Source organism: Streptomyces boetiae (assembly GCF_031845405.1).
GTDB classification, from domain to species: Bacteria; Actinomycetota; Actinomycetes; order Streptomycetales; family Streptomycetaceae; genus Streptomyces; species Streptomyces boetiae.
The window spans coordinates 1-53,711 of the sequence record NZ_JAVREN010000035.1; the positions used below are offsets into that span (position 1 = coordinate 1).

A 53,711-nucleotide genomic window follows, 5' to 3' on the forward strand; every position below is an offset into this window, starting at 1 on the left:
TAGGTGGGGAGGGGGACGGGGGCCGGGTCCCAGCTGTCGGGCTCGTCCTCGGGGGCCGGGGTGCGGCGGCGCTGCTGGTCGACCCACTCCGCGTGGTCGGTCTGCTCGACCACGGCGCGCGCGGGCTGCTCGGGAACGGGCGCGGGGCTCGGGCGCGGGCGCTCGCGCAGGCGGCGGGCGGCCTCCTCGGCGCGGCGGCGGTCCAGGGCGACGGCGTAGCGGCGGTTCTCCTGGCGGCGGACGTGCGCGAGGTAGGCGATGAGCAGGAGGGCCGGGACGGCCGGGACCCACAGGCGGGATGGGCCGCCCGCGACGGCGAAGATCCCGCCGAGGGTGAAGGCGACGAAGAGCGCCATGGAGGTGCGCCGGCGGCGCGCGAGGACGCGCGCGCGGGCGGCGTTCCGCTGCGGGGAGGAGGGTGAGGGAGAAGCGGGCGAGGGGGTGGGCGAAGAGGAGGCCGCCGTGACGGGCTCGGCGAACGACCGCACGTCCGCCGCCGGAACGGAAGCGGCGGAGGGCACGGCTGCCTCGTCAGCGGGCCCGGGGTCCTGCTGGGCTGCCGCCGGCTCGTCGGCGGCCTGCGCGCGTCTGCGCGTCAGCAGCCGGAGGGCCGTGCTGAAGCGTTCCGTCGGCCGCGACTCGTTGAGCTCGTCCTGCCGGCGGAGCCACATCGGCACCAGGTAGGCGGCCCAGGCCCCGACGATCACTGCGAAGATGAGGCCACTGCTGCTCACGCTCACACCGTAGAGGGGTTTGCGTGAGTCCATCTGCCAAATTGCGCGGTGTGTCGCACGATCGGGCCCCCATCCCAGGTATTTCTTCGTATTGTTATCAATATTCGAATGTGTGTGTTATTTCTGGGCGGCGCGCTGCTCCCGCCACCGCGCGAGGAGGCCGCCGGGGACCTCCTCGGGCGTGAGCGCGTACACGAGATGGTCCCGCCACGCTCCGTCGATGTGAAGGAAGCGGGGGCGCAGGCCCTCCTCCCGGAAGCCGAGCTTTTCCACCACGCGCCGGCTCGGGCCGTTCTCCGGCCGGATGCAGATCTCCACGCGGTGCAGGCCCAGCGTCCGGAAGCAGTGGTCCGTGGCCAGGGCCACGGCCGTCGGCATCACGCCCCGGCCGGCGACCGCGCGGTCCACCCAGTACCCGATGTGCGCCGAGCACATCGAGCCCCAGGTGATCCCGGCCACCGTCAACTGCCCGGCCAGGCGCCCCCGGTAACAGACCACGAACGGCACCATCCGCCCGGCCTGCGCCTCCGCCCGCAGGTGGCGCACCATCTGGCGGTACGTCGGCCGCCGCGCCGCCAGGCGCCCGGGCGGGGCGGGCGGGATGGTGGCCTCCCAGGGGCGCAGCCAGTCGCGGTTGCGCTGGTTGACCTCGCGCCAGGCGCGGTGGTCGCGCTGCTTGATGGGGCGCAGGGAGATGTCGCCGTCCGCGAGTTCGACCAGCCAGGATCGTTCGTTCACGGCCGGTGGTCGCCGCCGCGGAGCTGGTCCACCGCGTGGTGCAGGAGGGGGCGCAGCACGGCCAGCCCGTCCTTCACCCCGCCCGCGGAGCCGGGGAGGTTGACGATCAGCGTGGCGCCCTCGGGGCCGCCGGCCACGCCGGCCGTTCCGCGGGAGAGCGCGGCCGTGGGCACCTTGGCCAGCCCGGCGGCGCGGATCGCCTCGGGGATGCCGGGGACCTCGTAGTCCAGGACCCGGCGGGTCATCTCGGGGGTGCGGTCGGTCGGCGAGATGCCGGTGCCACCGCTGGTGAGGACGACGTCGTAGCCGGCGGCGACGGCGCCGCGCAGGGCGCGTTCCACCGGCTCGCCGTCGGGGACGACCTGCGGGCCGTCCGTGGCGAAGCCCAGCTCGGCGAGGGCGGCCACGAGCAGCGGGCCGGTGGTGTCGGCGTAGACGCCGGCCGCGGCGCGGTTGGAGGCGGTGATGGCCAGCGCGCGCGGCGCGGGCGGCTCGACGGGAGCGGCCGGGCCCGGAGAAGAAGCCGAGGAAGCGGGAGGAACGGCCGAGGCCGGCGGCGGTCCCGCCGGGGGTCGGCTCACGCGCGTCTCCACTCGCCCGAGGCCCCGCCCGTCTTCTCCTCCACCCGGATGTCGGAGATGACCGCGCTCTTGTCCACGGCCTTGACCATGTCCACCAGGGTCAGCGCGGCCACGCCGACCGCCGTCAGCGCCTCCATCTCCACGCCCGTCCGGTCGGCCGTCCGCACCGTGGCCGTGATCTCCACGGCGTCGTCGGCGACGGTCAGCTCGACGGCGACCCCGGACAGCGCGATCGGGTGGCACAGCGGGATCAGCTCGGGCGTGCGCTTGGCGCCCATGATCCCGGCGATGCGGGCGGTGGCCAGCGCGTCGCCCTTGGGAACGCCCTCGCCCCGCAGCAGTTCGATCACCCGCGGGGCGACGAGCACCCGGCCGGTGGCGCGGGCGGTGCGCGCGGTGACCTCCTTGCCGGAGACGTCGACCATCCGGGCCGCGCCCGAGGCGTCGAGGTGCGTGAGCCCTGCGGGCCGCGCGGCGTGCGGGGTGTTCATGAGCAGCTACGGTACCGCCGCCCGGTCAGCCGAGCAGCACCACCGTCAGCTCCGAGCCCGGCGCCACCTCGGTGACGTGCTCGGGGACCTCGATGAGCGCGTCCGCCCGGGCCAGGGCCGCCACCAGGTGCGAGCCCGAGCCGCCCACAGGGCTGACCGTCCCCTCGCCCGGGCTGAACGACCCGCGCAGGTACTGGCGTTTCCCCGCGGGGGAGGGCAGCGGCGCGTCGGAGGCCAGGCACGCCAGGGCGCGCGGGCGGTGCAACGCGCCCCCGGCGTGCCCCGCCATCAGGCGCAGCGCGGGGCGCACGAACAGCTCGAAGGACACGTAGGCGCTCACGGGGTTGCCGGGGAGCGCGAACAGGGGCGTCCGCGCCGCCCCGAGCAGGCCGAAGCCCTGCGGCTTCCCGGGCTGCATGGCCAGCCGCCGGAAGTCCACCTCGCCGCGCAGCGCCTCCTTGACGACATCGTGCGCGCCGACGCTGACGCCGCCGGTGGTCACGACGAGGTCGGCACGGCTGAGCTGGTCCTCCAGCGCGGCGCGGAAGGTCTCCGGCTCGTCGGCGACGGCGGCCGTGCGGTAGGCGTCGGCACCGGCCTGCCGGGCGGCGGCGGTGAGCATGTAGCTGTTGGAGTCGTGGATCTGGCCGGGTCCCAGCGGCTCGCCCGGCGGGGCCAGCTCGCTGCCGGTGGAGAGCACGACGACGCGCGGCCGGGGCGTGACGGGGACGGTGGAGCGCCCCACGGCGGCGAGCAGGCCGAGCTGCGGCGGCCCGAGGACCGCGCCGGCGGGCAGGGCAACGGCCCCGGCGGGCGCGTCGCTGCCGCGCGTGCGGACGTGCGCGCCCTCGGCCGCGGGCCGGAAGACCCGCACCCACTGCTCCCGCGCAGGGGTCATGGCGGTGGCCGGGCCGCCCCCGGCGCCGCCGTCGGTCCACTCGACGGGAACGACGGCCTGGGCGCCGGGCGGCAGCGGCGCGCCGGTCATGACGCGGACCGCCTGCCCGGGGAAGACGGTGGGCAGCTCCGCCCCGCCCGCGGCGACCTCACCGGCCACGGTCAGGTGCGCGGGGAACTCCTCGCTGGCCGACTCCACGTCGGCCACCCGGACGGCGTACCCGTCCATCGCGCTGTTGTCGAACGGCGGCAGCGGGGCGGGCACCAGCACGTCCTCGACCAGCACGCATCCGGCCGCGTCCAGCAGCGGCAGGTCGATGGGGTCCAGCGGGCGCACGGAGGCGAGCACGGCGTCCAGGTGCTGATCTACCGACCAGGCGTCAGTCAAGGCGCGGCATCTCCTCGCTGACGTACTGCCGCAGCCAGGTGCGGAACTCCGGGCCCAGGTCCGGGCGTTCGCAGGCGAGGCGAACGATGGACCGCAGGTAGTCGCCGCGGTCGCCGGTGTCGTAGCGGCGGCCCTTGAAGACCACGCCGTAGACCGGGCCGCCGGTGCCCGAGTCCTGCGCCATCGTCTGGAGCGCGTCGGTGAGCTGGAGTTCGCCGCCGCGGCCGGGCGGGGTCTTGCCGAGCACCTCGAAGACGCCGGGGTCCAGGACGTAGCGGCCGATGATGGCCAGGTTGCTGGGCGCGTCGGCCGGGTCGGGCTTCTCCACCAGGCCGCTGACCCGGAAGACGCCGTCCGAGACCGGGGCGACGGAGGCGGCGCCGTAGAGGTGGATCTGCTGCGGGTCGACCTCCATGAGGGCGATGACGCTGCCGCCCAGCTCGGCCTGGACGTCGATCATCTTCGTCAGCAGCGGGTCGCGCGGGTCGATCAGGTCGTCGCCCAGCAGGACGGCGAACGCCTGGTCGCCGACGTGGGGGGCGGCACAGAGCACCGCGTGGCCCAGGCCCTTGGGGTCGCCCTGGCGGACGTAGTGCATGGTGCACAGGGCGGTGGACTGCTGGACGCGGGAGAGGCGCTCGTCGTCCCCCTTGCGGCGGAGCGCGTCCTCCAGCTCGTAGTTCCGGTCGAAGTGGTCCTCCAGCGGGCGCTTATTGCGCCCGGTGATCATCAGTACGTCCGTGAGCCCGGCGGCCGTGGCCTCCTCGACCACATACTGGATCGCGGGCTGGTCGACGACCGGCAGCATCTCCTTGGGGGTGGCCTTGGTGGCGGGAAGGAACCGTGTGCCGAGCCCGGCCGCGGGAATGACGGCCTTGCTGATCCGGGGGCGTGGTGACGTCATGCCGGTCACTTTATCCATCTAGTGTGCGGCCACCGAGCACTTTGCAGATGTACGTCGCGTTATGAGCGGGTTTGAATCGTCATGAGAGTGTGTCGATGTGAAGGGTGCGGGCGGGGAGTATGAGCGCGGACCAGGGCCGGGCGGCGGCACGGAAACGCGAGGTCAGACGGGATCTGATGGCCGTGCGGGCGGCCATGGCGGACGAGGAGGTGAAGGCGGCGGCCGAGGCGCTGGCCCGGCGCGCCCTGGAGCTTCCGGAGCTGGTGGGGCCGGGGGAGCCCGGCAGCCCGGGCGAGTCCGCGCGCACGGTCGCCGCGTACGTCTCGGTGGGCCGCGAGCCGGGAACGCTCCCGCTGCTCAACGCCCTGCGCGGGCGTGGCGTTCGCCTGCTGCTGCCGGTGCTGCTGCCGGACGACGACCTGGACTGGGCCGCGTACGAGGGGCCCGGCCGTCTGGTGGAGTCCGAGCGCGGCGGCCGGACCCGGCTGCTGGAGCCGGGCGGGCCGCGCCTGGGGCCCGGGGCGGTGACCGGGGCGGACGTGGTGCTGCTGCCGGGCCTGGCGGTGGACCGGCGTGGGGTGCGCCTGGGGCGGGGCGGCGGGTCGTACGACCGGGCGCTGGCCCGTCTTGAGGCGGCGGGGGCTGAGCCGGCGCTGGTCGCGGTGGTCTACGGGCACGAGGTCGTGGACGCCGACCTGCCCCGTCAGCCGCACGACCGGCCGGTGCACGCGGCGCTGACGCCGGAGGGCGTTCACCGCTTCCCTGCGGTGGCGGAACGTCGGCGCGGGGCGGACTGAGGTCCCCGTCCCGCTCGCGGGCCCGGACGGGGTCCCCGGTCCGGGCGCGATGCGGCCGGCCCCGGGCGTTGACCCTTCCGGGGCCGCGGCCGGGGCCGGGGCCGGGGCCGGGGCGCGGGCGTTGCCGGTGCCGGTCAATCCGCCGGTGCCTGGCGCGGCGTCAGGGTGAGCGTGTTCCGCCCCCGCTCCTCCACCGCCTCGCGGCCGTAGGCCCACGGCAGGTACTCGCCGTTCGCCCACAGGCTGGTCTGGTCGGTGTAGTGGGCGTGGTACGCGTGGCCCGAGGCGCCGGTGAGGTTGATCCACAGGGAGTCGTCGAAGTCGGCGAGGCTGACGATCATCCGCATCGACGGGACCCAGGTGATCTCGTAGCCGCCGGCCGCGTTCCAGCCCGTGGCGTCCACGGCGTCGGTGCCGCCGGAGAGGTTCCACGGGCCGCGGTTGAGCAGCCACTGCACGGGCCCGGGGCCCTCCGTGCCGAGAGTCTGGTTGTTGAGCATCAGGCGGTGCAGGCGGCCCCAGCTCCAGGTGCCGATGTCCTTGCCCAGCTCGGCGGTCAGCTCCCAGCGGGCGTCGCGCATGGCCCGCGCCAGCAGCTCGTCGCGGGTGTCGGCCGCGGGCTGGTCGGCGGTGGCCGGGGCCTGCCACCAGGCGTTGTCCTCGTCGTCGAGGATGCCGCGGACCACCTCGAACCACCGGTCCCCGCCGTCCGGCTGGGCCGTGCCGGGGGAACGCTCGCCGCACTCGGTCACCAGACGGTCCTCGCCGTCGGGGTTCTCCAGCGGCTGCGACTCGTCGGCGGGCGGGACGCGCAGACACTGGCCCTCGACGCGCAGCTCGTTGGGGAGCTTATTGCCGAACGCGAGCTGGAGCAGGTTGCGCCAGACGGCGTTGTAGTAGGCGGCGGCCGGGGAGTCGGCGTCCTGGCTGTAGTCCCAGCCCTCCAGCAGCTCCTGAGCCTCGCGGATGTAGGGGTCGGTGATCTCGATGTCCAGCAGGCGGGGGACCAGCTCGGCGGCCATCTCGTTGCTGTTGTCGAGCTGGATGGTGCGCATGTCGGTCATGGAGATGCGGCCGCCGTCGTCGATGGTGTCGCGGATCAGGTCCTCGACGCGGCGGCTGCGGGTGCCGTAACTCCAGTCCTCGGTCAGGGCGTAGCCGTAGTCGGGGGAGGTGACGGCCTGGTTGGCGGTGACGATGTAGCCGCGCTCGGGGTTCAGCTCCCAGGGCAGGTCCTCCTGCGGGATGAACCCGGCCCAGTCGTAGGCGGAGTCCCAGCCGGGGCTGGGGTAGCGGCCGTCGCCCTGGTTGCGGACGGGGATCATGCCGGGGGCCTGGTAGCCGATGTTGCCGGAGGTGTCGGCGTAGATGAGGTTCTGGGAGGGGACGGCGAAATTGCGGGCCGCGGCCCGGAACTCCTCCCAGCCGCTCGCCGTGTTGAGCTGGAAGACGGCGTCCATGGTGCGGGAGGGGATGAGGGCGGTCCAGCTGAGGGAGACGGCGTAGCCCTCGCCGCGGTCGGGGGCGGAGGGGTCGACGGGGGCGCTGTCGCCGACCTCCGCGAACTCCTCCTCGCGGTCGGAGATGACGGGGCCGTTGTCGGTGGAGCGGACGGTGATCTCGCGGGGCTCGCCGCCGGCGACGTTGATCGTCTCGGTCCGGGTGGTGTACGGGACCTGCTCGCCGTCGCGCAGATAGTTGCCGTTGTCGAGCGTTTCCAGGCGGAGGTCGGTCACGTCGGCGCCGAGGTTGGTCAGGCCCCAGGCGATGGACTGGTTGTGGCCGATGACGACGCCGGGCATGCCCGAGAAGGTGAACCCGGAGACGTCGAAGGGGCACTGAGCGCTGACCTCGTTGCAGTGCAGGCCCATCTGGTACCAGATGCCGGGCAGCGAGGGCGACAGGTGCGGATCGTTGGCCAGCAGCGGCTCGCCGGTGGTGGTGTACTCCCCGGAGATCACCCAGGAGTTGGAGCCGATGCCGCTGCCGTTGGTGCCCAGGAGCGCCGGGATGTCGTCCAGCGTCTCGGAGACGGAGGCGAGCTGGGCGGCGGCGTTCTCCAGGGCCGCGCCCTCGGCGCCGCCGGGGTCCTCGGGCAGGCCGTCGCCCTGGCCGGGCGGGAGGGACTGGCCCGGGGGCAGCTCGGTGCCGCCGCCCCCGCCCGCGACGATCGGCGGGTTCCGGTCGTAGGGGTAGTCGGGGTAGAGCTGCTCGATCTCCTCGGGGCTGAGGCGCTCGGCGAGCAGCGAGCGGTCGATCTCGTCCTGCATGTTGCCGCGCAGGTCCCAGGCCATGGCCTTCAGCCAGGCCACCGAGTCGACCGGGGTCCACTCCTCGGGGGAATAGTCGTTGAGGAAGCCGAGGGCTGCGTACTCGACCGACAGCTCGGCGCCGTCGCGCTCGGCGAGGTAGGCGTTGACCCCGGCCGCGTAGGACTGGAGGTAGGCGCGGGTGGTGTCGGACAGCAGTTCGTCGTACTCCCGCTGGGCCACGTCGTGCCAGCCGAGGGTCCGCAGGAAGGTGTCGGTCTCCACCTGGTCCTCGCCGAACATCTCCGAGAGCCGCCCGGCCGTCATGTGGCGGCGCACGTCCATCTCCCAGAAGCGGTCCTGGGCGTGGACGTAGCCCTGGGCGCGGAAGAGGTCCTCGGCGGTGTCCGCGTACAGCTGCGGGATGCCGTTGTCGTCGCGGATCACGGTGACGGGGGCGGACAGTCCGTCGATGGCGATCTCGCCCGAGACCTGCGGAAACGAAGCCCGGACGGTACTGATGCTCCAGTACGCGCCGTAGCCGAGGCCGGCCACGAGCAGCAGAACGAGCGCGATCACGATCAGACGACCGCGTCGCCTGGGCTTCTTGGCGGGCATGTCTGTCCTTCAAGGGCAGCTGAGCGGATGAAGGCAACCATAGACATACGGCCGGGGAGGTGAGCCTACGGGGAGTCACCCCGCAGGGCCGTAGCGTTCATATGATGGTAAATTCACCGCAAACGGCGTGAATTGGCGCCCGGATAATAGCTGTAGACGGCAACCGCCGTACGCCGGCCGCAGACCCGCTGGAAGGGAGCGCACCTGACTGTCGACCGCCTCAACGAGCTGATGCTCGCGGGCGCCCTGGTCCTCCTCGTCGCGGTCGCCGCGGTCCGGCTGACCTCGCGCAGCGGGCTGCCCTCGCTGCTGCTCTACCTCGGCATCGGCATGCTGCTGGGCCGGGACGGGCTGGGCGTGGAGTTCAGCGACGTCGAGCTGACCCAGGTCCTCGGCTATGCCGCGCTCGTGGTCATCCTCGCCGAGGGCGGGCTCGGCACGCGCTGGCGGGACATCAGGCCCGCCGTCCCCGAGGCCGCCGTCCTCGCGACGCTCGGGGTCGCCGTCAGCGTCGGCGTCACGGCCGCCGCGGCCCACTACCTCGTAGGCCTGGGCTGGCAGGCCGCGCTGCTGATGGGCACGGTCGTCTCCTCCACCGACGCCGCGGCCGTCTTCTCCGTGCTGCGCCGCATCCCGCTGCCGCGCCGCGTCACCGGAACGCTGGAGGCGGAGTCCGGCTTCAACGACGCGCCCGTCGTCATCCTCGTCGTCGCCCTCTCCGAGGCCCACATCTCGCCCGGCGAGTGGTACCTGTTGGCCGGGCAGATGGCGCTGGAGCTGGCCGTCGGCCTGGCCATGGGGCTGCTCGTCGGGCGCCTGGGCGTGCTGGGCCTGCGCGGCGTCGCCCTGCCCGCCTCCGGCCTGTACCCCATCGCGGTCCTGGCCCTGACCGTCGTCGCCTACGCCGGGGCCGCGCTGCTGCACGGCAGCGGCTTCCTCGCCGTCTACATCGCCGGCCTGGTGCTGGGCAATGCCGGGCTGCCGCACCGGCCCGCCACCCGCGGCTTCGCGGACGCCGTCGCGTGGGTGGCGCAGATCGGGCTCTTCGTCCTGCTCGGGCTGCTCGTCGACCCGGACGTGCTGCTGGACAACCTCGGCCCCGCCCTGGCGGTCGGCGCCGCCCTGACCCTGGTGGCCAGGCCGCTGGCCGTCGTGCTGTCGCTGCTGCCGTTCCGCAGGCCGTGGCGGGAGCAGGCCCTGCTGTCCTGGGCCGGGCTGCGCGGGGCGGTGCCCATCGTGCTGGCGATCATCCCCGTGGTGGCCGGGGTTGAGGACAGCGACCGGATCTTCAGCATCGTCTTCATGCTCGTCGTCGTCTTCACCCTCGCCCAGGGGCCTACGCTGCCCTGGCTGGCGCGGCGGCTGCGCCTGGGCGACGGCGAGAAGGCCGTGGACGTGGACATCGAGTCCGCGCCGCTGGAGCGGCTGGGCGGCCACCTGCTGTCCGTCGCCATCCCCGCCGCCTCCCGGATGCACGGCGTGGAGGTCCGCGAGCTGCGCCTGCCCGCGCAGGCGGCTGTGACCCTCGTGGTGCGCGAGGGCACCAGCTTCGTGCCCGGACCCGCGACCATGCTGCGCCGCGGGGACGAACTGCTCGTCGTGGCCACCGACGCCGTCCGCGACGCGGTGGAACGCCGGCTCATCGCGGTCGGGCGGGGCGGCAAGCTGGCCGGGTGGCTGGGCGCCGGGGGCAGCACCGGGCTGCGCCGGCCCGGCCAGTGAGCCCGCCCCCGCGGCCCGGTGTGAGGCAGCGGGCGGGGCGGAGCAGTGGACTTCGGGGGCCGGAATGTTGCACGATGGACCGTCGTTAGCACTCCACGACCGGGAGTGCCAGCCCAGGAGGATGACGTGCCGACGTATCAGTATCAGTGCACCGAGTGCCACGAGGGCCTGGAAGTGGTGCAGAAGTTCTCGGACGACGCCCTGACCGTCTGCCCCAACTGCCAGGGCCGCCTGAAGAAGGTGTTCTCGGCGGTCGGCATCGTCTTCAAGGGCTCCGGCTTCTACCGCAACGACAGCCGCAGCGCCTCCTCCTCCAGCAGCCCGGCCTCGGGCTCCAAGGCGAGCGAGAAGAAGTCTTCCGAGGGCTCGTCCTCCTCCACCTCCTCGTCGTCGTCCACGGAGTCCTCCTCGTCTTCGTCGTCCTCGCCGTCTCCCTCGTCCTCCTCGTCCAAGGCGAGCACGGGCACCGCCGCCTCGGCCGCATGACCGAGGCCGCCGAGGGGCGGCGGGCCGAGATCGGCGTCATCGGCGGCTCGGGGTTCTACTCCTTCCTGTCCGACGTCACCGAGGTCACCGTCGAGACGCCCTACGGCCCGCCCAGCGACGCGCTGTTCCTCGGCGAGGTCGCCGGGCGGCAGGTGGCGTTCCTGCCCCGGCACGGCCGCGGCCACCACCTGCCGCCGCACCGCATCAACTACCGCGCCAACCTCTGGGCCCTGCGCTCCCTCGGCGTCCGCCAGGTGCTCGGGCCCTGCGCCGTGGGCGGCCTGCGCCCCGAGTACGGGCCGGGGACGCTCCTGGTGCCCGACCAGCTCGTGGACCGCACCAAGGGCCGCCCGCAGTCCTACTACGACGGCGTGCGGCGCCCCGACGGCGAGCAGCCGAACGTGGTGCACGTCACCTTCGCCGACCCCTACTGCCCCGCCGGGCGCCGCGCCGCGCTCTCGGCCGCCCGCGAGCACGGCTGGGAGGCCGTGGACGGCGGCACCATGTGCGTCATCGAGGGGCCGCGCTTCTCCACCCGCGCCGAGTCCCGCTGGCACGCCGCCCAGGGCTGGGCGGTCGTCGGCATGACCGGTCACCCCGAGGCGATCCTCGCCCGCGAGCTGGAGCTGTGCTACACCACCCTCTCCCTCGTGACCGATCTCGACGCCGGCGCCGAGGTCGGCGAGGGCGTCTCGCACATCGAGGTGCTGGAAGTCTTCGGACAGAACATCGGCCGCCTCCGTGAGGTCCTCTTCGACGTGGTGGGGCGCCTGCCGGTGGACCGCGACTGCCTGTGCGCGTCGGCCCTGGCCGGTCAGAACCCCGGCATCGTCCTGCCCTGACCCCGGCCGCCTCGCACCTCCCCGGCGCGGCCTCACCCCATCGAGCGGCGGAGTTATCCACAGGCGGTGGGTTGTCCACAGGCTCCAGCGGGATGCGGCGGAAGCGGGCACGGTGGTGCGCATGCATCGCATCTCCCTCCCCGGCCCCGCCGTCCCCTCGCGGCCCGGCTGGGCCGCCGCCCCCGCCCCGGGCCTGCCCCGCCCGGGCGACTTCCCCGGCCCGCCCGGTCCCTACGGCCCGGCCGTGCCGGCGTTCGCCCCCGTCCGCCCGCGCGGCGGGCGGCACCGGCTGCGGCGGATCCTGCGCAGGCGCAGAGGCCCGCTGGCCGCCCTCGCGCTCGCCGCCGCGGCCCTGGCCCTGGCCCTTCCGCCCGGACTCCCGCGCGGCGGCCCCGGGCCCGGGGGCGCGGAGGCGGCGGCAGCCGCCCGGGAGGGTCCGGCGCCCCGGACCGCCGGCGCCTCCCGGGCGGCCGAGCTGGTCGCCGCGCCCGTGCGGATCGCCGACGCGGGCGCCGCCCGCCTGCTGCGGCCGGGAGACCGGGTGGATGTGCTGGCCGCCGCCCGCGAGGGCGACGGGCGCACGCCCCCGGAGGCCCGGGTGGTCGCCCGCCGCGCCCGGGTTGCCGAGGTGCCCGCCGGCGCCGGGGCGCCCGGCCCGGACGGCAGCCTTCCGGATGTGGACGGCGGGGCGCTGGTGGTCCTGACCGTCCCGCCCCAGGCCGCCGCGAGGCTGGCCGGCGCCGCGGCCGTGGCCGAATTGGCGGTGGTCCGGTGGTGATTTCGTGGCGGCGCACGCTGCCTCCCCCGCTGCTTCCGCCGATCCCGCGCGCGGGAGTTCTACAGGTCACGCGAAAGGATTCACCCGATTGGACAGCCCCGCCCTCCCTGCGTCAGCGTGTCCCGCGCACACGGAGCAGAACGGCAGAGGCAAGCGAAAGGCACAGTGGTGGGCGAGGGCAGAACAGCGAGCGAGACGAGCGAGGAGAAGGGCGGAGTCCTGACCGGGGCCCGGCAGACGCTGGCCGGTTTCCGCGAGTTCCTCATGCGGGGGAACGTCGTGGAGCTGGCGGTCGCGGTGGTCATCGGCGCCGCCTTCACCAGCATCGTCAACTCGGTCGTCGAGGGCGTCATCAACCCCCTGGTCGGAGCCTTCGGCACGCAGGACCTGGGGGCCTACCAGTCCTGCCTGCGCGGCCCGTGCGAGGTGAACGAGGCGGGCCAGGTCGTCCAGGGCATCCCGATCCGCTGGGGTCTGGTGCTCTCCGCCTCGCTGACCTTCCTGATCACCGCCGGCGTCGTCTACTTCCTGATGATCCTGCCGATGACCCGGTACCTGGAGCGCCGCGGCGCGAAGGCGCCGGAGCAGCCCCCGGCCATGACCGAGGTGGACCTCCTGACCGAGATCCGGGACGAGCTGATCGCCCAGCGGGCCGCCAGGTCCGGCGCGGTCACGGTCGGCGCCCAGCGTTCCGGGGAGGACGGGCCCGCGCCCTCGCGGGACTCCTCGGGCCCTGGCGCCGAAGAGGGCTCCGACTAGCCGCTGCGCGGCCCGGCGCGCCCCCCCGCGCGGCGCCGGGCCGCACAGCACGGGAGCGCGAGACACCGAGTGGTGCCGCGAGGGACCCCTCGGCGGCCGGCTCAGAGGTGGTGCGGCGGCCGTTCCCGCAGGAAGCGCTCCAGGTCGCCCTCCCCGGCCTCCGGCGCGGGGCCCTCGCCCCAGCCGCGGTCGGTGTCGTCGGGCGCCCGGTCCGCCAGCGGGTCGTCGAAGTCGAGCAGGCTCCGCCGCGCGTGCGCGTCGGGTCCGGCGGGCGAGGCATCGGTCATGACGCCAGGGTACGGGCGCGGCGCGGCGCCGCCCTCCTCCGGCTCCTCCTCGTGCCACCACCGGTCGCGCCCCGGCACCCAGGGCACCGGCTGGGCGAGCTGCGGCACGACCAGGACGGCCCGCACCCCGGGCAGGGCGGCCAGCGCCCGGTCCAGGTTCACCTTCACGCGATACACCTGCCCGTCGATCCGGCAGGCGTCGGCACAGATCACCACCCGCGCGCCCGAGGCCGCGATCCGCTCCCGAACGAAGCGGACGTGGTTGCCCACCGGCAGCGTCAGCCGCTGGGTGCCCAGCCGGATGCAGGCCAGCGTCGCGACCACGGACTCCAGGCCCATCGGCAGCAGCACCGGCACCGGGTCGTCGTGACCCACGCCGAGCCGGGCCAGCACCCCGGCCGCGCGGTCGCCCCGCCGCAGCAGCTCCACATGGCTGAGCACATCGGCCGGCCCGTGCCCGGCCGGCCCCCCTTGATTACCGGACATGACGAGCAGCCTTGCCGCCGGCGATTGACGACGGATAAACGTCCGCTGTATTCGGCTGCCCTGGCGCGGGGCCCGTGATACCCGTGGGGACATGGACGAGAACATACTCCCGGTTTCCGGGCCCCTGGACGCGCTCACCGACGTGGCCGGTCTGCGCGTGGGGCACGCGCAGCGGGTCGGCGAGGGCCGGCTGACCGGCGTCACCGTGGTGCTCTCGCCCCCGGGCGGCACGCTCGCGGCCGTCGAGGTCCGCGGGGGCGGCCCCGGCACCCGGGAGACGGACGTGCTGGACGCGCGCAACCTGGTGCGCCGCGTGGACGCGATCGTCCTCGCGGGCGGCAGCGCCTTCGGACTGGCCGCCGCGGACGGGGTGATGGCCTGGCTGGAGGAGCACGGGCGGGGCTTCCGGCCCGGCGGGGACCCGGCCCGGGTGGTGCCCATCGTGCCCGCCGCCGTCCTCTTCGACCTCGGCCGCGGCGGCGACTGGCGGGCCAGGCCGGACGCAGCCCTGGGCCGGGCCGCCGCCGAGGACGCGGAGCGCTCCGGCCCCGGGGCCCCGGTGGCCCGGGGGAGCGTCGGCGCGGGGACGGGCGCGGTCGCCGGCGGGCTCAAGGGCGGCGCCGGGACGGCGAGCGCCCTGCTGCCCTCGGGCGTGACCGTCGCCGCCCTTGCCGTGGTCAACGCCGTCGGCTCGCCGGTCGACCCGGCCACCGGCGCGCTGTACGGGGCGCCGGGCCCGCTGCCCCTGCCGGAGCGGCACGCGGCTGCGGTCCTGGCCCTGGCCGCGGCCAGGGAGGAGAGCGCCCGGCGCTCGGAGCTGTCGGGGCGCGCGCCGTGGGCGACGACGCTGGCGGTGGTCGCCACCGACGCCGCGCTGACCCGCTCCCAGGCGTGGAAGCTGGCCGGGACCGCCCACGACGGGCTGGCCAGGGCGGTGCGCCCGGTGCACCTGATGACGGACGGGGACACGGTGTTCGCCCTGGCCACCGGGGAGCGGCCGGTCCCGGAGGCGCCGACCCCGATCGAGGGGGCGCTGTGGTTCAACGCCCTGCTGGCGGCCGGCGCGGACGTCCTGGCCCGCGCGGTGGCCGACGCGATCCTGTCCGCCCGCGGCGCGGACACCCCCGGCGGGGTCTTCCCCTCCTACCGGGAGCTGTACCAAGGGGGCTGAACGCTCCCGCGGGCGGAGCCCGGGGGGAGGGATACCCCGTCGGGGCGCACGGCCGTTACCGGGGCGCGGCGGGGCGAGACCGGTGACCCCGAAGCGTCCACGCGCGTCCGGGACCACCGGCATCCACATGCTGCCCCCGCCGCGACCTGCGCGGCAAGGGAGGCGCAGTGTGGCGAAACGCGACCGGCCCCCGCGGCGGGTGCCGCGGGGGCCGGGGGAGTTGACGCGGGGAAGCCGGGGCGGGCCCCGCCCGGCGTCAGTGCGCCATCACCGGGATCGGCGCGCCCTCCTCGTCCCCGCCCTGGGAGACGGCGGGGCCGTGGCTGCCCTTGCTGTTGATCAGCACGGCGGCCAGCACAGCGGCGATCACCAGGATGAAGAAGGCCCACCAGATGCCCTGCGCGAAGCCGTCCACCGCGCCGGCCGCCCGCACCGGCAGGGGCGCCAGCTCCTCGGGGCCGTCGAAGCGGGCCCCGATGTAGGCGGTGGTGGCGCTGGCCGCGATGGTGTTCAGCAGAGCGGTGCCGATGGCGCCGCCGACCTGCTGCGAGACGTTCACCATGGCGGAGGCGACGCCCGCGTCGGTCGGCTTGACCCGCTCGGTGGCCAGGCTCATGCCGGGCATGAACGCGGTGCCCATGCCCAGACCCAGCAGAACCTGCGCCGGGGCGATGATGCCCCAGTACGAGGTGTTCATGTCCAGCTGGGTCAGCAGCAGCATGCCGAGGGCGGCGACCGCGAAGCCGGGCGCCATCAGCAGACCGGGCCTGACCCGGGTGACGAGGCGGGTGCCGATCTGCGTCGAGCCGATGATCATGCCGACCACCATCGGCATGAAGGCGAACCCGGTCCTGACCGGCGAGTACCCGCGGATGCCCTGCAGGTAAATGGTCAGGAAGAGGAACAGGCCGAACATGCCGATGATCGCCAGACCGAGCGAGAGGTAGGAACCGCCGCGGTTCCGGTCGGTGATCACGCTCAGCGGCAGCAGCGGGGCCTTCGTCCGGGCCTCGACCACGACGAACAGCGCCAGCAGCACCACGGCCGAGACGAGCATCACCACGGTCCAGGTCTCGGTCCAGTCCTCGTGCTCGGCGCGGGCGAAGCCGTAGACCAGCGCGACCAGGCCCAGCGAGGCGAGCACGGCGCCCGGGACGTCCAGCGAGGAGCGGTTGCGCGCCTCCTCCGGCTCCCGGATCACCATCAGGGTTCCGATGATCGCGGCGGCGACGAAGGGGATGTTGACGAAGAAGGTCCAGCGCCAGTCCAGGTAGTCCGTCAGCGCGCCGCCCAGCAGCAGGCCGATCGCGGCTCCGGCACCGGCGATGGCGCCGTAGATGCCGAACGCCTTGGCCCGCTCCTTGGCGTCCGTGAACAGGACGGTGAGCAGCGACAGCGCGGCCGGGGCGAGCAGGGCGCCGAAGACACCCTGGAGAGCGCGCGAGGAGTAGAGCATGAGCTCGTTCTGTGCGGCCCCGCCCAGAGCGGACGCCAGGCCGAAGCCGGCCAGGCCGATCACGAAGGCACGTCGGCGGCCCCACAGGTCGGCCACACGGCCGCCGAAGAGCAGCAGACCGCCGAACGCGAGGGCATAGGCGGTGATCACCCACTGCCGGTTTCCGTCCGATATGCCCAGATCGGTCGTGGCGGAGGGAAGCGCGATGGTGACGATGGTGCCGTCGAGCACCACCAGGAGCTGCGCCATGGCGATGAAGACCAGCGCCTGCCAGCGCTTGGCATCGAGGGCCCCGCGAGCCGGGCTCACGGTCGTTTCGGGTGGCATGTGTGTGACTACCTCACGTTGCGTGCTGCGTCGGAGCAGATGGGTGGTGCAGGGCAGGGCCCGGCCGGTCATACAGACTCCGGCGGACCGGAAAACTCAGCGCCGCGGCTGCGGGGAAGCGGCGTTTCTCGGGGTCGGGCGTCAGGAGAACTCTTCTTTGAGGTCTTCGAGACGTGAGGCACGGCCGGGAAGCTCGCTGCGGACCGGGGTCCGCAGCCCGTCCAGGAAGATCTGGAGGTGGCGGCGCGACATGGTCTCCCCCCCGGGGCAGCCGGTCCCCGGCACCGGCAGGGTCAGGCGGGAGACGGCGATGAGCAGGTCACCGGCGCCGACGTCCGGGCGAAGCCGGCCCGAGGCGTGCGCCCGGGCGACCAGCTCCTCGTACATCTCCGACATCCGCTGCCGGCTGGCCACGAGCTCGGGGTGCTCGCGGTCGATGCCGAAGCCGATCAGGCCGCAGAGGCCGCCCACGCGTTCCTCGGCGGTGTCGAGAATCACGCGCCGAAGCGCCTCGAAGGGATCATTTTCCGCCTCCAGAGCCTGTCTTGCTCGCTGGACCAGTCGCTCGTTCACATACAACAAGACGTGAAAGAGCAGGGTCCGCCTGTCCGGGAAGTGCCGGTACAGGGTGGCATTGCCCACACCCGCCCGTCGAGCGATTTCATCGAGGGGTGCCTCGGCCCCGTGCGTGACGAACGCCTCCCTGGCCGCGGCCAGGATGCGCTCGCGGTTGCGAACGGCATCGGCGCGCGGCCGGGCGCGGTTCGCCGTGGCGGCGGCCCTGGAGGCCGCCGCGGCCTGGGCCACGACCGCCGCTGTGGCGCCGGCCGCCGCGGTGCGCGTGGCCTTGCCCATGCCGTTCTCCCGTCTCGAACGCCCGGCGGCTTCCCTGTGAACAACCGGGGAGCTGATCCCCGCTTGGCCGGACACAGCTTCAAAACGGAGACGGAGTCCCCACTATTTCTCAGCGTGACTGTGTTCCGCGTCACATCGGGGAGCGGGTCAGGGGCGTCGCGGGCCAAGGCTTCGCACGGGCGGGGGAAGAACGCCAGGCCGCGGGCATGCCGCGGGCCCCGGCGCCGCCGTGATCCGGCGGCCGGGGCCCGTACGGGATGGTGCCGCGCAACGGGGCGGGGCAGGGCGGGGAACGATGCCGCGTCACCGCCCGGTCACCCCCCGCGCGTGTGACGCGCGGAGAACGCACTCCCACCGGTGCGCGGGCAACCCGCGGGCGGGGGAGGGGCGGGCCTCAGGCGGCGGCGTCGAAGCCCGAGTCGTTCGCCATCTTCTTCAGCTCCAGCAGCGCGTGCTTCTCGATCTGCCGGATGCGCTCCCGGGTGAGGCCGTGCTGCTTGCCCACCTCGGTGAGCGTCCGCTCGCGGCCGTCCTCGATGCCGTACCGCGCCCGGATGATCGCCGCGGTCCGCTTGTCGAGCCTGCCGATCAGGTCCTCCAGGCCCTCCCGGCGCATCATCACCAGCACCGACTGCTCGGGCGACTGCGCGGAGGTGTCCTCCAGCAGGTCCCCGAACTGGGTCTCGCCCTCGTCGTCCACCGACATGTTCAGCGAGACCGGATCCCGGGCCCAGTCCAGCACGTCCTGGATGCGGTCCGCGCTGGAGCCCAGGTCCTCGGCGATCTCCGCCGGCTCGGGCTCGCGGCCGTGCTCGCGGTTGAACTCCCGCTGCACGCGCCGGATGCGGCCCAGCTCCTCCACCAGGTGGACGGGCAGCCGGATCGTGCGCGACTGGTCGGCGATCGAGCGCGTGATGGCCTGCCGGATCCACCAGGTCGCGTACGTCGAGAACTTGAAGCCCTTGGAGTAGTCGAACTTCTCCACGGCGCGCACCAGGCCGGCGTTGCCCTCCTGGATCAGGTCCAGCAGCGGCAGTCCGCTGCGCGGATACCGCCGGGCCACGGCCACCACCAGCCGGAGGTTGGAGCGGATGAAGGTGTCCTTCGCCCGCTCGCCCGCCTCGACCAGCGCCCGCAGCTCCTCCGGGCTCGCCGAGGCCGCGGCGCCGCCCTCGGCCGGGGTCTCCTCGCCCTCAAGGATGCGCTCCGCGTACAGCCCCGCCTCGATGGCGAGGGACAGCTCCACCTCCCGGGCAGCGTCCAGCAGTGGCGTGCGCGCTATCTCGTCGAGGTACATCCCGACCAGGTCGCGCTCGGTCACGTCACCGCCGGCGGTGGACCGGACACTGCCCGTCGCCTCGACACTGTCATCGGTGTCCGGACGCCGGGCGACGGCACGGGTTGCCATACCTGCTCCCTTGCGAGTCATCTCGAAGCCTTGTCGAACTTGTCGTCGAACCGGGTCGTGCGCGCCGAGGGCGGTGAACGCCTCGCACCCGCCGACCGGACCGGGCTGCCCCCTCGCCTCCCGCATCCATAACGATCCAACGACGGGAATCCGGACAGAATTCCCAAGCGGTGCATCTTTTTGTCGTCGATGCAGTACCCTGCACGGCCACACCCCGTCATCCCTCCCACACCCTGAAGACGAACGGGGCGCTCCGTTAGTTGCATCCGGGTACCCAACGCCCCGCGCGCCCATGCGACCGTCCTCACACACCTGGTGACGGCGCCCCCCGCCGCGGGTAGGTTTCGACAGATCGGTCCCGCCGCGGCGGCGGGGCCCGCGCCTCGGGCGGCGTCCCCGGCGCACCGGGGACGGGGGGCGGAGTCGCATGGCCTGGACGGGCAACGGCCGCCGGGGCGCACCCCCCGGCCCCCAGCAGGAGGCCGTGCGCCGCTGGATCGCGCACCGCCGCAACACCGAGCTGCTGCTCGTCCTCTTCGCCGTGGCCATCGCCTGCTTCGGCCACGCCGCCGCCGGCCTGGCCATGTACGAGGAGCTGCCCCCCGGCCTGCCCGCCCACGCCGCGGGCCTGGGCGCCCTGGCCCTGGCCGCCCACCTCGCCGTGCGCCGCCTCGCGCGCCACGCCGACCCGTTGATCCTGCCGGTCACCGTCCTGCTCAGCGGCCTGGGCCTGGTCCTCCTCGACCGGCTCGACCAGGACTACGCCGCCCACCACCCGCCGGACGACTACCAGGCCCTGCCCGCCGCCCCCGACCAGGTCATCTGGACCGTCGTCGGCGTCGCCCTGCTGGTCGCCACCCTGGTCGTCCTGCGCCACCACCGGGTCCTGCAGCGCTACACCTACCTCGGCATGGCCGTGGCGATGCTTCTGCTGATGGCCCCCGCCTTCTTCGGCGCCGACCAGTTCGGCGCCAAGCGCTGGATCACGGTCGGCTCGATGTCCGTCCAGCCGGGCGAGTTCGTCAAGGTCATGATCGTGGTCTTCTTCGCCAGCTACCTGATGGCGAACCGCGACGCCCTCGCCCTCGTCGGCCGCCGCTTCCTGGGACTGGCCCTGCCCCGCGGCCGTAACGCCGGGCCCGTCCTGCTGGTGTGGGCCGTCAGCCTCGTCGTCCTCTTCTACGAGCGCGACCTGGGCACCTCGCTGATCTTCTTCGGCGTCTTCATCCTCATGCTCTACATCGCCACCCAGCGCACGAGCTGGATGGTCCTGGGCGGCCTGATGGCCGTCGCCGGCACGGTCGTGGTCGCCGCGACCCAGCCCCACGTCAAGGGCCGCGTCCAGGCGTGGCTGGACCCGATGGCGGCCTTCGACCCCCCCGAGGACTCGCCCGTCTTCATCTCGGAACAGTCCGCGCAGGCCCTCTTCGCCTTCGGCGCCGGCGACCTCACCGGCACCGGCCTGGGCGAGGGCCACTCCTACCTCATCGGCTTCGCCGGCCGCAGCGACTTCATCCTGGCCACCGTCGGCGAGGAGCTGGGACTCGCGGGCGTCACCCTGGTCATCCTGCTGTACGTGCTGCTGATCCAGCGCGGCCTGTCCGCCGCCCTCTCCGTGACCGATCCCTTCGGAAAGCTGCTGGCCGCCGGCCTGTCCTGCGTTCTCGCGCTCCAGGTCTTCATCGTCTGCGGCGGCGTCACCGGCCTCATCCCCCTCACTGGCAAGGCCCTGCCCTTCCTCGCCCAGGGCGGCTCCTCCACCGTCGCCAACTGGCTGCTCGTGGCCCTGCTCATCCGCGTCAGCGACAGCGCGGGCAAGGCCGGCACCGAACCCGAGGGCAACGCCACGATCCTCACCCCGGCCATCACCGACCCCGGTCCCTCCCGCTAGCCCCGCGCGGCCCCGCCGCCCCCGAAGCCCGGCGCCGCGCCCGGCCCCGGGCGTTGCGAAAGGAACCCGCCCCCATGCACCTGCTCGACGACGCCCGCGCCCTCACCGACGACCTCGTCCGCCTCCGCCGCCACCTGCACGGCATCCCCGAGGTCGGCCTCCAGCTCCCGCGCACCCAGGAGGCCGTCCTGCTGGCCCTGGACGGCCTCCCCCTGGAGGTCACCACCGGCACGTCCACCACCTCCGTGACCGCCGTCCTGCGCGGGGCCCGTCCCGGCCCCGCCGTCCTGCTGCGCGGCGACATGGACGCCCTGCCGGTGACCGAACGCACGGGGCTGCCGTTCGCCGCCCCCGCCGACCGGATGCACGCCTGCGGCCACGACCTGCACACCGCGATGCTCGCCGGAGCGGCCCGCCTGCTGGCCGCCCACCGCGACCGGCTGGCCGGGGACGTGATCCTGATGTTCCAGCCCGGCGAGGAGGGCTTCGACGGAGCCGCCCACATGCTGGCCGAGGGCGTTCTCGACGCCGCCGGCCCGCGCCCCGTGGCCGCCTACGCCCTCCACGTCTCCGCCCACACCTGGCCCTCCGGCCTCTTCACCGCCCGCGGCGGGCCCGAACTCGCCTCCTGCGCAACGCTGGAGGTGACCGTCCGCGGCGCCGGCGGCCACGGCTCCGCCCCCCACCGCGCCCTGGACCCCATCCCCGCCGCCTGCGAGATGGTCACCGCCCTCCAGACCTGGGTCACCCGCAGCTTCGACGTCTTCGACCCGGTCGTGCTGACCGTCGGCTCCTTCCACGCCGGCACCCAGACCAACGTCATCCCCGACACCGCCGCCTTCCAGGCCACCGTCCGCAGCTTCTCCGAGGAGGCCAGGGAACGCCTGCGCTCGGGCACCGTCGCCGTCTGCCGGGGCATCGCCGCCGCCCACGGCCTGGAGGTGGACGCCGCCTTCCACGACCTCTACCCGGTGACCGTCAACGACCACGACGAGACCGCGTTCGCGGCCGAAACGGTCCGCGAGGTGCACGGCCGCGACCGCTTCGCCGAGATGGAGAACCCGCTGCTGGGCGCGGAGGACTTCTCCCGCGTCATCGCCGAGGTGCCCGGCGCGATGGTCTTCCTGGGCGCCACCCCGCCCGGCGCCGACCCGGCCACCGCGCCTGCCAACCACTCGCCCCTGGCCGCCTTCGACGAGGCCGTCCTCCCGGACGGCGCGGCCCTCTACGCCGAACTGGCCGTCCGCCGCCTGGCCGCGGCGGCGCGGGCGGCGGCCACGACCGCTGAGGCCGCGGCCTCGACGGGGACGGGGGGCGCCGCGACGACCGGCCTGGCGGCCGGGGGCGCGAGCGGCTGAACGACCAGGCGGTCGCGCCCCCGGCCCGCGACCGCCCGCGCAACGCCGGCGCCTGGTGTCGAACGTCCGCCCCGGCGCCGTCGCGCGCCCCCGTGCCCGCGCCCCCGCCACCCGGCTGCCGTCCGTCGCCGCGCGGGGCGGGCGGGGCGGCCTTAGCGTGAAGCCGTGCACCCGGCATACCGGAAAGCTCCCTTATGCCGGAGAAGTGCGCGGATCACCGACGGAGGGTGACGGGCATGAGGCGGGACCGGACGGCCGACATACCCAGGGCGCCCGCGGCACCGGGCCCGCGCCCCGCGGGCCCCCGCCCCGCGCCCGGCGCGCGCGTGCGGACCCCTGCGGAGCGCCCCGGACACCGCGCGCGCCCACCGCGCCCGCCCGCCCGCCCCGCGCCCCTGGGCGAGCGCGAGGCCGAGGAGCACGTCCGCGCCGCGAGCTTCGCGCCCGGCCCGCCCGGCCGCACCGGGGTCGAGCTGGAGTGGCTGGTCCACGACACCCGCCGCCCCGGCCGCGCCATCCCCCCGGCCGAACTCGCCGCCGTCCTCGCCGGCCTGGACGCCCCCGGCGCGCTCCCCGGGGGCGGCCGGATCACCCGCGAGCCCGGCGGCCAGGTCGAGCTGTCCACCCGCCCCGCGCCGGACCTCGCCGCCTGCGCCCGCGAGGCCGCCGCCGACCTCGCCCGCCTGCGCGCCGCCCTGGCCGCCGCGGGCCTGGCCCCCGCCGGCCTCGGACTCGACCCCGACCGCCACCCGCCCCGGGTGCTGGACCACCCCCGCTACGCCGCGATGGAGTCCTACTTCGACCGCGGCGGCCCCTGCGGCCGGGTGATGATGCGCGCCACCGCCTCCGTGCAGGTCAGCGTGGAGGCCGGGGACGACGGGGAGGGCGCCACTGGCTGGCGCCACCGCTGGCGCCTGGCCCACCGCCTCGGCCCCGTCCTGGTCGCCGCCTTCGCCAACTCCCCCCTGTGGCACGGTCGTTCGACCGGCTGGCGCTCCACCCGGCAGGCGATCTGGGCGCGCCTGGACCCCTTGCGCACCCTGCCGCCCCCGCCCGCGCCCGGCGAGGACGTGCGGGCCGATCCCCGGGCCGCGTGGGCCCGTTACGCCCTGGACGCGCCGCTGCTGTGCGTGCGCAGGACCCCGCCCGCGGGCTGGGAGACCCCGCCGGGGCTGACGTTCCGCGCCTGGCTGCGCGGGCCGTTCGGCGAGCGCCCGCCCACGCTCGCGGACCTCGACTACCACCTGGGCACCCTCTTCCCGCCCGTCCGGCCGCGCGGCTGGCTGGAGTTGAGGATGATCGACGCCCAGCCCGGCGAGGGCTGGGCCGTGGCCCTCGCCGTCGCCCGCACCCTGCTGGACGACCCCCGGGCCGCGGACACCGCCGCCGAGGCCACCGAGCCGCTGCGCGGTCCCGGCCCGTGGCTGCGGGCCGCCCGCCACGGCCCCGCCGACCCGGAGCTCGGCCGCGCCGCCCGCGCCTGCCTGGCCGCCGCCGAGAGTGCCCTGGCCCGCGACCCCTCCTGCGCGCAACTGCGCCGCGCCGTCGCGGAGTTCGCGGAACGCTACACCGAGCGTGGCCGCTGCCCGGCCGACGACCTGCTCGACGGCGCGGCCCGCTCCGGCCCCCCGGCCGGCCCCGCCCGCCCCGGGCGTTCCCCCGACCGCGCCCGCCCCGGCCGTTCGGCCCCCGCCGTTCCGGCCGCCACCGCCGAGCCCCGCCGACCCGCTCCGAGGAGGCACCCGATGACGACCGAGAACGCCCTCACCACCGCGCCGCCCCCGGCGCCCGCCCCGGACCCGGCCCCCGAGGAGGTGGCAACGCCCGTCCGGGAGCGCGCCCGGATCGCGCTCTCCGCCGCCAGGCGCCGCACCCTGGCCCTCGCGGACTGCCTGCCGGACGCCGAACTCACCGAGCAGCACTCGCCGTTGATGTCCCCCCTGGTCTGGGACCTGGCGCACATCGCCAACCAGGAGGACATCTGGCTGATCCGCCGCGCCGGCGGGCGCCCCGGCCTGCGGCCCGATCTCGACCCGCTGTACGACGCCTTCCGCCATCCCCGCGCCGAACGCCCCGGGCTGCCGCTGCTCGCCCCCGACCAGGCCCGCCGCTACCTCGCCGACGTCCGCGACCAGGCCCTGGACATCCTGGCCGCCGCCCCGCCGCCCGGCCACGGCTTCCTCTTCGGCATGGTCGCCCAGCACGAGCAGCAGCACGACGAGACCATGCTCGCCACCCACCAGCTCCGCCGCGGCCCCGCCGTCCTGGACGCCCCCGCGCCCCCCGCCCCCGACCCGGGCGCGCCGCCGCTGCCGGCCGAAGTCCTGGTCCCCGGGGGCCCGTTCACCATGGGCACCAGCACCGACCCCTGGGCGCTGGACAACGAACGCCCCGCCCACACCGTCGAGGTCCCGGACTTCTGGCTGGACACCGTGCCCGTCACCAACGCCGCCTACCGGCAGTTCGTCGAGGACGGCGGCTACGAGGACCCCCGCTGGTGGCACCCCGCCGGCTGGCGCCACCGGCAGGACGCCCAACTCACCGCCCCCGGCTTCTGGTTGCGCGACGGCTCGGTCTGGCTGCGGCGCCGCTTCGGCCACACCGAGCCCGTGCCCCCTGACGAGCCCGTGCTGCACGTCAACTGGTACGAGGCCGACGCCTACGCCCGCTGGGCCGGCCGCAGGCTGCCCACCGAGGCCGAGTGGGAGAAGGCCGCCCGCCACGACCCGGCCGCCCCGGCCCCCCGCCGCCACCCCTGGGGTGAGGCCGCCCCCGGCCCCGCGCACGCCAACCTCGGCCAGCGCCACCTCCAGCCCGCCCCCGCCGGGTCCTACCCGGACGGCGCCGCGCCCTGCGGGGCCCGCCAACTCCTGGGCGACGTGTGGGAATGGACGGCCTCGTCGTTCACCGGCTACCCCGGCTTCGCCGCTTACCCCTATCGCGAGTACAGCGAGGTCTTCTTCGGCGACCGCTACCGGGTGCTGCGCGGCGGGTCGTTCGCCACCGACCCCGTCGCCTGCCGGGCCACGTTCCGCAACTGGGACCTGCCCGTGCGGCGCCAGATCTTCGCCGGGTTCCGCACCTGCCGGGACGCCCCCGAGGACGCCGGGGCGTGAGCGCATGTGCCGGCACCTCGCCTACCTCGGCCCCGTGCGTTCGCTCGCCGAGCTGCTCACCGAGCCGCCGCACAGCCTCTACCGGCAGTCCTGGACGCCCACCCTCAACGCCGATGGTTTCGGCGTGGGCTGGTACCCCCCGGGGGACGGCGCGGGCCCGGTCCGCTACCGGCGCGCCGTGCCGATCTGGGCCGACGCCAACCTCCCGGCTCTGGCCGCCGTCCTGCGCAGCGGCGCCGTCCTGGCCGCCGTCCGCTCGGCCACGCCCGGCACCAGCCTGGACGAGTCGGCCGCCGCCCCCTACACCCTGGGCCGCTGGCTGTTCAGCCACAACGGCCGCGTGGAGCAGTGGCGTTCGCTCCCCGAGGACCTCGGCGTCCCGCTCACCGCCGCCCAGGTCCTCGGCATGGAGGCGCACACCGACTCCGCGCTGCTGTGGCTGCTGGCCGGGCGCCGCCTGGCCGCCGGGGAGCCGCCCGGGTACGCGCTGGCCGGCGTCGTGCGGGCCACCGCCGCCGCCCGCCCCGCCGCCCTGCTCAACCTCCTCCTCACCGACGGGCGCGCCATCGCCGCCACCCGGCACGGCCACCCCCTCCACTACCGCAGGGACGCGGAGGCCGGCTCCGTGACCGTCGCCTCCGAGCCCTGCACCGACGACCCGGACTGGCACGAGGTCCCCGAGCACTCCCTCCTCCTGGCCGCCCCGGGCACCACCGAGGTCACCCCGCTCTAGCCGCGCCCGCTGCCGGCCGCGGGCACGCGAGAGCAGCACGAGGACCGCACGAGGACCGCACGAGGAAAGGCGCCGCACATGCCCGACCGCATCACCATCGACAACCGCCTGCCCGAGGACCACCGCGCCCGCTCCCTGCGCGCCGACGCCACCGCCGGGCTGACCGCGGATCCCAAGTCCCTTCCGCCGAAGTGGTTCTACGACGCGCACGGCAGCGTTCTCTTCGACCGCATCACCCGGCTGCCCGAGTACTACCCGACCCGCGCCGAGCGGATGATCCTTCGCGCCCACGCCGAGGAGATCGCCCGTCTCTCCGGCGCGCGCACCCTCGTCGAACTCGGCTCCGGCTCCTCGGACAAGACCCGCCTGCTGCTGGACGCCCTCACCGCCGCGGGCAGCCTCAAGCACTACGCCCCCGTGGACGTCAGCGAGGCCGCGCTGGCCGACGCCGCCGACGCGCTGTGCCGCGACTACCCGGACCTGCGGGTCGCCGCCACCGTAACGGACTTCGAGGCCGACCTGGCCCTGCCCGAGGCCGGCGGGCCCCGGCTCATCGCGTTCCTCGGCTCGACGCTGGGCAACTTCGTCCGCGAGCAGCGCGCCGCCTTCCTCGCCCGCCTGCGCGCCGCGCTCACCTCCGAGGGCGACGCCCTGCTCCTGGGCCTCGACCTCGTCAAGGACCCCAAGACCCTGGTGCGCGCCTACGACGACGACCAGGGCGTCACGGCGGCGTTCAACAAGAACGTCCTGCGCGTCCTGAACCGCGAGCTGCGGGCCGAGTTCGACCTGGGCGCCTACGACCACCGCGCGGTCTGGGACCCCGAGGCCGAGCACATCGAGATGCGGCTGCGGGCCCGCGTCGCGCACCAGGTGAAGATCCCCGCGCTCGATCTGACCGTGGACTTCGGCCGCGGCGAGGACCTGCGCACCGAGATCTCCGCCAAGTTCCGCCGCGAGACCGTGACCGAGGAACTGGCCGCCGCGGGCCTGGAGTTGGCGCACTGGTGGACCGATCCCCAGTCCCGCTTCGCCCTGCTCCTGGCCACCCCTGCCGCCGCCCCCTCCTTGGAGGACCCGCCTCAGCCCTCGGACGCGTAGCCGCGCGCCCCGTCCCCTCCCCGGTACCGGGCCGGCGCCTCCACCAGCGGGGCGCCGGACCGCCCGCGCCCGCGCGCCCGCCGCCACGCGGCCCTGGCACGCGGGTGGAACCGGTACTCGAAGGGCACCAGCCGCCACCCCGCCGCCACCGCCCGCCCCAGCAGCCGCAGCAGCCGCTCGTCCCGCGCCGACCAGCTCAGCCCCAGGCGTTCCCGCACCGCCGGGTGGTACAGACCCGTGGTCAGCCACACCATCCCCCGCCCGGCCGGCCCCGCGACCGCCCGCCACAGCGGCCCCGGCACCCGGGCCAGCGCCGGCGGCCTGGCCAGGTCGCTGACGTCCAGCACCGCCCGCGCGGCCGGCGTGACCTCCAGCACCTCCCGGCACATCCGGTCGTAGTACGCCTCGAACGCCGCCCAGTCCGCCGGCACGGGGCGCATGCCCATCCCGTACAGGCGCCACCAGCGCACGCTCTCCGCGTAGTAACGCTCCTTCTGCGCCGCCGTCAGCGGCGTCCCGAAGTACTCGCAGACCAGCACGGGCGTGAGCACGAACGTGGCGTGCGCCCAGAAGAACGTCCCCGCCTCCAGCGCGTGATAACGCCTGCCGCGCGCGTCCGTTCCCCCGATCCCCCGGTGGAAGTCCCGCACCCGCCGCGCGGTCTCGGCCGCGCGCTCCCCGTCGTAGACCACGCCCGCTATCGGGTACAGCGAGCGGAACAGCCGCTCCCAGCGCTCCTCGAAGAAACGCGAGTGCTGCTCGACGCCCGCGCCCAGCCCCGGGTGCATGTTCTGCATCGAGCCGGCCCACAGCGAGATCAGCATCCCGCGCCAGTCGCTGAAGATCCGCCACGCCACGGACTCGGGCCCCAGGGGCACAACTGACGACATGCGTCCTCACCCTAGAATTGAGGACACCTGTCGTCAACACGTCTCGTTACCACCTGGGGGACCCCCGCGATGCCGCCCGCCACCCCTCCTCCCCCCACCTGGGGCGGGACCACGCTGGACGCCCGCCGCGCCACCCGCCGCCGCGCCCTGCTCGACGCCGCCCTCGACCTGGCCGGAAAGCAGGGCTGCCCCGCCGTGACGGTCCGCTCGGTCTGCCGCGCCGCACGGCTCACCGACCGGTACTTCTACGAGTCCTTCTCCTCCCGCGACGCCCTCCTCCTCGCCCTCTACGACGAGGTCGCCGGCCAGGCCCTCACCGCCCTGCGCGAGGCCGCCCCCGACGCCCGCGCCGCAGTCGAGTCCTTCCTCGACGTCCTCACCGACGACCCCCGCCGTGGCCGCGTCCTCCTCCTGGAGCCCATGACCGACCCGGTCCTCGGCCGCCGCGGCGCCGACCTGCTGCCCGTCTTCGCCGACCTCGTCGGCTCCCACCTCGGCGTCGACCCCGCCGCCCCCGACACCCAACTCACCGCCACGGCCCTCATCGGCGCCCTCGCCGGCCTCTTCATCCGCTGGCTCGAAGGCACCCTCCCCACCGACCGCACCCACCTCACCACCTACTGCACCCGCCTCCTCACCGCCGCCCCCACCCTGGCCCACCCGGACCCGCTAGACTGACCGCGCCTCGCCTCCGTAGCTCAGGGGATAGAGCACCGCTCTCCTAAAGCGGGTGTCGCAGGTTCGAATCCTGCCGGGGGCACCGGATCAGACACGTGTGAACCCTCGGCCCCCGCGAGGGGGCTAGGGTTCGGGCGACAAGCTCCCGGCGGCGCTCAGCCGGTGCCCCGGGGCTGCTTTCTGGGCGTGAGCCATGGGCGCCCGCGCCAGGGCCTCCGTCAACGCAGTGCCGCCGCCTGTCCCGGCGCCGGGGCGAGCGCCGCTGCCAGGTTGCTTCGCTCTGCTCGGTCTTGGCCGTTGACGCGCCGAGTCGCCCTTCCCGCGGTCGTCCGGCGGCTCCTGTGCCGCTGCTGTCCCGGCAGCGACGAGCTCATCGGCATGGTGCCGCCGTAGATCGCCTCGCCTGCCTATGCCGCCGTGCGGTGAGCTCGGCCCTCTCGTTCCCGGAGAGGCCGGGGTACGCGGACGACAGGGCGAGGGGTGGAGTGGACCGGTCACAAGAGGGTCACAGTGGTCCGATGGGCTACAGGGCGGCACCCCGTAATGTCATGATACGGGCCTGATATCACATGGTCGGGTTGTCCACTCACCCCTGACCGCCCGCTGCCGCCGGATCGGCGTTTACCGGGTCCGCCTGCGTCTCTGTCCGTGCCTCTCCCGCATCGGTGGGGCGGCTCGGAAGACGTTACCGCCGAGTGGGCGGCCGGGAGGGCGGATCCGGAGGTGCCGTTCTCAAGTTCCGCACCAAAGGATGCCGTGCAGATGAAGATCGCCCTGCCCCTCGCCGTACTCGCCATGCTGGCCGCGACCGCCTGCCAGGGGGACGAAGCCGAGGGGAACGACGGGAACGCCGCCGCCGTCGCGGAGGAGACGCCGACCACCGCGCCGACCGCCCCGACGCCGAGTGCCTTCACCCTGCCCTCGCTGGAAGGCGAGGTGCAGGCGGCGGCCATGGACCTCCTGGACGACCACCACTTCCCGCCGGGTTCGCTCACCAACCGGCCCGCGCACGACGGGATCACCCTGCCCGTCACCAGCGAGGTCGGCGGCTGGGTCATCTGCTCCACTGAGCCCGCGCAGGGGGGCCGGATATCGAGTGATACGCGGATATACGTCTACCTCGCCGAGACCGTCGCCGAGTGCGCCGAGCCGGCTGCGGAGGAAACCCACACCCCCAGTGCGCCGCGCGCCCCTGAGGCGACCCACTCGGCGCCCCCGGAGCCCGAGCCCGAGCCCGAGCCGGAGCCCGAGCCGGAGCCCGAGCCGGAGCCCGAGCCGGAGCCGGCGGCCGACGCCCTGCGCACCTGCCCCAACGACGGCGACCAGACCGGCTACGCCTGCACCTCCACGGGCAAGGTCGTCGTGGAGGGCGAGTTCTGCGCGAGGGACGACCGGGGCCGTACCCTCAGGGCCACCAACGGGCGCATGGCCACCTGCGAGGACTACAACGGGTGGCGCTGGAACGCCTGATCCTCCGCCGGTGGGCAACCGCCGGGTGGGGCAGGCGCCCACCCGGCGTCCCCTCCCGCGACGACGTTCCCCCGCGGGGGCGTATCCGGCTGTTCCGTCGGCGTGGGCGGCTTGTCGGCCGCCGCGTGCCTGGGGCCGGTGACGGGGGACGAGTGGATCGAGTCCGTCCCTCTCGAATCGCCCGGCCAGTGAGCGGCCTTCGTCCACTACGAGCGGCAACTGGTCGGCCCGGACGGACGCAACGTCGGTGCATGTGGAAGTCCTCGCCCTGGCCGAGGCACTGGCGGATGTCGGAGCGGCCGTCGATGACCGCGTGGCGGCGCAGGCCGCGCAGGGACGGCCTGCGGAAGTGACCGGTGCGCGGCCGGCCTTCGGCGAGGCCCAGGCACGTGCCTGCGGCCCGGACCCCCCGTGAGGGGCCGGGCCGCGCGGGTGGGGCGGGGGTCAGGCGGGGGTCTGGACCGACTTGGGGAGGCGGAAGACCAGGGTGGCGGCGATGAGGGCCAGGCCGAGGTTGCAGAAGAGGCTGACGTTGAAGGCCGTGGTCGCCGTTTCGGGGTCCATCGCGTCGTCGTGGCCGCCGACCAGGGTGAAGTAGATCAGGCCGAGGAGGGCGATGCCCAGGGCCCAGGCCACCTGGATGACGGTCTCCAGTACGCCGCCGGCGGCGCCGGAGTCGCGGGCGGGGACGCCCTGGAGGACGAGGGCCATCAGCGGGCTGACGCCCAGGCCCTGGCCGAAGCCGATGACGATCAGCGAGGGCGCCAGGGCGGCGATGCTCAGGTCCGTGCCCACGGCGGCCGTGGTCAGGATGAGGGCGAGGACGCCCACCGCGTTGGCCATGTAGCCCAGGACCAGGACGCCGCGCGGGCCGAGGCGCGCCGTGATGCGCGAGGCCAGCAGGGAGGCGGCCATGAACGCGACGGCCAGCGGCGTGAACGCCAGTCCCGACTCGGCCGCGGAGAAGTCCAGGCCGAGCTGGAGGGCCAGCGTGAGGATCAGGAACAGGCCGGAGTTGCAGGCGAAGAACGCCATCGCGATGCCGGTGCCCACGGAGAACGGCCCGTTGCGGAACAGGTCCATGCTGACCAGCGGGTCGCCGCCGCGGCGGCCCACGGCCCGCTCCCAGCCGAGGAAGGCGAAGAAGGCCGGCACCGACAGGACGAGCATGGCGATCATCCACACGGGCCAGTCCATCTCGCGGCCCAGGACCAGCGGCAGGAGCAGCAGGACGAGCGCGAGGGTGAGGATCACGCCGCCGATCGGGTCGAGGCTCGGGCGGTGTGCGTTGCGGCCCCCGGGCAGGGTCAGCATGGCGCCGGCCACGGCCAGCAGGCCGAGCGGGATGTTGATCAGGAAGATCGTGCGCCAGCCCAGGTCGAAGAGGTCGAGGCTGACCAGCATGCCGCCCACGAGCTGGGCGCAGATGGAGGCCAGGCCGATGGTCGCGCCGAACACGCCGAAGGCGATGGCCTGTTCACGGCCCTTGAACATGGTCTGAAGGCCGGAGAGCACCTGGGGATAGAGCATCGCGGCACCGAGCGCCTGCACCACCCGGAAGACGATCAGGGCCTCGGCCGTGGTGGCCAGGGAGCAGGCCAGGGAGGCGGCCACGAAGAGGAGGACGCCCGCTACGAAGATGCGCCGGTAGCCGAATATGTCCCCGAAACGCCCTCCCGTGACGAGGAAGAGGCCGTAGACGAGTACATAGGCGCCGATGATGAGTTCGAGCTGGGCGAACGTGGTGTTCAGGTCGGTATGAATGGAGGGAGCCGCGACGTTGACGATGAAGGAATCCAGGATGGCCAGCGTGGTGCCGATCATCAGAACGGCCAGCGCCCACCATCTGCGAGGCGAAGGGGGTGATTCCTCGGTCGTCGCGGGAGTGCTATCGCTTTGTATGTCTTGAACGGTCATTGCCCTTCCTTCGGCATGAGGCGATCGGCATGGCTGATCTGCTCGGCGGGAGCCCGGAACGGCCCGTGAGCTGGCGTTTCGTGGCGTTGTGGGCAGGCCGGGGCAGAGGGAGGTGCGGGAGGAGGCGTCGCGGAAATGCGGCAGTTCAGTGCTGTGCGCCGGAATGGGGAGCGGGCCGGCCGCATTTCGGTGCGGCGAATGCGCGGGTATGTGCGGGCCGGACGGCAAGCGTCCGCTGGGGCATGCGTCCTCCTGCGGGGAATTGCGGGCGGTGGGAATGCGTACGCAAGAAGTACAGCGGCGGCGCGCGGCGCGGGCAAGGATTGCCCGGAGCGGCGAGACAACTCGGCCAAGTTGACGCAATGGCGGGGAAGAGACGGGCCCGGGGAAGGGGGCGCGCGAGGTGCCGGCGTGCGCCCGCAGTTCGGTGTCGTTCCTGTAACGGACCTGCGCACGACTCGTGAACATCCTTAGGGTGGCACCCGCCCGCCGTACCCGGCGGGCGCGCGGCGCCCCGCCGCGCCTCCACCGGCCCCAGTGAGGCACGACGTGATCCGTATCCGCACCCGCACCCGCATGCTCGTCTCCCTCGCCGCCGTCGCAGGCTGCGCCGGCCTCCTGCTGCCCGCGCAGCAGGCCCAGGCGGCGGGCTCCGTCCACCTCTACAAGATCTACTACGACAGCCCGGGGACGGACCGGGGTGCCAACTCCAGCCTCAACGCCGAGTACGTGCAGATACGCAACACCACCGGCTCCAGCGTCAGCCTCCGCGGCTGGACCGTCCGCGACCGCGCCAACCACACCTACACCTTCGGCTCCTACACGCTCGGCGCCGGCAAGACCGTGACCGTCCGCACCGGCAGCGGCACCAACACCTCGGCCAACCGCTACCAGAACCGCTCCTGGTACGTCTGGAACAACGACGCGGATACCGCGACCCTGCGCCGCTCCAACGGCACCACCGCGGACACCTGTTCCTACAACAGCACCCGGTACGACTACCGCATGTGCTGAGCCGCACCCCACGACGGAGGCGGAGCCCCGGCGTCCGCCTCCCCAGGGGGAGGGAGCGAGTGGGGGGTGTGAAGAGGCGCGCGCCGGAGTGGGGCGTTGCGGGTGCCAAGAGCCGGTTGCGAGCGGCGTGCGGGGGTCGGCACCATGCTCGGGTGGGGTTGACGGGACGGGGGGAACGCGGGCCGGACGCGGGCGCGGAGGACGGGGCGTTCGACGCCGTCTTCCTCGACCTGCTGGAACGGCTCTACCGCCGCGCCGCGCTGATGACCGGCTCGCGGCAGTCGGCGGAGGACGCGGTGCACGAGGTGTACCTGAAGCTGGCGCCGCACCCGCGGCGGCTGGTGGACCACCCGGAGCCGTACGCGTATGCGTTCGCGACGCTGGTGAGCGTGGTGCGCGACGCGTGGCGGCGCGAGCGGCGTCAGGTGCCCGTGGGGCAGGTGGACGACGGCGTCCTGTGGGAGACGGCGAACGGCCGGGGCGGCGGGTCCGTGGGCGGCGCGGTCGGCGGGGCCGTCGGCGGCGTCGGCGTCGCCCCGCTGGACGGGGGAGTGGAGCGCCGCGTCGCCGAACTGGAGGCGGTGCGGTTGCTGCGGCAGCTCTCGCTCCGGCAGGCGGGAGTGGTGATACTGGTGGACCTGGACGGCTACACCATCGACCAGGCCGCCGACATCCTGCGCCTGCACCGCGGCACGGTCAGCAGGACGCGGCTGCGGGCGCTGCGCAAGCTGCGCGGCCTGTTGGGGGCGGCATGACGGAGGACGGGCACGAGGGCCGCGAGGGCCGCGAGGGCCACGACGACCGCACGGTCGCCGTGCTGCGCCGGCGGCTGCGGGCCGCGGACGAGGAGATCGCGCCGCCCCTGGGCCTGTGGGACCGCGTCCGTGCGCCCGGGCCCGCCACTCAGCCCCCGCGCCCGAGCGCCCGGTGGCCCGCCGTCGCCCTCGCCGCCGTGGCCGTGGCCTTCGTGGCGGCCGGGACGTGGTGGTGGGTGCGCCCCGCCGCGACCGAGCAGCCACCCGCCGGGCCCGGCCCCGGCCTCGAACTGGCGGTCTACAACGCCGAGGAGCCCTGCCAGGAGCTGCGCACCCTGGAGTGCTCGCTGGGCCTGGCCCGCGACCCCTACGCGGAGTACGCCGCCCCGGAGAACGCCGCCGGCCGGGTCTGGCACGGCGACCGCCTGGAGGCCTACTGCGTGGTGGCGGACGGCACGCCGATCATGGACGAGGACGGCATCTCCTCCACCCGCTGGTACCGCGTGCGCACGGCCGGGGGCAACGAAGGCTGGCTGCCGGGCGTGCGGACGCGCAACGAGCGGGAGGTCCCCTTCTGCGAGGACTAGCGCACGCCCCAGGACGCGCGCCCGGAAGGGCGGCGCCCCGCACCGTACCCCCGAGTGCCTGAAACGGCCGGTGCGAGGCGCCGGGTCAGCGGTGGCGGGACCCGGCCGGGGACCCGTCAGCAGCACTCGGCGTCAGTACCACTCGGTCCGGGCCAGGGCCGTGTCGCCGCAGAAGAGCACGGCGCGGGCCTGCCGGCCGTCGAGGTTGTTGGCGATCATCGTGTACGCGTAGTCCAGGCCCGGGTCCACGGTCTCCCGCATCCACACGATGGAGTTGCCCTCCAGGCGGTTGATGTGGGCCGAGCACTCCTGGGGGGCGTTCTCGACGCGGGCGAAGGCCCCGCAGTCGCCGTGGTAGTAGAAGCGCAGCGTGAGGGTGCGGCCGTTGTACTGGGCCGTCCGGGTCGCGCCGCCGGGAACGTCCGGCTGCCCGTAGGCGCCCGAACAGGAGGTCTCCTCGGGGTAGAGCCCCTCGCCCGGCAGCTCCCCGTAGCTCGCGCTCCAGCTCGCCGCGGCCTGCGCGGGGGGCGAGGCGAGGGCGACGAGTCCCGCCGCCGCGACGGCCCCCGCCAGAAAGGACCGGGCCCGGGTCTTGGTGATGCGCATGTGCTGACCTTCCGGCTCTGGTGCCGGCCCCCTCTCCCCGAGGACCGGTCAGAAGGCATACGGAGAAGGGACCCACGCCGTATGACACCGGAGGGACGGAAGAAGTGTGAGCTGCGTCACGCCAGTTGGCGGCGGACCAGCTCGTGGAAGAGGCCGCCGGTGTCGGCCAGCAGCTCGGCCGGCGGGCCCTGCTGAACGATCTTCCCGTCCGCCATCGCCAGCACCCGGTCCGCGTCCAGGATCGTGCTCAGGCGGTGCGCGATCACCACGCGCGTGGCGTTGAGCTGCCGGGTGGCCGCCATGACCACCCGCTGCGCCTCGTTGTCCAGCGCGCTGGTGGCCTCGTCGAAGAAGAGGACGCGCGGCTTGCGGATGAGGGCCTGCGCGATCATCAGACGCTGCCGCTGGCCGCCGGAGACCGTGCCGCCGCCGTCCGAGAGGATGGTGTGCATCCCCATCGGCATCGCCTTGATGTCCTCCGCGAGCCCCGCCAGCGCCGCGGCCTGCCACGCCTCCTCCAGCGTGAACGCCTCGGCCCCGCAGATGCATTCGAGGAGCGAGCCGCTGAAGGGCTGCGCGTGCTGGAGGACCACCCCGCACTGCCGCCGCACCGCCGCCTGGTCCAGTGCGGACAGGTCCTGCCCGTCGTAGAGCACGCTGCCCGCCACCGGCTTGTCGAAGCCGATCAGCAGCCGCAGCAGCGTGGACTTCCCGCAGCCGCTCGCGCCGACCACGGCCACGAACTCGCCCGGCTCCACGCGGAAGTCGACCCCGTCCAGCACCAGCGGGCCGTCCTCGCTGTACCGGTAGGAGAGCTGCCTGGCCTCGATCCGGCCGCTCAGCTCGCCCGGCGCCGCGCTGCCGCCGCGCACCTCCGGCAGCTCCCGCAGGATCGGCCGCACCTGCTCGAACATCGGCAGCACGGCCGCGGCCGACAGCAGCGCGCCGGTGAGCTGGGTGACCGAGCCCAGCAGCATCGTCATCGCCGTCGAGAACGTCAGGAACTCCGCCGCCGACATCGAGCCGCGCGCGGGCCCGGCCAGCAGCATGAACATCGCCAGCGTGCACAGCGGCAGGTAGACCGCGTTCAGCACGGTGACGACGTTCTGGAGCCGCCCGGCGCGCTGCTGGAGCTCGCGGGTGCGGGCGAACTCCCCGGCCCAGGCGGCGTAGGCGAAGCTCTCGGCGGCGGCCACGCGCAGCTTCGGCAGGCCGCGCAGGGTCTGGAACGCCTGGTTGTTCAGGCGGTGGGAGATCCTGATCAGCCGCCGCTGGTACCGCAGTTGCCACAGGCCGAGACCCAGGAAGACGGTGGCGGCCACCAGCAGCATGCCCAGCGCCGCCAGGGCCATCGGCACGCTGAAGAACAGCAGCAGCGCCAGGTTCATCGCCCCCGCGCCCACGGCCTGAACGCACACGGGCGCGACGCCCGAGAGCACGCGGCGGATCGCGCTGATCCCCATGGCGGCGGAGGCCAGTTCGCCCGTGGAGCGGCCCGCGAAGAACGTCGTGGGCAGGCGCAGCAGCCTGTCCCACACGGCCGGCTGGAGGGTGGCCTCGATGCGGCCCTCCATGCGCAGCAGCGCCGCGTTCTGGAGCAGCATGAACGCCGCCGACACCACGCAGGTGGCGATCAGCGCCAGGCACGCCTGGGTGATGCGGGAGGTGTCGGCGTTGGGCACGTAGGAGCCCAGCACCCGGCCGGTGACCAGTGGCACGAACGCGCCCAGGCCGATGGCCACCAGGCCGCCCAGCAGCAGCCGGGCCAGCTCGGGCCGGGTGCCGTGCACGCTGAAGCGCACCAACTGGAGCAGTCCGGTGGGGCGTTCGGGCAGCGGCCGGTAGAACATCTCGGCGCGCGGCGCGAACGCGGCGGCGTTCTCCGGGCCGATCCGCTCCCGACGCCCGCTGACAGGCGAGACGGCGTGGTAGCGCCCGCGCCGCCACAGCAGCGCCACGGGCGTTCCGTCGTCCTCGCGGTGGCCGACGAGCGGGCCGGCGTTCTCCCGCCACCAGCTCCCCGTCAGCCGGATCGATCGGGTCCTGACCCGGGAGGCCAGCGCCACCCGCTCCACGGGGTCAAGGCGCTCGGCGCCCGCGCCGGCCTTCTCCGGCTCGCGCAGCGCGATGCGGGCCTCCCGCGCGACGAGGCGGCAGGCGGCGAACGCGGCGTCCGCGTCGGCCCCCGAGCGGCCCGAACGGCCCGCGCGGCCCTGCCGGTCGCCGGAACGCCCGGGGCGGCCGATCGCGGCCAGCAGCACCTGGTTGGCCTGGGTGTCGGCGGTCTCGCCCGCCTTGATCCCGGCGGCGGTGCGGTCGGCGTGGGCGCGCTCCAACTGGTCGATCCAGCGGTCCAGGGCGTGCAGCAGGCGGTACTGCTGGTCGACCATGCCCTGCCACATGGCGGCGTCCAGCAGCAGGGTTCCGGCGGCGTGGCCCTCCCAGGCGGCGCCGTACTGGACGCTGCCGGGCACGATCCGGATCCACAGGATGTCCTCGTCGGTCCCGGTCCCGGTCCCGGCCCCGCCCTCGGCCCCGGCCCCTTCCGGCCCCGCCTCGTGGACGCCGTCCAGCGGCGCCTGGTAGAGCACGCGCAGCCCGCGCCCGATGCCGCGGCCGAACGCGTCCTCCAGCGGGCTGAGCCGGGGGGGCTGCCCGGGGCCGTGGGCGGCGTACCACTCGGCCTGCCAGGAGCTCGCGTACTCGGGGTGGAGCTGGTGCAGCTCGATGCGGCGCAGCAGGGTGCCGCCCAGCGGGCGCGCGATCAGGGTGTGCTCCGGGCCGTCCACCGGGCCCAGCAGCAGCGTTCCGGCCGGGAGCCGGCCCAGGGAGTGCCAGGGGCCCTGGGCCGCCCGGTCCACGGCGAACAGGTCGAGCCCGCCGGCCACCACCAGCCACAGCACGTGCGGCCCCTCCAGCGTGAGTGAGCGCAGCCCGGCGCAGTCCAGGGGCGTGCCCAGCTCCCCGAGCGCCGCCACGACGGGGTCGGGCAGCGGGGGAGCGGGGACGGCGGCGGGAACGGCCGGGGCGGCGGAGGCGGCCTGCGGGACGGGGCCCTCGGGCGTGGTCATCAGTGCTCCCTGACCAGCCGCGCGTAGGCGCCGCCCGCCGCGACCAGGTGCTCGTGCCGGCCGCGCTCCACGACCGTTCCCCGGTCCAGGACCAGGATCTCGTCGCTGTCACGGACCGTGCTCAGCCGGTGCGCGATGATCACGCAGGCGCAGCCGCGGCGGCGCAGGTTGTCCATGATCAGCAGCTCGGTGGCCGCGTCCAGCGCGCTGGTCACCTCGTCCAGCACCAGGACGGTCGGCCGCCGCACCAGGGCGCGGGCGATCTCCAGGCGCTGGCGCTGCCCGCCGGAGAAGTTGCGCCCGTCCTGCTCGACGCGGCTGCGGATGCCGCCGGGCCTGCGCGCGACGACCTCCAGCACGGCGGCGTCGCGCAGGGCCGCGGTGACGGCCTCGTCGTCAATGGAGGGGTCCCACAGCGCGACGTTGTCCCGCACCGTGCCCTCGAAGAGGAAGACGTCCTGGTCCACGAAGGACACCGAGGAGGCCAGTGCCCCGCGCGGCACGTCCTCAAGCCGCGTCCCGTCGATGCGGATCGTGCCCTCCCACGGCGCGTACAGGCCCGAGATGAGGCGCGAGACCGTGGACTTGCCGCTGCCGGAGGCCCCGACGAGCGCCACCTGCTGCCCGGGGCCGACCGAGAGCGAGAAGTCCTTCAGCAGCGGCGGGTCCAGCGGGCTGTAGCCGAAGGTCACGTTCTCCAGCACCACGTGGCCGGTCAGGCGGCGGGTGCCTCCGGCCGGGGCGGGGCGGGAGAAGAGCGGGTCGACGGGGAAGTTCTCCACGTCCTTGAGGCGGGTGACGTCGGCGGCGAAGTCCTGGATGCGTCCGGCGACGCCGTTGAGCCGGGTGATGGGCGCGGTGAAGCTGGTGACCAGCGACTGGAACGCCACCAGCAGGCCGACGGACAGGGCGCCCTCCACCGCGCGCGGGCCGCCGATCAGCAGGATCAGCGCGCTGTTGAGCCCGGCCAGCGTCGGGGCGACGATGCCCAGCCATGCGCTGGGGACGCCCAGGCGCTGCTGCACGTCCAGGGTGGTGGCGTGCTGCCCGGCCCAGCGGCGGAAGAAGCCGTTCTCGCCGCCGGTGGCCTTGATCGTCTCGATCAGCGTCAGGCCGCTGTAGGCGGTGTTGGTCAGGCGGGCGCTGTCGGCGCGCAGCTTCTGGGTGCCGGTGGCGCGCAGGCGCAGCACGACGCGCATGGCGACGACGTTCAGCAGCGCGATCCCGATGCCGACGACCGTGAGCTGGGGGTCGTACGTCCACAGCAGCAGCGCGTAGAGGACGACGACGGTGGCGTCCACGCCGGCCGCGGCGAGGTCGCGGGCCAGGGTCTCGGCGACCGTGTCGTTGGACTGGAGGCGCTGCACGAGGTCGGCGGGGCTGCGCTGGGTGAAGAAGGTGACGGGCAGCCGCAGCAGGTGGCGCAGGAAGCGGGCGCTGCCCAGGGTGGAGGCGATGACGCGCCCGCGCAGCAGGTTGGCCTGCTGGAGCCCGGTGAGGGTGGCGGTCAGGAGCAGGGCGGCGGCCATGGAGGCGAACAGCACGCCCAGCAGGGAGTCCTGGCCGCCCAGGAGGAAGGTGTCGATGTAGGTGCGGCTGAGCGCGGGCACGCAGGCGCCGACCACGACCAGCAGCAGACTGGAGAGGACGGCGGCCAGCATGGTGCCGGACATGCCGCGCAGCCGGGCGGGCATCGCGCCCAGCACGCCGGGCCGCCGCCCGCCGCGCCGGAAGCGCTCGCCGGGCTCGAAGGTCAGCAGCACGCCGGTGAAGCTGGTGTCGAACTCCTCCATGGGCACGAAACGGCGGCCCTTGGCGGGGTCGTTGATCCGCACGCCGCGCCGGCCCAGGCGCCGGGTCATGCCCTCGTAGACGACGTAGTGGTTGAACTCCCAGAACAGCACGGCGGGCGCGGCGACTTCGGCGCCGAGGGCGGCCACGTCCATCTGCATGCCGCGGGCGGTGAGGCCGTAACTGCGGGCAGCCTTGAGGAGGTTGCTGGCCCGGGAGCCGTCGCGGGAGACGCCGCAGGCCACCCGCAGCTCCTCCAGCGGGACGAAGCGGCCGTAGTGCCCGAGCACCATGGCCAGCGCGGCGGCCCCGCACTCCACGGCCTCCATCTGGAGGACGGAGGGGGTCCGCACCGCGCGCGGGCCGCGCAGGGGGCGCGGGGTGCGCCCCCGGGGAACCGCGGCGCGGCTGCGGCGGGACCGGCCCGCGCCGCCGTCCGTGCCGCGGCGGGCCGCGGAACGACCCGGCCGCGCGCCGCCGTTGCCGGGGCCGTCGGGCTTCGCGCCGCCGTCGGACGGGCGGCCGTTGGAGGAACGCGCCCTCGGCGCCCGGCCGCCTTTGGCCCCGTCGGGCGGGGGACTGCCCGGCGCGGAGGTTCCGGGCGCGGCGCGGCCCCGCTTGCCGCGTCCCGCGGGGGCGCGTCCGTCCGCGGCGCGGCCGGCCTCGGCGGCGGGTGGTCCGGCCGGGCCTGGCGGCGGCGCGCTCACGGCAGGAGCCAGTCGACGGGGCGTTCCTCCGTGAGGCGGACGCTGCCGGAGACGGGGGTGGCGGACTCCACGGGGAACGGCGGGCCGTCCGAGGAGGACCAGCGGTAGCCGGACTCGGTGGTCGCGGAGGGTTCGAGGGCCACCACGACCGGGACCGGGCCGCCCTCGGCGGCGAAGGCCGCCGCCAGGCGCTGGTCGCCGAGGAAGCCCAGGAGCTGCTGCTCGGTCTGCGGGACCCGGCCCACGGCCTCGACCCGGCCGCGCAGCACGCCGAACTGCTCGCGGGGCGCGGACTGGACGCTCAGGTCCACGGAGGCGCCCACGGGGATCGAGGAGCCGCGCGCGCCCGGGACGTAGAGCACCGCGATCAGCGGGGCGTCGGGGTCGGAGACGCGCTCCAGCGTCGCCACGTCGGCGCCGGTGGTGACCACGGAGCCGGTGCTGGCGACCAGGGTGGTGACGCGCCCGCCGGCCACGGCCGTCACGGGCTCCTCGCCGCGCTCGGTGCGCACGGTCAGCAGCGGCTCGCCGGCGCCGACGACCTCGCCGACCTCGGCCAGGACCTCGGTGACCTGCCCGGCGACCGGGCTCTGCAGGAGGTAGCTGCCCTCGGGCCCGGTGAGGATGCCCGGCGCCTCAAGACGCGCGGAGACCGAGCCGGTCAGGGCCCAGAAGGCGGCGGCGGCCATCACGACGACGGTGACGGCCAGCACGAGCCGCCCCTGCGGCCTGGCAAACCGCACCGGCAGGTCGAGCTCCTCGGGCGACTGGAGCTTGGAGAGCGCTTTTTGACGGAACTCCACGGGCTGGCACCTCACTTGTCCGCGTGTAGCGGGCGGCGGGCCGTGGGCAGCCCAGAACCCCGGCCCGCTCGGGCGCCGGGGTTTTGGGCGGACTCACGGGCGGACACGCGCCGTCCGGGAGGTCGTGCGACGCATCCGGGCGGCGACGCTGCCGCCCGGGCGCGTGGTCATGCTCGCGTGCGGTCGGGTCAGAGACCGAGCGGGCCGGTGACGGCGCCGGTGTTCACGCTCACGCCGGTGATGTCGGTGACCTGGCCGGTCACGTCGCCGACGAGGCCGTTCACGAACTGGGTGGTGGCCAGGCCGTTCACCAGGCCGGAGACGTCGCTGGTGACGGCGCCGACCAGGCCGCCCTCAACGCTGACCAGGCCCGCCACACCGCCGGCAACGGCGTCCAGCTCGGCATCGGCGATCTCACGGGTCTCAAGGTCGTTACGCATTGCGCACTGTCCCTTCGCAATATGGGGGGTTCGTCAACGGCGCTCGGGAGGCTGTCGGCGCACCCGCGGCGACCGCTGCTGCGGTGCGCAGGATGAAAACATGCGAACGGGTGCGCGGACCACTCCCTGGGTGGGTAGGGATGGCCTGGGGCGTCGCGCCGCGTGGGGCGTGTGCGGCGATGTTCGCCAAAGACGGCCAACTTTTTCGCGTAATGGTCCACGGGGCCGCTGGGGCGCGAGGGGGTCAGGGTGCCGCAAGCCCGTCCGTAACCCGCCATCCTGTGTATATCGGCTCATGTGATCGATGGGCATGCTTTGCCCGGTTTTCCGTGTGTGAGATGTGGAGATCTCGTGTTGATCTCTCCCTCGCGCGCATCCCTCCGGGCGGTAGCCGAGCCCGGAGGACTGGTCCGGCGCGGGCGGGGCACCCGTGGCGGGGCAGTCGAGCGAAAGGTGTGAAACATGGAGATCTCCGGCATCATCAGCGCCCTCATCATCGGCCTGATCATCGGCGTCCTGGCGCGACTCGTCCTGCCCGGCCGCCAGCACATCGGCCTGCTCCTCACGATCGCGGTCGGCATCGTCGCCGCCCTGGTGGGCACGGCCATCGCCAACGGCCTGGACGTGGGCGACACGGACGGCGTGGACTGGGTCGAGTGGCTGATACAGATCGCGCTCGCCGCGGTCGGCGTCGCCGCCCTGGACCGCGCGAAGGTCCGCCGCTGATGCCGGCGCCCGGGAGTTCGCCGGTTCCCCGATCCGGCTGATCCGGCCCCGAGGCGGCCCCCACCGCGCGTAGCACCCCGCCCGCAGGGGGTAAGACCGGGCCGAACGCGGGTGGAGGCGGGCCCCCCGGGCGACCACCCCGGAGGCCGCGCCTCCCCGCGAGGACACCGCTCGCCGGGAGGGGACGGGAATGATGACGGGGACGGCGGTCACCGGCCGCGAACTGGCCGAGGCCGTGGACCGGCTGGGGCTCACCGGCCGGCCGGTGATGCTGCACGGCTCGCTGCGGTCGTTCGGCAGACCCCTGGCCGGCGGGCCCGACGGGCTGCTCGACGCCCTGCTGTGGCGCGGCTGCACCGTGCTGGTCCCGGCCTTCAGCGAGCCGTACTTCGACGTGCCCCCGCCGCCCGGCATGCGGCCCGAGCGCAACGGCGTCGACTACGCCGCCTTCGGGCGCCGCCCGCCGCTGCCCGACGGCCCGGTCTACTCGCCCACCTGCGGCCTCATATGCGCCCGGATGGGCGCCCTGCCGGCTGCCCTCATCGCCCGCGGCGGCGCCCGGCGCGGCCTGCACCCGCTCAACTCCTTCGCCGCGCTGGGCCCGCTGGCCGCCGAGCTGGCCGGCGCGCAGACCCCCGCCGACCTGTACGCGCCCGTGCGGCTGCTCGCCGAGCACGGCGGCTCGGTGCTGCTGGCCGGGGTCGGCCTGGACCGGATGACCGCCCTGCACCTCGCCGAACAGCGCGCCGGGCGGCGGCTGTTCGTCCGCTGGGCCCGCACCGGGGACGGCCGGGTAGCCATGGTGGAGGTCGGCTCCTGCTCCGAGGGCTTCCCCCGCCTCGGCCCGCGCCTGGCCCACCTGGCGGCCAGCACCACCGTCGCCGCCTCCCGCTGGACCGCCTACCCGGCCCGGGAGATGCTGGACGCCGCCGCGGCCCTCATCGCCGCCGACCCCACCCTCACCCGCTGCGGACACCCCCGCTGCCGCGCCTGCCCCGACGCGGTCGCCGGCGGCCCCCTCGGCCCGGCACCCCTGGAGTGGCGCGGCGCCTGAGACCCCCTGGCGCAGGGGGCGTTCGCCCGTCCAAGCCCCGGGCCCGCGCGTCAACTCCCTCGCGAATGCTTGCCGTTCTCGTCGTGCGCGACCTGGCGCAACGTCCGGCCCGTGCGCGCCGAGCGGGCGCGGGCCGGGTCGGGCGTTCCCTGCCTGCTGTTCGCCGCGCCGCCGCGGGAGTTGGCCCGCTTCACCAGCAGCCACGCCTCGCCGCGGCCGTCCCGGCTCGCCCGCCGGAACCGGGTCAGCGCCCAGTCCCCGCGCAGCTTGCGGCCGTTGAGGCGGAACGACAGGTGCCCGCGCTCCAGGCCCCCGTCCACCGGCTCGGCCTCCTCGTAGGTGCCCTCGTCCCAGATGATCACCGTGCCCGCGCCGTACTCGCCCTCCGCGATGACGCCCTCGAAGTCCCGGTAGTCCAGCGGGTGATCCTCGGTGGGCATGGCGAGCCGCTTGTCCTGCGGGTCCGTCGAGGGCCCCTTGGGCACCGCCCAGGACTTCAGCACCCCGTCCGCCTCCAGGCGGAAGTCGAAGTGCATCCGGGAGGCGTCGTGCAACTGCACGACGAAGCGCGGCCGGTGCCCGTCGGCCGCCGCGCCGCCGCTGGGCTCGGAGGTCCGGGAGAAGTCCCGCCGGCCCCGGTACCGCGCCAGCCGGTCCGCGTCCTCTCGCTTCGCATTCACCCCCTTATCGTCACAGATCACCCGCAAGGCCGCACCCGCTGCGGACGCGGGTGCGGCCCTTGCCGTTCGGTCGGCGCCCGGTCAGCCCTTGAGCGCCCCGTCCGTCAGCCCCGAGAGCACCGCCCGGCGGAAGACCAGCACCAGCAGCGCGATCGGCACCGTCGCCGCCATCGCCGCCGCGAAGATCACCCCGTAGGGCACCTGGTAGCGGTCCCCGTACAGCGCGATGCCCACCGGGATCGTGCGGGCGTCGTTCTCGCTGTTGAGCGTCAGCGACATCAGGAACTCCGTCCACGTCGCCGTGAACGTGAAGACACCCGCCGTGAACAGCGCCGGCCCCGCCTGCGGCAGGATCACCGAGAACAGCGTCCGGTTCGGCCCCGCCCCGTCGATCGTCGCCGCCTCCTCCAGCTCGCCCGGCAGGTCAAGCAGCGCGTTGCGCAGCATCCAGATCGCGAACGGCAGGTGGAAGGCCACGTACGGAACGATCAGCCCGGCGTGGCTGTTGAGCAGGCCCAGCTCGCGTTCCACCAGGTAGAGCGGGGTCACCACGGCGATCACCGGGAAGACGGAGATCATCAGCAGCCCCACCATCACCGGCCCGCGCCCGCGCATCGGCATCCGCGCCAGCGCGTAGCCCGCGAACAGCGCCAGGCCCAGCACGATCGCCGTCGCGCTGACGCACACCACCACGCTGTTGAGCAGGTAGCGGTCCATGTCGGCCGCGTCCAGCGCGTAGCGGTAGTTCTCCAGCGTCGGGTCCTCGGGGAACGGCCGGGGCGGGCTCGCCCCCGCCTCCTGCGGGCTGCGGAAGGAGGTCACCGCCATCCAGTACAGCGGCGCCGCCGTCACCACGACCAGGAACAGCCCGCCCACGGTGACCGGGTTGAGGTAACGCCGCACCCCGCGCCGCCGCCGGTACCTTCCGCCGCTCATGCCGCACCCTCCGCGTTCCGGCCGCCCTCCGCGTTCTCATCCACCTGCGACCTGAACAGCCGCAGGAACAGCAGGCAGCAGCCCAGCACCAGCACCCCCGTGGCCGAGGAGACGGCCGCACCCATCCCGAAGTCCAGGTCCTGGAAGAGTGACTTGTGGCCCAGCACCGCCAGGGACTGCGTCGCCGTGCCCGGCCCGCCCTGCGTCAGCACGAACGGCAGGTCGAAGATCCCGAACGCCTGGAGCACCCGGAAGAGCACCGCCACCGCGATCACCGGCCGCAGCGCCGGAAGCACCACGTGCCGGAACGCCGTCCAGGCCCCCGCCCCGTCCACCTCCGCCGCCTCGTAGCGCTCGCGCGGGACGCGCACCAGCCCGGCCAGCACGATCACCGCGACGAAGGGCGTCGTCTTCCAGATGTCCGCCACCGCCATGCCCGTGATCGCGGGCGCCGGGGTCCCCAGGATCACCGGGGGCTCGCTCAGGAAGAGGCCGAAGAACCAGGTCACCGCGCCGTAGGTGGCGTTGTAGAGATAGCCCCATAGCTGCGCCGAGACCACCGTGATCAGCGACCACGGGATCAGCAGCAGCGCCAGCAGCCAGCCGCGCGCCACCTCCAGGCGCTCCAGCAGCACGGCCACGGCGATCCCCAGGACCAGCTCCACGGCCACCGTGACCAGGGTGTAGCCGACGGTGAACACCAGGGCGTCCAGCCACGCCTGGCTGGCGAACATCGTCGTGTAGTTCGCCAGGGTCCACTCCTCGACCCGCAGGCCGTCGTAGGTCGGCCGGACCCGGGCGAAGCTGATCACGATCGAGTAGACCACCGGGAAGACCGTCACCGCGCCGACGACGATCAGCGCCGGGGCCGTGTAACGCCAGCCGGTCCTGGCCCGCCGCTCCCGCAGCCCGCGCGGCGCGCGCCGGCCCCTCGCGACGGCGCCCGCCGCGGCCGTTGCCCCTGCCGCTGCCCCTGTCGTCCCACGGAAACTCACAGCGACCTCCCCGCCAGCGCGTCGGCTATCTCCGAGCGGGCCGCCGCCAGGGCGTCCCCGGGCGCGGTGCGGCCGTTGAGGACCGTGTTGACGCGCGTGTAGATCGCCTTGCTCACCTGCGGGTAGCGCGGCGTCTGCGTCGGGCGCGGCACCAGCCGCACCTCCCCGGCCAGGGCCAGCGTCGGCGTGCGCGAGGCCCGCGCCTCCGCGCTCTCCCGCAGCGAGGTCAGGGCCGGCAGGTACGCGCTGGTGCGCATCATCAGCGCCTGCGCCTCCTCCTCGGCGCAGAAACGGGCGAACGCCACCGCCGCGCCGAGGTTGCGGCCGTGCGGGTTGACGAAGTTGCACCAGCCGCCCAGGCAGCCGTGGCCGCGCGCGGGCCCGCCCTCGAAGCCGGGCCGCACCGCGACCCCGACCCGGCCGCGCACGGGTGAGTCCGGGGCGTCCACCACGCCCCACACGTAGGACCAGTTCCGCAGGAAGAGCGCCCCGCCGCCGGTGAACGCGTCGGTGGCCTCCTGCTCGCGGAAGGTCGCCGCGGCGCGCGGCAGCACGCCCGACTCCGCCGCCCCGGCCAGCCAGCCCAGGGCGCGTTCCCCGGCCCGGCCGCCGAAGGTGACCTCTGTCCCGTCCGCGTCGAGGATGCCGCCGCCCGCGTCCGCCACGAACTCCGCGACGTTCGCCGTCAGCCCCTCGTAGGCCGCGCCCTGGAGGACCAGGCCGGTCTCCGCGCCCCCCGCGCGCCGGACGCGCGCGGCGGCCTCCGCGACCTCCTCCCAGGTGCGGGGTACCTCGATCCGGTGCCGCTCCAGCAGGTCGGCGCGGTAGAACAGAAACGCCTGGTCCCCGAAGAACGGGAACGCGTACACGTCCCCCTCCCAGGACAGCGCCGTGATCACCTCCTCGGGATAGGCCCGCCAGTAGTCCCCGGGGACGACCGGGGACAGCGGGGTCGCCAGCGCGTTGTAGGCGAACTGGCCCGGCCAGGCCACGTCGCCCATGTACACGTCCGGGGTGGCGGCGCCGGAGACCAGCGCCGTGGACAGCACGGTGCGGCTGATGTCGGTGACGGCGGGCGCGTTGACGATCTCCACCTCGATGTCGGGGTGGAGCTCGCGGAACGCCCGGATCAGGTCCGTGCGCAGGTCGCCGCCCTCGTGGGTGGCCATCGCGAACGACCACCAGCGCAGCGTGGCCGGGCCGGCGGGCCCGTGGGCGGCGGCCTCCAGGTCGGGCGCGCCGCCGGGGCCCGCGCCGCAGGCCGTCGCGGCCAGGGCGGTGCCGGCCGCGCCGGCGGCGGTCGTGAGCAGGGATCTGCGGGTCAACGCCATGGGTGCGCTCCCGAAAGATGGGGGAATGGGGGGACGTGGGGCGTGGGGCGCGGGGCGGACGGGGGCCGGCGGGCCGCCGGAATGCTCTGTCCCGCGCAGGTTCGCCCCCCGCGCTTTGTCACCCGGACACAACATCCGCAAACGCCCCGGTGGCGAGCGGGCTACCGGCGATTAGGGTGGCCGCCATGACCGCTTATGAGACCGTCGTCGTCGGGACCGACGGCTCCAAGTCGTCCCTGGCGGCCGTTGAACGGGCAGCTTCCGTCGCCGCGACGTCCGGAGCCAAGCTCGTGGTGCTCTGCGCCTACCGGCCGATCAGCCGGCACGAGGCCGCCGTCGCGCAGGACGTGCTCGGCGAGGAGGCGTACCACGTCGTGGGCTCCTCCCCGGCCGAGGAGACCCTGCGGACCGCCCGCGAGCGGGCCGCCGTGGCCGGGATCATCGACGTGGACACCGTCGCCATCGAGGGCGACCCCGTCGCCGCCCTGCTGAAGACCGCCAAGAACTGGAACGCCGGTCTGATCGTGGTCGGCAACCGGGGCCTGAACACGCTGACCGGCCGCATCCTCGGCTCGGTCCCCGCGGAGGTCGCCCGCAAGGCCGACGTGGACGTGCTCATCGTGCACACCACCTGACCCGGGTCGATCCGCGCGGACGACGACCTGGCTCACGACTGACGGAAGGCGCGCCGGAGATGGACCAGGACCCCGACACCGCGCGGACCGCCGCGGCGGCCCTCGCCGCGCACGCCGTCGAGGACGCCGGGGAGGACGTCGCCAAGAGCGTCGAGGTCACCCTGCTCGGCGGCGAACGCAAGTACACCCGCATCGAGGTCGCCAAGATGGCGGGGGTGCCGCTGGACCGCATCCACCGCCTGTGGCGGGCCATGGGGTTCGCGGCGGCGGGCGACGACGACGTGCTGTTCACGGACGCGGACGTCACCGCGGCCCGCATCGGCTACGACTTCGTCGAGTCGGGCCTGATCGACTCGCGCCTGGACGCCGCCCTGACCCGGACCCTGGGCCACTTCCTCTCCCGCCTGGCCGAGATGCAGGTGCAGGTCGTCTGGGACTGGATCAGCAAGCAGCCGGGCCTCTCGCCCGACGAGCCCGAGATCGCCACCGTGGTCGAGGCGATGCTGCCCACGATGCAGCAGCTCCAGGACTACATCTGGCGCCGCCACCTCGCCGCCTTCGCCGACCGCGCGCTCGCCGCGCAGGCCGAGGCCATGGACGACCCCGGGGCCGAGCGCGTTCCGCGGCAGGTCGTCGGCTTCGTGGACATGGTCGGGTACACGCGGCTGACCCGGCAGACCGACGAGCACCAGCTCCTCGACATCCTGGAGCGCTTCGAGGCGCTGGCCGCGGACGTGGTCTACGAGCACCACGGGCGCATCGTGAAGATGATCGGCGACGAGGTCCTGTTCGTGGCCGACTCGCCCGCCGACGCCGTCGAGATCGCCTTCAGCCTCGGCGAGCGCGCGGCCGAGGACGTCGCCATCCCCGAGCTGCGCACCGGCCTGGCCTACGGCCGCGTCGTCAACCGCCTCGGCGACGTCTTCGGCGAGGTCGTCAACGTCGCCGCCCGCCTCACCTCCGTCGCCCGCCCCGACACGGTGCTGGTCGACTCCAACCTCGCCACGGTCCTGCGCGTCGCCGGCGGCTACGAGGTCCGCTCCATCCCCGCCACCTCCGTCCGCGGCTACAGCCGCCTGCGCCCCTACGTCGTCCGCCGCCTCCGTCGCCGCTCGCGTTAGGCCCTCGCCTCCGCCGTCAGGGGACAGCCGGGCGGCTGTCCCCTCTTGTTCTCCGTGTGTTCCGGCGGGGGGCAGGGTGGGGTGGTGATACTGCGGGCCGTTGAGAGTGTGACGGCTGCGCAGGAGGGTGAGTCATGAAGGACGTCGGACGCAGATCCGTGCTGCTGGGCGGCGCGGGAGCGCTGGTGGCCGGGGCCGGGATCGGGGCGCCGGCCCTGGCGTTGAGCGGGCGGCCGGAGGCGCGCTGGGGCGTGCAGGCCGGCGAGGTCACCACCTCCTCCGGGCTGGTGTGGGTGCGCGCCGACCGGCCCGCACGGATGGTCGTGGAGACGGCCGCCACCGAGTCGTTCCGGGGAGCGCGCCGCTGGTACGGGCCGCTGCTCGGCCCCGGCTCGGACTTCACCGGCACCACCGCCCTGCGCGGCCTGCCCGCCGGCACCCAGGTCCACTACCGCGTGCTGCTCGCCGACCCCGACGACCCGCGCCGGACCGGCGAGCCCGTCGTGGGGACGTTCCGCACCGCCCCGCGCACCCGGGACGGCATCCGCTTCGTGTGGTCCGGCGACCTGGCCGGCCAGGGCTGGGGCATCAACCCGGAGCTGGGCGGCTACCGCATCTTCGAGGACATGCGGCGCCTGGACCCGGACTTCTTCCTCTTCAGCGGCGACACCGTCTACGCCGACGGCCCCCTCACCGAGAGCGTCACGCTCCCCGACGGCCGCGTGTGGCGCAACATCGTCACCGACGAGAAGCGCAAGGTCGCCGAGACCCTGGCCGAGTACCGCGGCACCTTCCGCTACAACCTGCTGGACGCGAACCTGCGCCGGTTCAACGCCCAGGTCCCCTCCATCGTCCAGTGGGACGACCACGAGGTCACCAACAACTGGTACCCCGGCGAGGTCCTCGACGACCCCCGCTACACCGAGACCTCGGTGGACGTGCTCGCGGGCCGCGCCCGGCAGGCGTTCGGCGAGTACTACCCCATCGCGGCACGCCAGCCCCGGGGCCGGTTCTACCGCGTCGTGCGCTACGGCCCCCTGCTGGACGTCTTCGTCCTCGACATGCGCACCTACCGCAACGCCAACTCCCCCAACCGGCAGGCGCAGGACCCCCAGGGCATCCTGGGCGCCGAGCAACTCGCCTGGCTGAAGCGGGAGCTGGCCGGCTCCCGCGCCCGCTGGAAGGTCCTGGCCTCCGACATGCCGCTGGGCCTGGTCATCCCCGACGGCGCCACCGACTTCGAGGCCGTCGCCAACGGCGACCCCGGCGCGCCCCTGGGCCGCGAGCTCCAGATCGCGGAGCTGCTGCGGTTCATCAAGCACCGCCGGATCACCGGAACGGTGTGGCTGACCGCCGACGTCCACCGCACGGCCGCCCACCACTACGCGCCCGAGCGGGCGGCGTTCACGGACTTCGACCCGTTCTGGGAGTTCGTCTCCGGGCCGCTGAACGCCGGCGCCTTCCCGGCGACGCCGCTGGACGGGACGTTCGGCCCCCAGCAGGTCTTCGACAAGGCCCCCGCGCGGGCCAACACCTCGCCCGCCGAGGGCTACCAGTTCTTCGGCGAGGTCGACATCGACGGCGGCGGGGCCCTCACGGTCCGGCTGCGCGAGGTCGGCGGGGCCGTGCTCTTCAGCCGGACCCTGCACGCCTGACCGGGGCCGTTGCCCCTGCGCTCGCGCTTGCGCCGGGGGGTGGTCCGGCCCCGCGGTCAGACCACCTTCCGGCGCACCAGCGCGCCCAGCACCAGCGCCCCCGGCAGCAGCGGCAGCCACACCGTGATCACCCGGTAGGCCAGCACGGCCGAGGTCGCCGCCGCCACCGGGGCCCCCGTCGCGGCCAGGGCCAGCACCAGCGAGGCGTCCACCGAGCCGAGGCCGCCCGGCGAGGGCACGGCCGCGGCCACCACCGAGGCCGCCAGGTAGGCGAGCACGACGTGCGCGTCCGGCACGTCCAGGCGGAACGCCCGCGCCACCGCGACCAGCCCCGCGGCCTGAAGCACCGGGAAGGCGAAGGACCCGCCCCACAGGCAGGCCACCCGGCTCGGCCGCCCGTGCAGCGACCTGATGTCCGCGAACGCGCTGCGCAGGAAACGCCCCACCGCGCGACGCACCCGCCCTATCGCCACGGCAACGCCCAACGCCAGCACGGCCGTTCCGCCCACGACGGCGGCGGCCAGCGGCACCCCGATCTCCTCCGGCAGCAGCGAGCCGAGGGCCAGCGCCTCGGGGAAGACCAGCAGCAGGGCCAGCAGCAGCGTGGCCCGGGAGACGCCCTCGGCGAGGAAGTAGAGGGCGAGCGCGGCCGAGGAGCGGGTGGCGGGGATGCCCAGGCGGGACATGAACCGGATGTTCACCGCGCTGGCCCCGATGCCCGAGGGGAGGAGGTGGTTGGCCGTGCCGGCGGCGAACTGGGTCGCGAACAGCCGCCCCGCGGGCAGGCGTTCGTGCACGGTGCCCTGCCGGGCGAAGGACACGGCGACCCAGCCCAGCAGCGTCGTCGCGGTCGCAGCGAGCAGCCAGGTCCCGTCGGCACTCGGGACCTCGCGCAGCCCCGAGACGATCAACGACCGGTGCTGCACGACCCAGACGGCTACGGCGAGAATCGGGAGCAGGCAGAGGATCTGCCGCAGCAGGCGGCCCATGGGGGCGAGAATGACCGGGCCGTGCGAAGCGCCGGTGGCGCGCAGGAGACGGGCGGGATACGGGCGGGGGCTCATTCCGCGCCGGGCGAGGTCGCCGCGTTGACCGCCAGCGCCAGGTCCCGCCTCCCTCGGGTGTGCGGCGGGGCCATCCGCCGTGCCGCGTCGCTGCGTGCCGGGGCGGCCGGGCCGCCCGATCATGGCCGGGAGCCGCCGCCCGCCGTTCATCGCCCGCCGTCCCCTGCTGCCCAGCGCGAGGAGCCCGCCATGCCGTCCGGACCACCGCCCGGCCGTTCACCCCAAGGGCCCGATCGCGCCCCCGCCCCCGGCCTGACCACCGCCTCCGGCCCCGGCCGCCGCGTCCTGGCCTGCGCCGTCCTGGGCTCCGGCATGGCCATGCTCGACGGCACCATCGTCACCGTCGCCCTGCCCCGCATCGGCTCCGACCTGGACGTTCCCCTCTCCTCCCTCCAGTGGACCCTCAACGCCTACATGCTCACCCTCGCCGGCCTGATTCTTCTCGGCGGCGGCCTGGGCGACCGTTACGGCAGGCGCCGCGTCTTCGCGTGGGGCGTGGCCTGGTTCACCGTCGCCTCGCTGCTGTGCGGGCTCGCGCCCACGGGCCCCGCGCTGATCGCGGCCCGCGCGCTCCAGGGCGTGGGCGGGGCGCTGCTGACGCCGGGCTCGCTCGCCCTGATCCAGTCCTCCTTCCGCCCGGAGGAACGCGCCAAGGCCGTCGGCCTGTGGTCCGGCCTGGGCGGGGTGGCCACGGCGCTCGGGCCGTTCCTGGGCGGCTGGCTGGTGGACGGGCCCGGCTGGCGGTGGATCTTCTTCCTCAACGTCCCGCTGGCCGCCGCCGTCCTCCTGCTCAGCCGGGGTGTTCCCGAGAGCCGCGACTGGGGCGCCTCCGGGCGTTTCGACATCCCCGGGGCCGGGCTGGCGGCCCTCGGCCTGGGCGCGATCACCTACGCCCTCATCGACGCGCCCGCCTACCCGGTGCTGGCGGCGGGGGTGCTGCTGTGCGGGGCCTTCGTGTGGCAGGAGCGGCGCGCGCCGCACCCGATGCTGCCGCTGGGCGTCTTCCGCTCCCGGCTGTTCACGGCGGCCAACCTCGCCACCCTCTGCCTCTACGCGGCCATCGGCGGCGTCTTCTTCCTGCTGCCGACCCAGCTCCAGAACGGCCTGGGCTACGACGCGCTCACCGCCGGCGTCGCCTCCCTGCCGGCCACCCTGCTGCTGACCGCCCTCTCGGGCCCGGCCGGCTCCCTGGCCCAGCGGATCGGCCCGCGCCTGCCGATGACGGCGGGCCCGCTGGTGGCCGCCGCCGGCCTGCTCCTGCTGCACCGGGTCCACCCGGGCAGCGGCTACTGGGCGGCCGTCTTCCCGGGAGTGGTGGTGATGGGCCTGGGCCTGAGCATCTTCGTCGCCCCGCTGACCGCCACCGTCCTGGCCTCCGTCGAGGACCGCCGCGCGGGCATCGCCAGTGGCGTGAACAACGCGGCTGCCCGCGTCGCCCAGCTCATCGCCGTCGCCGCCCTCCCCCTGGCGGCCGGGCTCTCCGCCCACGACTACCGCTCCGCCACGGCCGTCGACGCCGCCTTCGGCCGCGCCGTCCTCCTCTGCGCGGCCCTGATGACCCTCGGCGCCGCCATCTCCTTCCTCACCATCCCCCCCACCCTCGACCAACCCCCGC

46 protein-coding genes, 1 tRNA gene and 1 pseudogene are annotated in these 53,711 nt (G+C 74.6%); 25 read left to right on the plus strand and 23 right to left on the minus strand.

From position 1 onward, the window contains the following. From sepX to galU, 6 genes are all read right to left on the minus strand, one after another. A partial coding sequence (gene sepX / locus RM780_RS20470; protein WP_311632274.1) for a divisome protein SepX/GlpR occupies nucleotides 1–734 on the minus strand: 734 nt, incomplete at its 3' end. Between the two features lie 117 nt (nucleotides 735–851). Beyond that, the gene (locus RM780_RS20475; RefSeq protein WP_311632275.1) at nucleotides 852–1,472 is read right to left on the minus strand and encodes a GNAT family N-acetyltransferase; all 621 of its coding nucleotides are present in this window, start codon (nucleotides 1,470–1,472) and stop codon (nucleotides 852–854) included. Beyond that, nucleotides 1,469–1,945: a MogA/MoaB family molybdenum cofactor biosynthesis protein gene (locus RM780_RS20480; protein ID WP_311632317.1), complete on the minus strand. Its 477-nt coding sequence runs from the start codon at nucleotides 1,943–1,945 to the stop codon at nucleotides 1,469–1,471. Before RM780_RS20480 ends, RM780_RS20475 begins: the two co-directional genes overlap by 4 nt. A 104-nt stretch (nucleotides 1,946–2,049) precedes the next feature. Further along, nucleotides 2,050–2,544, minus strand: coding sequence for a cyclic pyranopterin monophosphate synthase MoaC (moaC, locus tag RM780_RS20485; RefSeq protein ID WP_311632276.1), 495 nt, complete (start codon nucleotides 2,542–2,544; stop codon nucleotides 2,050–2,052). Between the two features lie 25 nt (nucleotides 2,545–2,569). After that, nucleotides 2,570–3,829: a molybdotransferase-like divisome protein Glp gene (gene glp / locus RM780_RS20490; RefSeq protein ID WP_311632277.1), complete on the minus strand. Its 1,260-nt coding sequence runs from the start codon at nucleotides 3,827–3,829 to the stop codon at nucleotides 2,570–2,572. Next, nucleotides 3,822–4,733 (minus strand): UTP--glucose-1-phosphate uridylyltransferase GalU, encoded by a 912-nt coding sequence (gene galU, locus RM780_RS20495; RefSeq protein ID WP_311632278.1) that lies wholly within the window; start codon nucleotides 4,731–4,733, stop codon nucleotides 3,822–3,824. Before galU ends, glp begins: the two co-directional genes overlap by 8 nt. Nucleotides 4,734–4,852: 119 nt before the next feature. On the opposite strand from galU, the gene RM780_RS20500 reads away from it, so the two are divergent. After that, nucleotides 4,853–5,530, plus strand: a complete 678-nt coding sequence (locus RM780_RS20500) for a 5-formyltetrahydrofolate cyclo-ligase (RefSeq protein ID WP_311632279.1) — start codon at nucleotides 4,853–4,855, stop codon at nucleotides 5,528–5,530. A gap of 134 nt (nucleotides 5,531–5,664) precedes the next feature. Here RM780_RS20500 and RM780_RS20505 read toward each other — a convergent pair whose 3' ends face one another. Next, entirely contained in the window at nucleotides 5,665–8,397 is a 2,733-nt protein-coding gene (locus RM780_RS20505; protein ID WP_311632280.1) for a penicillin acylase family protein, read from the minus strand. Between the two features lie 231 nt (nucleotides 8,398–8,628). Here RM780_RS20505 and RM780_RS20510 point away from each other — a divergent pair, with 231 nt between their 5' ends. From RM780_RS20510 to RM780_RS20530, 5 genes are all read left to right on the plus strand, one after another. Then, nucleotides 8,629–10,119 (plus strand): potassium/proton antiporter, encoded by a 1,491-nt coding sequence (locus tag RM780_RS20510; RefSeq protein ID WP_311632281.1) that lies wholly within the window; start codon nucleotides 8,629–8,631, stop codon nucleotides 10,117–10,119. 126 nt (nucleotides 10,120–10,245) lie between these two features. After that, nucleotides 10,246–10,605, plus strand: a complete 360-nt coding sequence (locus tag RM780_RS20515) for an FmdB family zinc ribbon protein (RefSeq protein WP_311632282.1) — start codon at nucleotides 10,246–10,248, stop codon at nucleotides 10,603–10,605. Beyond that, nucleotides 10,602–11,447, plus strand: coding sequence for an S-methyl-5'-thioadenosine phosphorylase (locus tag RM780_RS20520; protein ID WP_311632283.1), 846 nt, complete (start codon nucleotides 10,602–10,604; stop codon nucleotides 11,445–11,447). The genes RM780_RS20515 and RM780_RS20520 overlap by 4 nt, the downstream gene beginning before the upstream one ends. Nucleotides 11,448–11,568: 121 nt before the next feature. Continuing rightward, complete coding sequence (locus RM780_RS20525; protein WP_311632284.1) at nucleotides 11,569–12,225, plus strand: RcpC/CpaB family pilus assembly protein; 657 nt, start codon at nucleotides 11,569–11,571, stop codon at nucleotides 12,223–12,225. Nucleotides 12,226–12,489: 264 nt separating this feature from the next. Continuing rightward, on the plus strand, nucleotides 12,490–12,984 hold the full coding sequence (locus RM780_RS20530; RefSeq protein WP_311632318.1) for a large conductance mechanosensitive channel protein MscL: 495 nt from the start codon (nucleotides 12,490–12,492) through the stop codon (nucleotides 12,982–12,984). Between the two features lie 101 nt (nucleotides 12,985–13,085). Here RM780_RS20530 and RM780_RS20535 read toward each other — a convergent pair whose 3' ends face one another. Beyond that, nucleotides 13,086–13,757, minus strand: coding sequence for an AMP-binding protein (locus tag RM780_RS20535; RefSeq protein ID WP_311632285.1), 672 nt, complete (start codon nucleotides 13,755–13,757; stop codon nucleotides 13,086–13,088). 91 nt (nucleotides 13,758–13,848) lie between these two features. Between RM780_RS20535 and RM780_RS20540 the strand changes: the two genes are divergently transcribed. After that, complete coding sequence (locus tag RM780_RS20540) at nucleotides 13,849–14,928, plus strand: P1 family peptidase (RefSeq protein ID WP_311632286.1); 1,080 nt, start codon at nucleotides 13,849–13,851, stop codon at nucleotides 14,926–14,928. Between the two features lie 256 nt (nucleotides 14,929–15,184). On the opposite strand, the gene RM780_RS20545 is transcribed toward RM780_RS20540, so the two are convergent. The 3 genes from RM780_RS20545 to RM780_RS20555 all read right to left on the minus strand — a co-directional run bounded on the left by RM780_RS20545 (nucleotide 15,185) and on the right by RM780_RS20555 (nucleotide 18,974). Beyond that, entirely contained in the window at nucleotides 15,185–16,711 is a 1,527-nt protein-coding gene (locus RM780_RS20545) for an MFS transporter (protein ID WP_311632287.1), read from the minus strand. A gap of 141 nt (nucleotides 16,712–16,852) precedes the next feature. After that, nucleotides 16,853–17,566 carry a TetR/AcrR family transcriptional regulator gene (locus RM780_RS20550; protein WP_311632288.1) on the minus strand — a complete coding sequence of 238 codons (714 nt, stop codon included), beginning with the start codon at nucleotides 17,564–17,566 and terminating at the stop codon, nucleotides 16,853–16,855. Nucleotides 17,567–17,960: 394 nt separating this feature from the next. Then, nucleotides 17,961–18,974: a sigma-70 family RNA polymerase sigma factor gene (locus RM780_RS20555; RefSeq protein ID WP_311632289.1), complete on the minus strand. Its 1,014-nt coding sequence runs from the start codon at nucleotides 18,972–18,974 to the stop codon at nucleotides 17,961–17,963. A gap of 427 nt (nucleotides 18,975–19,401) precedes the next feature. Between RM780_RS20555 and RM780_RS20560 the strand changes: the two genes are divergently transcribed. The 6 genes and pseudogenes from RM780_RS20560 (at nucleotide 19,402) to egtD (ending at nucleotide 27,170) form a co-directional block, all read left to right on the plus strand. Beyond that, a complete protein-coding gene (locus tag RM780_RS20560; protein WP_311632290.1) occupies nucleotides 19,402–20,865 on the plus strand; it encodes an FtsW/RodA/SpoVE family cell cycle protein in 1,464 nt (487 codons plus the stop codon). A 74-nt stretch (nucleotides 20,866–20,939) separates the two neighbouring features. After that, nucleotides 20,940–22,223, plus strand: a complete 1,284-nt coding sequence (locus RM780_RS20565; RefSeq protein WP_311632291.1) for a M20 metallopeptidase family protein — start codon at nucleotides 20,940–20,942, stop codon at nucleotides 22,221–22,223. A gap of 236 nt (nucleotides 22,224–22,459) precedes the next feature. Next, nucleotides 22,460–23,809, plus strand: a pseudogene (egtA, locus tag RM780_RS20570) (ergothioneine biosynthesis glutamate--cysteine ligase EgtA); the annotation flags it as partial. A gap of 159 nt (nucleotides 23,810–23,968) precedes the next feature. After that, a complete protein-coding gene (egtB, locus tag RM780_RS20575; protein ID WP_394813033.1) occupies nucleotides 23,969–25,339 on the plus strand; it encodes an ergothioneine biosynthesis protein EgtB in 1,371 nt (456 codons plus the stop codon). Between the two features lie 4 nt (nucleotides 25,340–25,343). Next, entirely contained in the window at nucleotides 25,344–26,072 is a 729-nt protein-coding gene (gene egtC, locus RM780_RS20580; protein ID WP_311632292.1) for an ergothioneine biosynthesis protein EgtC, read from the plus strand. Between the two features lie 78 nt (nucleotides 26,073–26,150). Next, a complete protein-coding gene (egtD, locus tag RM780_RS20585; RefSeq protein WP_311632293.1) occupies nucleotides 26,151–27,170 on the plus strand; it encodes an L-histidine N(alpha)-methyltransferase in 1,020 nt (339 codons plus the stop codon). Here the strand turns inward: egtD and RM780_RS20590 are convergent. Next, nucleotides 27,152–28,060, minus strand: a complete 909-nt coding sequence (locus tag RM780_RS20590; protein ID WP_311632294.1) for an oxygenase MpaB family protein — start codon at nucleotides 28,058–28,060, stop codon at nucleotides 27,152–27,154. The genes egtD and RM780_RS20590 overlap by 19 nt on opposite strands. Nucleotides 28,061–28,129: 69 nt before the next feature. Between RM780_RS20590 and RM780_RS20595 the strand changes: the two genes are divergently transcribed. The 3 genes from RM780_RS20595 (at nucleotide 28,130) to RM780_RS20605 (ending at nucleotide 30,208) form a co-directional block, all read left to right on the plus strand. Then, on the plus strand, nucleotides 28,130–28,738 hold the full coding sequence (locus RM780_RS20595) for a TetR/AcrR family transcriptional regulator (RefSeq protein WP_311632295.1): 609 nt from the start codon (nucleotides 28,130–28,132) through the stop codon (nucleotides 28,736–28,738). A 9-nt stretch (nucleotides 28,739–28,747) separates the two neighbouring features. Beyond that, nucleotides 28,748–28,820 (plus strand) — tRNA-Arg (locus tag RM780_RS20600). Between the two features lie 680 nt (nucleotides 28,821–29,500). After that, nucleotides 29,501–30,208, plus strand: coding sequence for a hypothetical protein (locus tag RM780_RS20605; protein WP_311632296.1), 708 nt, complete (start codon nucleotides 29,501–29,503; stop codon nucleotides 30,206–30,208). Nucleotides 30,209–30,652: 444 nt separating this feature from the next. Here the strand turns inward: RM780_RS20605 and RM780_RS20610 are convergent, their stop codons facing one another. Next, nucleotides 30,653–32,125 carry an MFS transporter gene (locus tag RM780_RS20610; protein ID WP_311632297.1) on the minus strand — a complete coding sequence of 491 codons (1,473 nt, stop codon included), beginning with the start codon at nucleotides 32,123–32,125 and terminating at the stop codon, nucleotides 30,653–30,655. A 576-nt stretch (nucleotides 32,126–32,701) separates the two neighbouring features. On the opposite strand from RM780_RS20610, the gene RM780_RS20615 reads away from it, so the two are divergent. The 3 genes from RM780_RS20615 to RM780_RS20625 all read left to right on the plus strand — a co-directional run bounded on the left by RM780_RS20615 (nucleotide 32,702) and on the right by RM780_RS20625 (nucleotide 34,481). Then, nucleotides 32,702–33,139 carry a lamin tail domain-containing protein gene (locus RM780_RS20615; RefSeq protein WP_311632320.1) on the plus strand — a complete coding sequence of 146 codons (438 nt, stop codon included), beginning with the start codon at nucleotides 32,702–32,704 and terminating at the stop codon, nucleotides 33,137–33,139. Between the two features lie 152 nt (nucleotides 33,140–33,291). Next, nucleotides 33,292–33,894 (plus strand): RNA polymerase sigma factor, encoded by a 603-nt coding sequence (locus tag RM780_RS20620; protein WP_311632298.1) that lies wholly within the window; start codon nucleotides 33,292–33,294, stop codon nucleotides 33,892–33,894. Then, the gene (locus tag RM780_RS20625) at nucleotides 33,891–34,481 is read left to right on the plus strand and encodes a hypothetical protein (RefSeq protein WP_311632299.1); all 591 of its coding nucleotides are present in this window, start codon (nucleotides 33,891–33,893) and stop codon (nucleotides 34,479–34,481) included. The genes RM780_RS20620 and RM780_RS20625 overlap by 4 nt, the downstream gene beginning before the upstream one ends. Before the next feature lie 132 nt (nucleotides 34,482–34,613). Here the strand turns inward: RM780_RS20625 and RM780_RS20630 are convergent, their stop codons facing one another. From RM780_RS20630 to RM780_RS20650, 5 genes are all read right to left on the minus strand, one after another. Next, the gene (locus RM780_RS20630; protein WP_311632300.1) at nucleotides 34,614–35,087 is read right to left on the minus strand and encodes a hypothetical protein; all 474 of its coding nucleotides are present in this window, start codon (nucleotides 35,085–35,087) and stop codon (nucleotides 34,614–34,616) included. A 116-nt stretch (nucleotides 35,088–35,203) separates the two neighbouring features. Continuing rightward, nucleotides 35,204–38,158: an NHLP bacteriocin export ABC transporter permease/ATPase subunit gene (locus RM780_RS20635; RefSeq protein ID WP_311632301.1), complete on the minus strand. Its 2,955-nt coding sequence runs from the start codon at nucleotides 38,156–38,158 to the stop codon at nucleotides 35,204–35,206. After that, nucleotides 38,158–40,302: an NHLP family bacteriocin export ABC transporter peptidase/permease/ATPase subunit gene (locus RM780_RS20640; protein WP_394813032.1), complete on the minus strand. Its 2,145-nt coding sequence runs from the start codon at nucleotides 40,300–40,302 to the stop codon at nucleotides 38,158–38,160. Before RM780_RS20640 ends, RM780_RS20635 begins: the two co-directional genes overlap by 1 nt. 350 nt (nucleotides 40,303–40,652) lie before the next feature. Then, the gene (locus RM780_RS20645) at nucleotides 40,653–41,459 is read right to left on the minus strand and encodes an HlyD family efflux transporter periplasmic adaptor subunit (RefSeq protein WP_311632302.1); all 807 of its coding nucleotides are present in this window, start codon (nucleotides 41,457–41,459) and stop codon (nucleotides 40,653–40,655) included. 188 nt (nucleotides 41,460–41,647) lie between these two features. Continuing rightward, nucleotides 41,648–41,899, minus strand: coding sequence for a hypothetical protein (locus RM780_RS20650; protein ID WP_311632303.1), 252 nt, complete (start codon nucleotides 41,897–41,899; stop codon nucleotides 41,648–41,650). A 462-nt stretch (nucleotides 41,900–42,361) separates the two neighbouring features. Between RM780_RS20650 and RM780_RS20655 the strand changes: the two genes are divergently transcribed. Both RM780_RS20655 and RM780_RS20660 read left to right on the plus strand, forming a co-directional pair. Beyond that, the gene (locus RM780_RS20655) at nucleotides 42,362–42,625 is read left to right on the plus strand and encodes a GlsB/YeaQ/YmgE family stress response membrane protein (protein WP_311632304.1); all 264 of its coding nucleotides are present in this window, start codon (nucleotides 42,362–42,364) and stop codon (nucleotides 42,623–42,625) included. Nucleotides 42,626–42,815: 190 nt separating this feature from the next. Then, nucleotides 42,816–43,679 carry an AAC(3) family N-acetyltransferase gene (locus RM780_RS20660; protein ID WP_311632306.1) on the plus strand — a complete coding sequence of 288 codons (864 nt, stop codon included), beginning with the start codon at nucleotides 42,816–42,818 and terminating at the stop codon, nucleotides 43,677–43,679. A gap of 50 nt (nucleotides 43,680–43,729) precedes the next feature. Here RM780_RS20660 and RM780_RS20665 read toward each other — a convergent pair whose 3' ends face one another. The 4 genes from RM780_RS20665 to RM780_RS20680 form a co-directional block, all read right to left on the minus strand. Beyond that, the gene (locus RM780_RS20665; protein ID WP_311632307.1) at nucleotides 43,730–44,359 is read right to left on the minus strand and encodes a DNA polymerase ligase N-terminal domain-containing protein; all 630 of its coding nucleotides are present in this window, start codon (nucleotides 44,357–44,359) and stop codon (nucleotides 43,730–43,732) included. 81 nt (nucleotides 44,360–44,440) lie between these two features. After that, a complete protein-coding gene (locus RM780_RS20670; protein ID WP_311632308.1) occupies nucleotides 44,441–45,295 on the minus strand; it encodes a carbohydrate ABC transporter permease in 855 nt (284 codons plus the stop codon). After that, nucleotides 45,292–46,290, minus strand: a complete 999-nt coding sequence (locus RM780_RS20675; RefSeq protein ID WP_311632310.1) for a carbohydrate ABC transporter permease — start codon at nucleotides 46,288–46,290, stop codon at nucleotides 45,292–45,294. The genes RM780_RS20670 and RM780_RS20675 overlap by 4 nt, the downstream gene beginning before the upstream one ends. Continuing rightward, nucleotides 46,287–47,621, minus strand: a complete 1,335-nt coding sequence (locus tag RM780_RS20680) for an extracellular solute-binding protein (RefSeq protein WP_311632311.1) — start codon at nucleotides 47,619–47,621, stop codon at nucleotides 46,287–46,289. Before RM780_RS20680 ends, RM780_RS20675 begins: the two co-directional genes overlap by 4 nt. Nucleotides 47,622–47,806: 185 nt before the next feature. Between RM780_RS20680 and RM780_RS20685 the strand changes: the two genes are divergently transcribed. The 3 genes from RM780_RS20685 to RM780_RS20695 all read left to right on the plus strand — a co-directional run bounded on the left by RM780_RS20685 (nucleotide 47,807) and on the right by RM780_RS20695 (nucleotide 51,032). Then, nucleotides 47,807–48,256 (plus strand): universal stress protein, encoded by a 450-nt coding sequence (locus tag RM780_RS20685; RefSeq protein ID WP_311632312.1) that lies wholly within the window; start codon nucleotides 47,807–47,809, stop codon nucleotides 48,254–48,256. Between the two features lie 59 nt (nucleotides 48,257–48,315). Further along, nucleotides 48,316–49,377, plus strand: a complete 1,062-nt coding sequence (locus RM780_RS20690) for an adenylate/guanylate cyclase domain-containing protein (protein ID WP_311632313.1) — start codon at nucleotides 48,316–48,318, stop codon at nucleotides 49,375–49,377. A 134-nt stretch (nucleotides 49,378–49,511) separates the two neighbouring features. After that, on the plus strand, nucleotides 49,512–51,032 hold the full coding sequence (locus RM780_RS20695; RefSeq protein ID WP_311632314.1) for an alkaline phosphatase D family protein: 1,521 nt from the start codon (nucleotides 49,512–49,514) through the stop codon (nucleotides 51,030–51,032). Between the two features lie 56 nt (nucleotides 51,033–51,088). On the opposite strand, the gene RM780_RS20700 is transcribed toward RM780_RS20695, so the two are convergent. After that, nucleotides 51,089–52,021, minus strand: a complete 933-nt coding sequence (locus RM780_RS20700) for a lysylphosphatidylglycerol synthase transmembrane domain-containing protein (RefSeq protein ID WP_311632315.1) — start codon at nucleotides 52,019–52,021, stop codon at nucleotides 51,089–51,091. A 264-nt stretch (nucleotides 52,022–52,285) separates the two neighbouring features. Between RM780_RS20700 and RM780_RS20705 the strand changes: the two genes are divergently transcribed. Continuing rightward, a partial coding sequence (locus tag RM780_RS20705) for an MFS transporter (protein WP_311632316.1) occupies nucleotides 52,286–53,711 on the plus strand: 1,426 nt, incomplete at its 3' end.

Bases quoted from the DNA above. Each gene is read 5' to 3' on its own strand.
- RM780_RS20650 (WP_311632303.1), bottom strand. From the start codon at position 41,899: ATGCGTAACGACCTTGAGACCCGTGAGATCGCCGATGCCGAGCTGGAC.
- RM780_RS20595 (WP_311632295.1), top strand. From the start codon at position 28,130: ATGCCGCCCGCCACCCCTCCTCCCCCCACCTGGGGCGGGACCACGCTG.
- RM780_RS20680 (WP_311632311.1), bottom strand. From the start codon at position 47,621: ATGGCGTTGACCCGCAGATCCCTGCTCACGACCGCCGCCGGCGCGGCC.
- RM780_RS20610 (WP_311632297.1), bottom strand. From the start codon at position 32,125: ATGACCGTTCAAGACATACAAAGCGATAGCACTCCCGCGACGACCGAG.
- RM780_RS20525 (WP_311632284.1), top strand. From the start codon at position 11,569: ATGCATCGCATCTCCCTCCCCGGCCCCGCCGTCCCCTCGCGGCCCGGC.
- RM780_RS20685 (WP_311632312.1), top strand. From the start codon at position 47,807: ATGACCGCTTATGAGACCGTCGTCGTCGGGACCGACGGCTCCAAGTCG.
- egtD (WP_311632293.1), top strand. From the start codon at position 26,151: ATGCCCGACCGCATCACCATCGACAACCGCCTGCCCGAGGACCACCGC.
- moaC (WP_311632276.1), bottom strand. From the start codon at position 2,544: ATGAACACCCCGCACGCCGCGCGGCCCGCAGGGCTCACGCACCTCGAC.
- RM780_RS20590 (WP_311632294.1), bottom strand. From the start codon at position 28,060: ATGTCGTCAGTTGTGCCCCTGGGGCCCGAGTCCGTGGCGTGGCGGATC.
- RM780_RS20535 (WP_311632285.1), bottom strand. From the start codon at position 13,757: ATGTCCGGTAATCAAGGGGGGCCGGCCGGGCACGGGCCGGCCGATGTG.
- RM780_RS20625 (WP_311632299.1), top strand. From the start codon at position 33,891: ATGACGGAGGACGGGCACGAGGGCCGCGAGGGCCGCGAGGGCCACGAC.
- RM780_RS20690 (WP_311632313.1), top strand. From the start codon at position 48,316: ATGGACCAGGACCCCGACACCGCGCGGACCGCCGCGGCGGCCCTCGCC.
- RM780_RS20550 (WP_311632288.1), bottom strand. From the start codon at position 17,566: ATGGGCAAGGCCACGCGCACCGCGGCGGCCGGCGCCACAGCGGCGGTC.
- RM780_RS20510 (WP_311632281.1), top strand. From the start codon at position 8,629: ATGCTCGCGGGCGCCCTGGTCCTCCTCGTCGCGGTCGCCGCGGTCCGG.
- RM780_RS20530 (WP_311632318.1), top strand. From the start codon at position 12,490: ATGCGGGGGAACGTCGTGGAGCTGGCGGTCGCGGTGGTCATCGGCGCC.
- RM780_RS20655 (WP_311632304.1), top strand. From the start codon at position 42,362: ATGGAGATCTCCGGCATCATCAGCGCCCTCATCATCGGCCTGATCATC.
- egtB (WP_394813033.1), top strand. From the start codon at position 23,969: ATGACGACCGAGAACGCCCTCACCACCGCGCCGCCCCCGGCGCCCGCC.
- RM780_RS20560 (WP_311632290.1), top strand. From the start codon at position 19,402: ATGGCCTGGACGGGCAACGGCCGCCGGGGCGCACCCCCCGGCCCCCAG.
- RM780_RS20695 (WP_311632314.1), top strand. From the start codon at position 49,512: ATGAAGGACGTCGGACGCAGATCCGTGCTGCTGGGCGGCGCGGGAGCG.
- RM780_RS20565 (WP_311632291.1), top strand. From the start codon at position 20,940: ATGCACCTGCTCGACGACGCCCGCGCCCTCACCGACGACCTCGTCCGC.
- RM780_RS20540 (WP_311632286.1), top strand. From the start codon at position 13,849: ATGGACGAGAACATACTCCCGGTTTCCGGGCCCCTGGACGCGCTCACC.
- RM780_RS20630 (WP_311632300.1), bottom strand. From the start codon at position 35,087: ATGCGCATCACCAAGACCCGGGCCCGGTCCTTTCTGGCGGGGGCCGTC.
- RM780_RS20660 (WP_311632306.1), top strand. From the start codon at position 42,816: ATGATGACGGGGACGGCGGTCACCGGCCGCGAACTGGCCGAGGCCGTG.
- RM780_RS20505 (WP_311632280.1), bottom strand. From the start codon at position 8,397: ATGCCCGCCAAGAAGCCCAGGCGACGCGGTCGTCTGATCGTGATCGCG.
- RM780_RS20635 (WP_311632301.1), bottom strand. From the start codon at position 38,158: ATGACCACGCCCGAGGGCCCCGTCCCGCAGGCCGCCTCCGCCGCCCCG.
- RM780_RS20670 (WP_311632308.1), bottom strand. From the start codon at position 45,295: ATGAGCGGCGGAAGGTACCGGCGGCGGCGCGGGGTGCGGCGTTACCTC.
- RM780_RS20605 (WP_311632296.1), top strand. From the start codon at position 29,501: ATGAAGATCGCCCTGCCCCTCGCCGTACTCGCCATGCTGGCCGCGACC.
- galU (WP_311632278.1), bottom strand. From the start codon at position 4,733: ATGACGTCACCACGCCCCCGGATCAGCAAGGCCGTCATTCCCGCGGCC.
- RM780_RS20545 (WP_311632287.1), bottom strand. From the start codon at position 16,711: ATGCCACCCGAAACGACCGTGAGCCCGGCTCGCGGGGCCCTCGATGCC.
- RM780_RS20615 (WP_311632320.1), top strand. From the start codon at position 32,702: ATGCTCGTCTCCCTCGCCGCCGTCGCAGGCTGCGCCGGCCTCCTGCTG.
- RM780_RS20700 (WP_311632315.1), bottom strand. From the start codon at position 52,021: ATGGGCCGCCTGCTGCGGCAGATCCTCTGCCTGCTCCCGATTCTCGCC.
- RM780_RS20555 (WP_311632289.1), bottom strand. From the start codon at position 18,974: ATGGCAACCCGTGCCGTCGCCCGGCGTCCGGACACCGATGACAGTGTC.
- egtC (WP_311632292.1), top strand. From the start codon at position 25,344: ATGTGCCGGCACCTCGCCTACCTCGGCCCCGTGCGTTCGCTCGCCGAG.
- RM780_RS20520 (WP_311632283.1), top strand. From the start codon at position 10,602: ATGACCGAGGCCGCCGAGGGGCGGCGGGCCGAGATCGGCGTCATCGGC.
- RM780_RS20500 (WP_311632279.1), top strand. From the start codon at position 4,853: ATGAGCGCGGACCAGGGCCGGGCGGCGGCACGGAAACGCGAGGTCAGA.